We start from the raw sequence: 55,616 nt of genomic DNA, 5'->3' as shown, positions 1-55,616 counted from the left end.
GGGGCGAAATGCCCCTTATCTGCACGGTAGGACGAGGGGGTGCGGCCGGACCGCGGGCGAAGGACAGCGGCCGGCGGGACGAAGGTCGGCCCGCCCAGGGCCCTGCGACCCGGTCGGCGGACGGTTCGGCGGCCGGCCCGGCGGACGGGGTGACGGAGTCTCGGTCCGCACGGGGCGGACACCGGTTCGCCACCGGTCCGTCACCGTCCGGGCACCGCCCCGGCGGTGGGAGCGTTCCTCCGGATGGCGCATGATGGGCCGGGTGCACAGAGCTGAACACCAGGGGGCGGACGGCGGGGACCGGTTCGGCCGTCCGTACGCACCGGATCGTCCGCCCGCCCGGCGGGCGGACCTCGCCGCGGCCGTCCGCGCGGCCCAGGACGGCGACGAGGAGGCGTTCCGGGTCCTGTTCCGGGCCGTCCAGCCGGGACTGCTGCGCTACCTGCGGGTGCTGGTCGGCGGGCGCGCCGAGGACGCCGAGGACATCGCCTCCGAGGCGTGGCTGCAGATCGCCCGCGACCTGCCGGGCTTCCGCGGCGACGCGGACGCGTTCCGCGGCTGGGCCGCGAAGGTCGCCCGCAACCGGGCGATGGACCACCTGCGCCGGGTGCGCCGCCGCCCGGTCGCGGACCTGCCGGAGGAGTACCTGGCCGAACTGGCCGCCGCCGAGGACACCGCGGGCCAGGCGATGGCCACCGTGGCGACCTCCGACGCGCTCGCGCTGATCGCCGGGCTGCCGCCGGACCAGGCCGAGGCGGTGCTGCTGCGGGTGGTGCTCGGGCTGGACGCGGAGAGCGCGGCGCGGGTGCTCGGCAAGCGCTCCGGCAGCGTCCGGATGGCCGCCCACCGGGGGCTGAAGCGGCTGGCCAAGGTGCTGGAGCAGAGCGGGGGAGCGGCCGCCGGGGTGCCCCGGTGGAAGGCGGGGGAAAAAATCTCGGCGCAGGGTGTGACACCGGCGCAGGTGCCGACGCTTAAGGACATGAGATGAGCACCAACCGATCCCGCCGGATCGATCGCGCCACCGCCGAGCGACTGCTCGGCGGTGTCACGGTCGACCCGGAGGCCGGTCAGGATCCCTCCACCGGGCGGCGGTTCGCGCCAGGGCGGCCGGAGCTCGCCGCCCTGCTCGCCGCCGCTGCGACGAGCGAGGCGGCCGGCGACGGCCCGCCGCCCGGCGAGGAGGGGGCGCTGGCCGCGTTCCGGGAGGCTCGTCGCCACCCGGTCCCCAGGCAGCAGCGGAGACGAAGGATGACGGACACCGCGCTCGCGCGTGCCCTCAGTGCGAAGGCCGTCGCCGTCGCCCTGGGGGTCACCGCCGTGGGCGGCGTCGCGGTCGCGGCCGGCACCGGCCGGCTGCCGGAGGTGCTGGGCGGTCCCGCCCCGGCCCCGGTGGCCGTCAGCGCCGCGCCCGTCCCGTCCGATCCGGCGTCCGCCACCCCGTCCGCGAGTCCTTCGGCCGACCGCACCGGCCGGCCGTCCGCGACCGCGGCGCCGTCCACCGGCCGCCCGAGCGGCACGCCGGCGAGGTCGTCCGGCGCCCCCGCCACCGACCCGGCCGGCACGCCGGACCTGGTGCGGCTGTGCGAGGGCTTCGCCGGGCGGGTCGCGGCCGGCAGCAAGCCGAAGGACGCGGCCGTCGACCCGGCGCTCGCCGAACTGCTCCGGCAGGCCGGCGCCCCGGAGAAGGTGACGGGCTTCTGCGCGCTGCTCGCCGCCCGCGGCGGGGAGCCGGCCGGCGGGGAGGGGCGCGGCAGGTCCTCGTCCGCCCCGGGCCAGTCGGCCTCGCCGTCGCCGTCCCCCGTGTTCCCCTCGGTGCCCGTGCCGTCGGCCTCGGCCGGCAAGAGCGGGCGCGCCGAACAGCAGCAGCGGTCCTCCGGCGGGGGGAACGGCCAGGACTGACACCGAACTCCGGTCGGACGACGGGCTCCCCCGGGCCCCGCGTCCGACCGGGCACCGCCTCCGGGCGGCCGGCGGGCCCCTGTACCCGCCGCCCGCCCGGACCGGACTCCGGACGGGCGGCGGGCTCCCCCGGGCCCCCGCCCGTCCGGGAACAGCTCCGACCGGCAGAAGACTCCCCCGGGTCCGCGGCCGGTCGGGGAACCCGCTCCGGACGGACGGCTGAACTCCCCCGGGTCCACCGTCCGTCCGGGGCCCAGCCCGCCCCACCACCCCTGGAGCCCCGGTGACCGACCGCACGCACCGCCAGGCGAGCCCGCGATGACCTTCCCCCGCACCTCGCCCGCCGCCGACCGCGCCGCCCGCCGCGCCCTGGACGACGCCCCGCCCCGCGCCCTGCGCGCCCTGCTGGCCGCCGCACTGGCCGCGCTGACCGCCGCCCTGCTCGTCCAGCGCCCCTGAACTCCCCACGGGCGGGCCCGCTATGGTTCACGGGTGCCCGCCCGGGGTTGAGAGGAGTATCCGATGATCGGACGCGCGCTGAACGGGCGCTACGAACTCGGGGAGATCCTCGGGGTCGGCGGCATGGCCACCGTCTACCGCGGCCTGGACCACCAACTGGGCCGCCCGGTGGCGGTCAAGGTGCTGAACGGCGGCCTGGCCGACGACCCCCGGTTCGCCGAGCGGTTCGCCCGCGAGGCCCGGTCGGCGGCGCTGCTGTCGCACCCGCGGATCGTCACGGTCTTCGACTCCGGCGTCGACCAGGGCTCCCCGTACCTGGTGATGGAGCTGGTGCACGGCGCGACCCTGGGCCTGGTGCTCGCCGAGCAGGGCGCGCTGCCGGTGGAGCGCGCCGTCGGCATCGCCGCCGCCGTGCTGGACGCGCTGGCCGCCGCGCACGCCCAGGGGCTGGTGCACCGGGACATCAAGCCCGGCAACGTGATGATCACCCAGGACGGCGGGGTGAAGGTCGTCGACTTCGGCATCGCCCGGGCGGGTTCCTCCTCCGGCCAGCAGCTCACCCAGACCGCCACCGTGCTGGGCACCGCCGCCTACCTCTCCCCGGAGCAGGCCACCGCCGCCCCGGTCGACGGCCGCGCCGACCTGTACGCGGTGGGCTGCGTGCTGTACGAGATGCTGGCCGGCGCGCCGCCGTTCACCGCCGACACGCCCGTCGCGGTGACCTTCAAGCACGTCACCGAGTACCCGGTCGCGGTCTCCGCCCACCGGCCCGACGTGCCGCCCGCGCTGGACGCCGCGATCCTGCGGCTGCTGGCCAAGCACCCGGCCGAGCGCCCGGCCGACGCGCCCTCGGCCGCCGCCGAGCTGCTCGCCGCCGTCCCGGCCGCCCCGGCCGACCGCACCGCCGAACTGCTCGGCGCCGCGACCCAGGTGCTGCCGCCCGTCCCGGCCGGCGTCTTCCCGGCCGCGCCGCCGCCCCCGCCGCGGCAGCCCTGGACCGAGCAGCACCGCACCTCGGTGCTGCCGCCGGTGCAGGCCCCGCCGCCGCTGCTGCCCTCGGCCCGCTACGAGGACGAGGAGCCCGAGCCCCGGCGCGGCCGCAACCCGCTGGTGTACGCGGGCATCGGCGCGGCCGTGATCGCCTGCGTGGCGGGCATCGCCGCGTTCTCGCTCGGCGGCGGCGACCCGGCCCCGAAGGCCGCGCACACCCCCGCCCCGACGTCCGCCGCCCCGGTGGTCCCTACGCCGGCCGCCTCGCCGTCGCCCTCCCCGTCCGCGAGCGGCAAGCCCAGCGCCTCGCCGAAGCCGTCCGCGACGCCCAAGGGCGGCGCGGTGGTCGCCCAGCTGATCCAGCTGCGCGGCGAGGTCGCGCAGACCCCGTTCAACAAGGACCGGGACAAGCAGGACGACCTGACCCGGCTGCTGGACCAGGCCACCCAGGCCGTCAACGACCGCCAGCCCGGCGACGCCGAGGGCAGCCTCAAGGACGCCCAGAAGGTCGTCCGCGACCTCCAGCGCCGCAAGGCCGTCGACCCCGCGACGCTGATCGGCTGGCAGGCCCGGCTCGCCGCCCTGACCGCGGCCGTGCACGCCCAGGCCGCCCAGCAGCAGGACTGACCCGCCGCCCGGCCCTCCGCTCAGCCCTCGTGCCGGGCCCGCTTCACCGCGCGGGTCTTCACCTGCCGGGTCAGCGCCGTCACCCCGGTGGTCAGGAACACGACGGTGTACAGGAGTTGGAGCATCACCACGACCCGGGCGGCCTGCCCGGACGGGTGGATGTCGCCGTACCCGACGGTCGCCATGGTGATCACCGTGAAGTACAGCGCGTCGACCTTGGTGGTCAGCCCGTCCAGCTCGCCCGGGTCCCGGGACATCGCCAGGTAGGCGGTGGCGAACACCACCAGCGCGCTGCACAGCAGGATCAGGATCCGCGGCACCGGGTGCCGGGACTGCCCGAGCACCTGCAGCCGCACCTCGCGCAGCAGCCCGATCCCGAGCACGGTCAGCAGCACGCCGAACGCCGACCAGCTGACCGCCGGGTGGTGCGGCCCGAACCAGCCCAGCGGGACGGTGAAGTACAGCACCAGCAGCAGCACCGGGCCGGCCAGCAGGCCGACGTACGTCCGGACGAGTTCCCTCACGCCGCGGCGGCCTTGCCGTCGGCGGGGCTCTCGTCCCGGGGCCGGTCGGCGGGCGTGTCGAGGAACTCCAGCACGGCCAGGACGAGCAGCAGCACCAGCGCCGTCCAGAGCACCACCCCGACGGTCGGGTAGCTCCAGGTCAGCACCACCACGGCGGCGACGGCGACCGCCCCCCAGCCGAGCCAGCCCTTCCAGCGGTGCACGAACGGGCCGACCGGGCCGAGCCGCATCCCGATGCCCTCGGCGGCCTGCCGCACCGCGCCCAGGCCGGACGCCCACAGGTGCCGCACCCAGCCGGCCCGGCGGCCGGCGCCGGTCAGCCAGGCGGCCAGCGCGATCACCACGCCGAGCGCCAGCAGCATCCGGATCGCCGCCCGCAGGTAGCGCACCAGCGTGTCGTACACCGCCATCGCGGCGGCCTGGTCGACCTCGGCGGGCAGCTTGTCCAGGTAGACCGCCCGGAACACGGTCAGCCCGATGCCCAGCACCCCGGCGCCGGCGGCCATCCCGAGCGCCGCGCCGACGGTGGCCCGGCGGCGGCGCACCGCCAGCGCGACCCCGCCGACCGCGCACAGCAGCGCCAGCACCGGCACCCAGAACCCGGCCAGGTCGAGCAGCCGCAGCCCGGTCTGCGCCTTCCGCACCGAGTCCGACTGCACCAGCGTGTAGTCGGTGTGCACCTCGGGGATCTTCGAGGCGATGCCGAGGCCGTTCGCCACCAGCCGCTCCTTCACCGCGGCGACCACCGGCCCCAGGTCGAGGCTGACGGTGTCGCCCTCGACCCGCACCGCCCCGCCGCCCTGCCCGGTCAGCACCTTGTCGAACGCGGCGTGCGCGTTGCGCAGCACGCCGGTCCAGACCGCGGCGAAGGCGTCGGACTGGACGAACCGCAGCACCTGGTCGTGGACGAAGCCGGTCAGCCCGCTGGTCAGCGCCGGGCCGACCTTGCCCAGCGCGGCGTCCAGCAGCGGCCGGTCGGCGGGGGCGATGTCGTTCAGCAATTGGCTGATCGGCAGCTGCTCCATCACCGCGCCGGTCACCCGATTGGTCACCGCGTTCTGCACCGACGGGTCGGAGGCCAGCGGCGCCATCGTCGCCACGAACCGGTCGGTGTCGGTGACCTGCGACTTGCTCCACGCGGCGACCACCCCGAGCGGGGTCAGCACCGAGGCCAGCACGATCAGCAGCACCGCGAAGAAGCTCCGCACCCGGTGGTGCTCCCGCCGGGGGGCCGCCCGCTGCTCCCGCTCCTCCAGGAGGGCGATCCGCTCGCGCAGCTCCGCGAGCTCCCGCTCGTCCGACGGGTCCGCCGCCATCCGGTGCCTCCCAGTGATCCGCCGTCAGGTGGACACCAGGAGATACCGGGGCGCGGGGGTCGGCCACCCGGGCGTGGCGACACGCCGGAGCCCCCGGTCCGTCAGGGTGACGGGCCGGGGGCTCCGGTACGGCGGGGACGCGGTCGGCCGGGGCCGACCGGGCGTCAGGCCGTGGTCGACTTGGAGGGCTCGGCGGCCTTCGTGACGTTGGTCGGCTCGACGGCCTGGCGCGGCTGCTCGGCCTGCGAGGCGGCGGTGCCGTTCTGCGCCTCGGCGGGGGCGTCCTCCTCGCGCAGGGCCTTGGTCTCGGCCTTCAGGATGCGCATCGACTTGCCGAGGCCGCGGGCCATCTCGGGCAGCTTCTTCGAGCCGAACAGGAGGACCAGCACCACCAGAACGATGATGAGGTGCCAGGGCTCAAGACCGTTACGGAACATCCCTGACCACCGGTCCTTTCGTGGAGGTTCTCGCTGTGACGTCGGAGCCGGGCGGGAACGCCCGACCCGGCCAGTATGCCTGTCCCGGTCGGCGAACGTATACACCCGTCGGCAAACAGCCGTCGAAAAACAGGTGATCCGAGTCATGTGGTCTGTACCACCACAAAGGCCACCGCACGGGCCCCGGACGGCTCAGCCACCCCGGTTCACCAGCACCGACCAGGTCGACCCGGCGGCCGCCAGCACCACCGCGAGGGCCAGCCCCCGCATCCACCAGCGATTGGCCGAGATGTGCGGACTGTGTTCCACCGCACTGCGCCGCCGCAGTCCGTGCACGTACAGGCCGACCGCCGCCAGCGCCAGCACCCCGCCCAGCGCGGCCAGTCCGGCCAGCTGGTGGACGTAGCCCGTGCGCAGCACCAGCAGCGCGTCGGCGGCCAGCACCAGCGCGGTGCGGCTCCACGCCAGCAGGGTCCGCTCCGGCTGCAGGCCGGGGTCGCGCGGGGCGGCGGTCACCGCGACCAGCCGATGATCAGCACCGAGAACACCGCCGCCGCGACCGCCACGCACACCGTCAGCACCAGCATGATCCGGGTGGCCGGCAGCGGGCCGCCCGCCCGCATCGCCCGCTCCACCCGGGTCCAGCGGTGGTAGGCCGCCACCCCGAGCCCGGCCCCGCCCGCCGCCAGCAGCACCGAGAGGGTGATCCGCACCGGCACCGGCGCCAGGTCCGGCGCCAGCTGGTCCAGCCCCACCGCGCCCGCGAGCAGCGCCAGCGCCGTCCTGATCCAGGCCAGGAACGTCCGCTCGTTCGCGAGGGTGAACCGGTAGTCCAACTCGTCCGGCTCGTCCGGCTCGTCCGGCTCTCCGGCCGCCCGGCCCCGGCCCGCCTCGTCCGCCATACGGCGACCCTAGGCCGGGCGGGTGCGCCCCGCACGCGCGGCGGGGCGGCGGCGGGGGCGGTGGTGCCGCCCTCCGCCGCCGCCCCCGCCGGGCCGGTCGGTCCGCCTCACGCGGCGAGCGCCTTCACCTCTTCTTCCCGCTCCGGCGCCCCGGCCGCCTCCGGCACCGGCAGGTGCCGCATCAGCAGGTGGGCGGCGAGCGCGGCGCCGAGCATCACCACGACGCCGACCAGGGCGGCGACGTGCATGCCGTCGGCGAAGGCGTTCCGGGCGGTGCCGAGCAGGTGGTCGGCGGCCTCGGCGGGGAGGCGGGCGGCGGTGGTGACGGCCCCGCCGAGGGTGTCGCGGGCGGCGTCGGGGGCGGCGCCGTCCATCCGGGCCCGGTAGATCGCCGCGCCGGCCGCGCCGAGGACGGCGATGCCGAGCGAGCTGCCGAGTTCCTGGGCGGTCTCGGCGGTGGCGCCGGCCGCGCCGGCCCGGTCGGCGGGGGCGGCGGAGAGCACCATCTCGCCGGTGACGCTGACGGTGCCGACCGAGCCGGCCGCGATCACGCCGGCGGCGACCAGCGGGAGGACGAGCGAGGAGCCGGGGGTGACCAGGGCCATCGCGGCGAACCCGGCGGCACTGGCCAGGAACCCGGTGACCAGCAGGACGGCGGGCCGCACCCGGCCGGCCAGCGCGCCGAACCCGCCGACCGCCGCGCCGACGCCGACGCTCGGCAGCAGGGCCCAGAGCGAGGCGGTGAGCGGGCTGTAGCCCTTGACCAGTTGGAGGTACTGCGAGGTGAAGAGGGTGAAGCCCATCATCGCGAACATCGCGATGGTGTTGACGGTGATCGCTCCGGTGTAGGTGCGGATCCGGAACAGGGTGGTGTCGATCAGCGGGTCGGCGGCGGTCCGCAGCCGGGCGACCAGCGCGCCGCCGACCAGCAGTCCGGCGGCCAGCACCAGCGCCGGGCGCGGGCTCCAGCCGTCCACCGCGAGGGTCTTGATCCCGTAGACCACCGGCAGCACGGCGCTGATCGAGAGCGCGGCGCCGAGCAGGTCGAAGCGGCCCTGCCGCGGGGCGCGGTACTCGGGGAGCAGGAACGGCGCGGCGACCATCACCAGCAGCATCACCGGGACGGCGATCAGGAAGGCCGAGCCCCACCAGAAGTGGTCCAGCAGCAGTCCGCCGATCACCGGCCCGAGGGTGGCGCCGGCCATCATGACGCCGCTCCAGGCGCCGATCGCGGCCTGCCGCCGCTTGGGGTCGGGGAACATGTTGCGGATCAGCGCCAGCGTGGAGGGCCCGAAGACCGCCCCGGCGACGCCGAGCAGGGCCCGGGCGGCGATCAGCCGGTCCGCCCCGTCCGACCAGGCGGCGACCAGCGAGGCGGCGGCGAAGGCGGCGGTGCCGCCGATCAGCAGCTTGCGCCGGCCGATCCGGTCGCCCAGCGCGCCCATCGGGATCAGCAGGCCGGCCAGCAGGAACGAGTACATGTCCATGATCCACAGCTGCTGGGTGCCGCTGGGGTGCAGGTCGGTGGCGATGAAGGGGACGGCGAAGAACAGCACGCCCATGTCCATCGCGAGGACGAGGGTCGGCAGCAGGAGGAGGGCGAGGCCCAGCCAGGCGCGGCGGCCGGGGCGGCCGTGGTCGGTGGTCATGACGATGACTGTACGAGCGTCTTGCACGGCTGTCTAGTACAAGTGTCTAAATCATTCGTCCCAGACGTTCGACCAAGACGTTCGAGCAAGACATCCGTCTGGGACGCGGCTACCATCGGCGCATGGGAAATCGCGAGGACCTGCTGGCCAGCGCCGCCCGCTGCCTGCAAGAGAAGGGCTACGGGCGCACCACCGCCCGGGACATCGCCTCCGGCGCGGGCGTCAGCCTGGCCGCGATCGGCTACCACTACGGCTCCAAGGACGCCCTGCTGGTGGAGGCCCTGGTGCAGGCGATGGGGGAGTGGGGCGAGGTGATCGGCGCGGCGCTGTCCGCCGCCGCCGACGTCGACGACCCGCGCGAGCGCTTCGTCCGGGCCTGGGACGCGGTGCGCGACAGCTTCACCACCCACCGCGGCCTGTGGACGGTGCAGTTCGAGCTGCTCGGCCAGTTCGCCCACCTGCCCGGCCTGCCCGAGCGGCTGGCCGGCGCGCAGAAGGCGGGCCGGCTCGGGCTGGCCGCGCTGTTCCAGGGCAGGGCCGAGGAGGAGGACACCCCGGACGAACTGGCCCGCGGCATCTTCTACCAGTCGCTGCTGCTCGGCCAGGCGGCCCAGTGGCTGATCGACCCGGCGATCGCGCCGGGCGGCGAGGAGTTCCTGCGCGGGCTGGCGCTGGTCTCCGGCGACGTGCTGACGGGCTGACGCCTCGAAGCGTCGACGGGCGGGGCCGGGGTCAGGCGGTCACGGCGGTGAGCAGCACCACCGCGTCGGTGTGCGCGAGCAGGCCGTGCCGCTCCTGCGGGATGGCGTGCAGCTCGCCCGGGCCGACCTCCTGGCGGCGGCCCGCGACGGTCAGCGCGACCCGGCCGCGCAGCACCTGCAGGCTGGCGGCGACCGGGGCGTTGTGCTCGTCCAGGGCGGCGCCGGCCCGCAGCGCGATCACGGTCTGCCGCAGGACGCCGTCGTGCAGCAGGAGGTGGGCGCTGCGGCCGTGCGGGCTGGCGGCGGCTTTCGCGGCGTGCTCCTCGGCCAGCGCGTTCAGGTCGATCAGGGCGGGCTGCTCGGTCATCGCGTTCTCCTCCGTCCGACCCCCGGTCCGACCCCCCGCGGTCGACCCTAGGCCCGGCGTCCGGCGTGTCGCGCGCCGGATTCACGCGTAGGGGTCAAGCGGTGGGCCGCTCGGCGTGCGCGCCCGCGCGAGGGGGCCGAGGGTGGCCCCATGGCGACCAATCACAGCATCACCCTCGGCGGTTTCCAGGTGAACCGCGGCATGCTCACCGCCGGCGCGGCCCTGACCGGGCTCGGCGCCGTCGTCGGACTGACCGGCACGGTCCTGGTCTGCGCGGCCCTGGCGAACGCGGGCCGGGGGTGGATCCAGTCCCTGGAGACGCCGCCGGCCGAGCTCGCGCAGCGCACCTTCCAGCAGGCGAAGGCCGCTTCGGCGGCCGGACTGGAGGCGTGGCGCACCGGCGTCAACTGACCGGGAGGAGGCGGCGGCGGGACGGCGGCGGGACGACAGCGAGGCGGGCGCCCGGTGGGGGCGCCCGCCTCCGTCGTGCTCAGTGCCCGGCGCTCAGCGGCCGGTCACAGGCCGAGCGACTTGGCGATGATCGTCCGCATGACCTCGCTGGTGCCGCCGTAGATCCGGAACACCCGGTTGTCGGTGTAGAGGCGGGCGATCGGGTACTCCAGGATGTAGCCGTAACCGCCGTGCAGCTGCAGGCACTTGTCGATCACCTCGGAGGCCGACTCGGTGCAGAACAGCTTGGCCGCGGCGGCGTCCGCCACCGTCAGCTCGCCGCTCTGGTAGAGCTCCAGGGCCTGGTCTACCATCGCCTGCTGGGCGAGCACCTGGGCCTGGCAGTCGGCCAGCGAGAACTTGGTGTTCTGGAACTCGGCGACGGCCTTGCCGAAGACCTTGCGCTCCTTGACGTACTGCACCGCGAACCGCACGGCCGCCGCCGCCGAGGCGTACGCGCCGACGGCGATCGCCAGCCGCTCCTGCACCAGGTTGTGGGTCAGGTAGGAGAAGGCCCGGCCCTCCTCGCCGAGCAGGTTCTCCACCGGCACCTTCACGTCGGAGAAGGACAGCTCGGCGGTGTCCGAGGTGCGCAGGCCGATCTTCTGCAGCTTGCGGCCGACCGTGTAGCCCTCGGAGGCGGTGTCCACGCACAGGATGGACAGGCCCGCCCGGCGGTCCGCCGGGTCGTAGGGGGCGGTGCGGCAGACCACCAGCACCAGGTCGGCGAGCACGCCGCCGGTGATGAAGGTCTTGGCGCCGTTGAGGACGTAGTGGGTGCCGTCGGCGGAGAGCTTCGCGGTGGTGGCGATGCCCGCCAGGTCGGAGCCCGCGCCCGGCTCGGTCATCGCGATCGCGGTCATGATCTCGCCCGAGACGAAGCCCGGCAGCCAGCGCCGCTTCTGCTCCTCGGTGGCGTACTCCAGCAGGTAGGGCAGCACCAGGCCGGTGTGCACGCCGGAGGAGCCGAAGGTGACGCCCGCGCGGGCGGTCTCCTCGTAGATCACCGCCTGGTACTTGAAGCCGGTCTCGCCCGCGCCGCCGTACTCCTCGGGGACCTCGATGCCGTACACGCCGAGCTCGCCGAGCTTGCGGTAGAAGTCGCGCGGCGGGTGGCCGGCCTCCTCCCAGCTCTCGTAGACCGGGACGACCTCGTGGGCGATGAAGTCCCGGATGGTCTCCCGGAACGCCTCGTGGTCCTCGTTGTACACGGTGCGGCGCACGGTGCGCTCCCTTCGGCGGCGGCTGGTCGCGCAGCCAAGTTAATCGTCGGTAGCTTCCGGTGTCCAGGGCTTGCGGGCGGGCGTCGGCGGGGGTTAAGTGAACCGTTGCTAGCCGGGCGGGGGAGGGCCGGGAGAACGGGAGAAGGGGAGCGCGGTGGTGGAGCAGCGTCCGGTGGTGCGCCGGCCGCCCGGGCGGCGGGCCCGGATCCTCGACGTCGCGGCCGGGCGGTTCCACCGCGACGGCTACCACGGGGTGTCGATGGCCGAGCTGGCCGCCGAGGTCGGCATCACCGCTCCCGCGCTCTACCGGCACTTCCGCGGCAAGCCCGAACTGCTGCTGCGCGCCGTCGAGTCGGGGCTGGACGCGCTGTGCGCGGCCCTGGCCGCCGGCGACCCCCGCGCGCTCGCCGAACTCGCCCTGGAACGGCGCGAGTTCGGCACGCTCTGGCAGCGCGACGGGCGGCTGCTGCCGGCCGGGCAGCGGGCCGTGCTGCGGCGCCGGCTGCGCGCGGCGGTCCGCGCGGCCTCCGGCGGGGAGCGCGAAGCGGCCTGGTGGGCGGTGCTCTCCGGCTACGGCAGCCTGAGCCACCACGGCGTGGTGCTGCCCCGGCGGCGCGGCCTGGAGCTGCTGCTCGGCCTGCGCGAACGGCTGCTGGCGGCGGGGGAGGCGGAGTACCCGGCCGGGCCGGTCGGGGCGGTCGGGCCAGCCGGGGCGGGGCGGCGGGACGAGCTGGTGGCGGCGGCGACCCGGCTGTTCCACCTGCGGGGCTTCGACAACGTCTCGATGGAGCAGCTGGGGGCGGCCGTCGGCATCGCCGGGCCCAGCGTCTACAAGCACTTCGGGACGAAGGCGGCGCTGCTCGCGGCCGTCCTGGAGCGCGGCCGGGAGCGGCTGCGCGCGGAGGTGCTGCCGGTCCTGGCGGCGGGGGAGGCGGCCCCCGCGGTGGCGGCCTTCGCCGACTTCGCCTGGCGGGAGCGCGACTACCTGGGCGCGATGCTCTCCGAGACCGGCCGGCCGGCCCCCGGCGAGGGCCGGGCGGCGGCCGAGTTCCGCCGCGCGTTCGTCCGCGCCTGGGTCGCGGTCGCGGCGGCGGAGGGCGAGCCGGCGGCCGAGGCCCGGGTCCGGGTGCACGCGATGATCGCGGTCGCGATCGACACCGCCCGCGGCGGGGCGAACGGCCCGGCGGCGGTGGCGGCGTACGCGGCCGCGGCGCTCGGCTGAGCGGGAGCGAACCGGGCCGGGGCGGGTCGGGGGCCGGGGCGGTCGGACGGCGGCGAGGCCGCGACGGGGACGGGTGGTCCGTCCGTCGCGGCCTCGCGGTGCGTGCCGGTGGCGCGGGTCCGGCCTAGGAGAGGACGAACGGGAAGTACACGGTGTGCGCGACGTTCGCGTTCGACTGGAGGGCGCCGACGCCGCCGGAGTTGCCGGCCACGCCGAGGGTGTTGTTCTGGTTGCTCGCGCCCGAGCCGGTGGCGGTCTGCTGGGTGCCGTTGGCGTTGCCGTGCACGGAGCCGATGATGTTGGAGGAGCCGATGTCGCTGACCACGCTGCTGTTGGAGCCGTGGTCGGCGCCGGCGCCGTTGTCGGCGGCGGCGGTGCCGACGCCCGCGAGGAGGAACGCCCCGAGGGCGGTGACGACGGCGGCTGCGCGAATACGGGACACGGTGGTCTCCCTGCTAACTGGTGCGAATGTGGCGCTCCGGGGTGGCCGCCCCGTTCGCGCCGGTTCCTGGCGTCGCCCCACCAGGATTGCCCACTGGGCCGTTCGGGTTCCAGGGCGGGCACGCGGGTTCGCTCGAAGGTGTCACTCTGGTGGAATAGGGTCACGGCGGGTAGTGGTCGGCCAAATACCCTGGTGACATGGGGAGTTGTCCGGTCGTCCGGGGGGTGGCGGGGCCTTCGCGGGTCAACCTTTGGTTGACCGGGGATCGACAGGAACGGGGAATCTTAAAACCCTGGTCGCCTGATTGTCGTACTGGCAGACTGTGGCCTTATGTCTGATGCTCTTCCCCCCGCTTCCGGTGCCGGCGGAAGCGGCGCCGAATTCCCCGCCGCCGAGAACTCGGCGAATCTCCGCACCACGGAGGTCGACCTCGGCGGCCTGGTCGGGGTGCTCGCCACCCACCTGTACTCGACGCCGCTGGTGGCGCTGCGCGAACTGGTGCAGAACGCCCACGACTCGCACACCCGGCGGAGGCTGGAGGACCCGGAGGGCGCCTACCGCCCGCTGATCCGGGTCAGCGGGGACGGCGCCGCCCGGACGGTCTCGATCGAGGACAACGGCGCGGGCCTGACCGAGCCGGAGATCCACGCCTACCTGGCGACCGTCGGCACCGGCTACACCCGGATGCTCCGCGACCTCACCGGCAACCAGGAGCTGATCGGCGCCTTCGGCCTGGGCTTCCTCTCGGCGTTCTCGGTGGCCGAGGAGGTCACCGTCACCACCGCCTCGCACCGCGAGCCGGCGGCCGCGCACACCTACCGCAGCCGCGGCGGCGAGCAGTACAGCGTCGAGCCGGCCCCGGCCAGGCCCGGGCCCGGCACGGTGGTCCGGCTGCGGCTGAAGGCCGAGCACGCGCACCTCGCCGACGAGGAGGCGCTGCGCGAGGTGCTGGCCCGGTACTGCGTGCTGCTGCCGATCCCGGTGTACGTCGGGTCGGACGAGGAGCCGGTCAACGACGTCCTGGTGCCCTGGCGGCAGGACGTGCCCGGCTCGCCGCACCTGCACCGGATGCGCTTCGCCACCGCCTTCGCCCGCAGCTTCGAGCCGCTGACCGCCTTCCCGGTGGCGCCCGCCGACGAGCGGACCGACGCGGTCGGCCTGCTCTGGGTGCAGGACGGCGGCACCTACGGGTCCAGCGACAACCGGGACCTCGCGGTCTACCTGCGCGGCATGCTGCTCGCCGACGACGCCCGCGACCTGCTGCCCAGCTGGGCCGGGTTCATCGGCGGCGTGGTCGAGTCGTCCCGGCTCACCCCCACCGCCAGCCGCGAGGACCTCCAGCGCGACGAGCACTACCGGGCGCTCCAGCGGGCGCTCGCCGACGCCGTCGTCGACGGCCTGTACGAGACCGCCCGGCTGCACCCGGCGGCCTGGCGGCGGATCCTGGCCCGGCACGGGCAGGACCTGCTGGGCGCGGCGCTCTGCGACGACCGGCTGTTCACGCTGCTCGCCGACGACGTCCCGGTGCCGACCTCGCAGGGCGAGCTGACCGCGGGCGCGCTGCGGGCCGCCGGCTCCGGCGCGGTGCACGTGGCGCTCGGCAGCGGCGGCGGCTTCGAGGAGATGCTGTACCGGGCGATGCAGGTCCCGATCGCCCGCGGCGACCGGTACGCGGTGCTGCCGTTCCTGCGCCGCTACGCCCAGCTGCGGGACTGCCGGATCGTCGAACTGGGCAGCGAGAGCGGCAACCGGGAGCTGTTCCGGGCCCCCGACCTGCCGCTGCCCGCCGAGCAGCACGCCTGGCTGGCGGCCGCGCTCACCGAGGACGGCGAGCAGCTGGTGCCCGCCCGGTTCGACCCGCCCGGCCTGCCGCTGGTGCTGGTGCCGGACCGCGAGGCCGAGCTCAAGGCGCGGATCGAGGACGACCGGGCGGACGCCCGGATCCCGTCCGCCGCCCTCCAGTTGGCGCGGGCGTTCACCGCGCGCACCGACGGCGCGGTCAAGGCCCGGCTGTACCTGAACCTGGCCTCGCCGGCCGTCCGCGACCTGCTGGCCGCCTACCGGGCCGGGCACACCGGGGCGGCCACCGCGGCGGCGCTGCTGCGCTCGCTGAAGGTCATCATGGCGGCGGCGTCCGGCTCGGCCGGCGGCGACCTGGGCGCGGCGCTGTCCGGCGTCTCCACGGCGGTGGCGGCGCTCACCGCAGCCGTGCCGGCGGACGGCCTGTCGGCGGTGCCCGACACCGTCTTCACGGCGGACCCGCACCACCAGAACCCCCGGCTCCACGAGGACGAGGAACGATGACCACCGACATCTGGTCCTGGGTGCAGGACACCCACCGCCAGCTCGCCGAGTCCGGACAGCACCGGCTGGCCGACGCGCTCGTCGAGATCGCCGGCCACGCCGTGGAGGGCCGCAACGAGCAGCTCGACGCGATGTTCCCGGAGGCGCTGGCCTCCGCGCGGGCGCTCGGCCTGCCCTGGGTGGAGGTGTTCCTGCGGCACTGGCGGCTGCAGAACCTGCTGAACAAGCGCCACCAGGGCGAGGCCGCGATGTCCGAGGCGGTGTCGCTGCTGGAGTTCGCGCACCGCGAGGAGACCGCGTCCTGCCCGCAGTCGGTGTGCGCCGTCCAGGACTTCACCATCTGCCACGCCAACATCGACGGCCCCGGCTACGTCCCGGAGCGGCTCGCCGTACTGGAGGAGGCGCTGCAGCGGGTCGAGCCGGCCCGGGCCTGCTTCGACTGCCTGTCCCGCGAGTACGCCGACACCCTGGAGGACGACGGCCGCCCCGCCGACGCGCTGGCCCACCTGGACCGGGCCGAGACCCGGATCCGGGCGGCCGGCGAGCGGGCCTCGCTCTCCTTCGCGCACAGCCGGGTCTCCGCCCTGCACCGGCTCGGCCGCCACCAGGACGCGCTGGACGCCTTCGACACCGCCGAGCGGGCCTACGTCGCGGCCGGCAACCGGCTGGACGACGACGACCGGCGCAAGCTCGCGGTCGGCCGCGCCCTGCAGCACGCCGCGCTCGGCCGCTTCGGCACCGCGCTGGAGCTGCTGCCGGACGCCGAGGAGGCCGACCGGTACCCGGACATCCGGCACCGCTGGGCCGCCGCCGTCGAGCTGCTGGTCGCCGCCGGGGAGTTCGAGAACGACGCCGAGCTCGGCGGCCGGCTCGCCTCCTGGGCCGGGGAGTCGGACCTGGCCGGCTCGCACCGCCCCTGCCTCGACCTGGTGCTGCTGGCCGGCGGGCTCGCCCTCGGCCGCGGCGCCCGCGAGGTCGCGCTGACCCTGGCCCGCACCGGCGAACGCAAGCTCGGCCAGCTCCGCAGCACCGCCGGCGTGGCCGAGCGGGTGGCCGCGCTGCGGGCCGCCGCCGAAGCCCTGCCGCACCCCGAACTTCCGGTCCCGGCCGAGGAGTTGCCCCGCTGGCTGGGCGAGAACCAGCCCGACCCGGAGACCGGCGCCGACCTGCTGGCCGCCGCGCTGGCCGCCGCCGCGGCGGCCGGCGAACGGCCCGACACCGTCCTGGTGGTCAACCTGGCCACCGTGCTCGGCGTCCTCGGGCACACCCGGGCCGTCACCGAACTCGCCTGGAACCAGCTGGAGCTTGACCCCGGCCACGAGTACCTCACCGGCATGCTCGGCCAGCTGCTGATCGACGCCGAGGACGGCGAGGGCGTCGACCGCCTCGCCACCCGGATCGCCGCCGCCGACCCGGCCGACGCGCACTGGCTGCGCGCCCGCTGGGCCGCCGCCCAGGGCCGCTGGGAGGAGGTCGGCGAGCAGTGCGCCGCCGTCCTGGCGCACTCGCCCGACGCGCTCAACACCCGCCGGCTGGCCGCCTCCGCCGCCACCCGGCGCGGCGAGCACGCCGAGGCCCAGCGGCTGTACGAGGAACTGCTGGCGCACGCCCTCGACCCGGCCGAGGCCGGCGAGGACGAGCAGCACCGCACCGTCCAGGGCCCCGACCTGTGGCACCTGGTCACCGCCGCCACCGCCAACCGCGACTGGGCGGCCGTCCGCGCCGCCGGCGCCCGGCTCGGCATCGAGTTCGACACCGACAGCGGCCCGGTCGAGGAGGAGTGGCAGCTGGTCGAGGTGCGGGTGCGCCGCGCCAACGGCACCACCACCGACCTGCCCGCGCTGCGCACCGGCCCGGCCACCGCCCGGGTGCTGCCGGTGCTCGGCGACGACATCGACCTCAACCACGGCGACGTCGTGGTGTTCGCCCCGGCCGTCCTGAACGACCGTCCGGAGCCCGGCGACGACGAGGCCGAGGACTGGCGCCCGGTCTTCGAGCACCTCACCCTGCTCGACCCGGCCGGCTACACCACCTACTGGCTGGACGGCGGCCGCCCCGCCGCGCACGACTGGCACGCCCTGCGCGACGCGCTGCGCGAGGCCGGCCACGCGGTCTGGGTCTACAGCGGCGACGAGTACCGGATCGCCGACCCCGCCGACCCCGACGGCAGCCTCCCCGGCGTCTACGCGGCCCTCGGCGTCCCGCCGACCGCCACCGCCGCCGACACCGACGCCCTGCTCACCACCCTCACCGCCGGCCTCGCCCACCCCCTCGCCTGGCCCGCCCTGGCCGAGGCGGCGGGCGCCGACACCGCCCGCCACGAGAAGATCGTCGACGACTACGGGCTCTGACCCCGGCCGCCGTCCGGCCCGGCCGCCCCGGTGGGGCGGCCGGGTCAGGGCCTGGGCGGGGTCGGGTCGAGGTAGACCCGGGTGACGGCCGGGACGGCGCGGCGGACGGCGCGTTCGGCCTGGTCGCAGGCGGCCTCGACCTCGGCGGCGGTGGCCAGGTCGGCGAAGTCGACCTTGGCGGCGACCAGCACGTCCTCCGGGCCGTACACGCTGGTGACCAGGTCGAGGACGCGGACCACCCGGGGCTGCGCGTTCAGGGTGTCGGTGATCGCGCGCTCGTCGCGCGCGGGGAGCGAACGGCCGATCAGCAGCGAGGCGTTGTCGCGGGCCAGCACGTAGGCGACCCAGGCCAGCAGGGCGCCGATCAGGACGGAGGCCAGGCCGTCCCAGAGCGGGTCGCCGGTGAGCTGGGCGCCGAGCAGGCCGCCGAAGGCGAGCAGCAGGCCGACCAGGGCGGCGGAGTCCTCCAGGAAGACGGCCTTCACGGCGGTGTCGGAGGTGCGCCGCAGGTAGCGGTAGCCGCTGACGGCGAGCCGGCTGGTCTCGCCGCGCAGCTGACGGACCGTCCGGGACAGCGAGACCGACTCCAGCACGAAGGCGACCGCCAGGATCAGGTAGGAGAGCGCCGGACTGCCCAGCTCCTCGCCGTACCGCAGGGTGTGGACGCCGTCGTGGACCGAGAACACCGCGCCGCCGACGAAGGTCGCGAACGAGGCGAGCAGCGCCCACAGGTAGCGCTCGCGGCCGTGGCCGAGCGGGTGCGCGGCGTCGGCGGGGCGGGTGCTGCGCTTGAGCGAGAGGAAGAGCAGCACCTCGGTGACGGTGTCGGCGAAGGAGTGCGCGGCCTCGGAGAGCATCGCGCTGGAGCCGCTGACCGCGCCCGCGACGGCCTTGGCGAGGGCGATGCCGAGGTTGCAGGCGCCCGCGACGACCACCGTGGTGACGCTCTCGCCGTTGCCGCCGCCGCCCGCGCGGTCGCCGTCGTCCCGCGTGCTGTCGGCCGCCGCCCGCTGCTCACCCATGGACGGTCATTATGTCCCGTTTCGTCATCAGCCGCCCGGGGTACGGCCCGGCCGGTCCGGGGGGCTGTTCGCGCCTCCGCCGCTGATCGGGCAAGGTGGAGGCGAGGAGGCCGCCCCGACCGGGCGGGCGGCCGGGGTGGTGGAGGCGGCGCGTGTCCGATCGAGAGCCGGAGGGCGTACCGGCGCAGGAGGCGCCGCCCACCGAGGGGCTGCTCGGGCCGGACGCGCCGCCGATCGAACGGACCGTCACCGTGCCGCACGCGCCGGAGCCGGTGCAGACCGAGGGCCTGCTCGGGCACCAGCCGGTGCCGGAGGCCGCCGAGTCGGTCCGGGTCCGCCGCAACCCGCTGGCCCAGGACACCCTGACGCCGGAGGAGTGGAACGCGGCCGGCTACACCCCGCCCCACGGCATCGACCTGGCCGAGCTGCACAAGGGCGCCCCCGGCGACGCCCCCTGGCCGGACCGGATGCGCACCCTGCTGCGGACGCCGATGGCCGAGCGCCCGGCGTTCGAGCGGACCGCGCGCGAGCTGCACCCCGCGGCCGGCGCGCAGACCCAGCGCAACGTGCCGCGGGTCCTCGACCTGTCGCTGCGGATCGGCGAACTGCTGCTGGCCAGCGGCGAGGCCGCCGAGGACGTCGAGGCCGCGATGCTCGGCATCACCCACGCGTACCGGCTCGACCACTGCGAACCGCAGGTCACCTTCACGCTGATCTCGATCTCGCACCAGCCCTCGCTGATCGACCCGCCGGTCACCGCGGACCGGGTGGTGCGCCGCCGCACCTCCGACTACACCCGGCTGGCCGCCGTGTACGAGCTGGTCGCCGACATCACCGCCGAGCGGATCACCGTCAACGACGCGTACCGGCGGCTCGCCGAGATCCGCCGCAACCGGCACCCGTACCCGGCCTGGCTGATGTCGGCGGCCACCGGGCTGCTGGCCGGCGCGGCGTCCTTCCTGGTCGGCGGGCGGGTCGACTCCACGGCCTGGCTGGTGTTCGTCTCCGCGTTCACCACCGCCGTGGTCGGCGACCGGCTGGCCTCCTCGATCGCCCGGCGCGGGCTGCCGGAGTTCTACCAGTTCGTGATCGCGGCGATGCCCGCCGCGCTCTGCGGCATCCTGCTCTCCTTCAACGAACTGCACCTGCGCGGCTCGGTGGTGATCACCGGTGGGCTGTTCGCGCTGCTGCCCGGCCGGGCCATGGTCGCCGCCGTCCAGGACGGCCTGACCGGCTTCTACATCACCGCCGCCGCCCGGCTGCTGGAGGTGGTGTACCTGATCGCGGGCATCGTCATCGGCGTGATGCTGGTGCTGTACGTCGGCGTCAACTACAACGCCCGGCTGCGGCCCGACGAGAGCCTGGGCGGCACCGAGAACCCGCCGGTCCAGCTGGTCGCCGCGATGGTGCTGGCACTGGCGTTCGCGATGCTGCTGCAGACCGACCGGCGCTCGCTGCCGATGGTGGTGATAAACGCCGCGATCGGCTGGTCCACGTACGGCGTGCTGACCCGCAACGCGGGCGTCTCGGCGATCGTCGCGACCGGCGTCGCGGCCGGCCTGGTCGGCCTGTTCGGCCAGCTGCTGGCCCGCTACCGGGCGGCCTCCGCGCTGCCGTACGTGACCGCCGCGATGGGGCCGCTGATGCCCGGTTCGGCGCTCTACCTGGGCATGCTGGCGTTCGCCCAGGGCCACGCCGGGACGGGCCTGGTCTCCGCCTCCCGGGCGGTCGCGCTGGCGCTGGCGCTGGCGATCGGCGTCAACCTCGGCGGCGAGGTGGCCCGGCTGTTCCTGAAGAACCCCGGCGCCAGCGACCGCGACACCCCGCACGTGCTGATCCCGCGCCGGGCGGCGAAGCGCACCCGCGGCTTCTGAGCCACCCCGTCGGACCGTCGGATCGAGGCACCACCGGATGATCAGCGCACTGCTGGACGGATACCGCCACCACATCGTGGACGCCCACAAGCAGCCGCTGTTCCTGCTGCTGGTCGGGTTCATCACCTCGTTCGCGTTCATCCGGTTCAGCACCCGGATGATCCGCGCCCAGGTCCGCTGGTGGCCGGGCAACATCACCCCCGGCGGGCTGCACATCCACCACATGGTGTTCGGCCTGGGCTTCCTGCTGCTCGGCGGCATCGGCACCTTCGCCACCGACGGCGGCCACCCCTGGATCGACTGGTTCGGCCTCTCCTTCGGCATCGGCTGCGGGCTGGTGCTGGACGAGTTCGCGCTGATCCTGCACCTGGACGACGTCTACTGGAGCGAGCAGGGCCGCAAGTCGGTGGACGCGGTGATCCTCGGCATCCTGCTCACCGCGCTGCTGCTCACCGGCTACGTGCCGCTCGGCGTGGTGCCCGGCCAGGACACCCGCTGGGGGCTGGTCGCGGTGATCGGCGTCAACGCGCTGGTCTGCCTGATCGCCCTGCTCAAGGGCAAGGTCTGGACCGGCCTGCTCGGCATCATGGTGCCCGGCCTGTCCTGGATCGGCGCGATCCGGCTGGCCCGCCCCTCCAGCCCCTGGGCGCGCTGGCGCTACACCGGACGCCCCCGGCGCATGGCGCGCGCGATCCGGCGCGAACGGCGGCTGCACGCGCGGACGGACCGGGCCCGCACCTGGCTGTTCGACCTGATCGCGGGCGCGCCGGACAAGGTCCCCGCCGGACACCCGAAGGCCCAGGCGGTGGCCGAGCGGATGGCCGCCCGGGCCCTCGCCCACCGCCCCCGCCCGCACCGGCGCGGCCTCGGCACGGCCGCGGCCGGGACGGGCACCGGCGGCGGGCCGGGCGGCAGCGGCGACGGCCGGGGCGACCCGGCCCGGCGGGCCCGGGCGCAGCGCCGCCGCCGCACCGTCCGGGCCGGGCGGCCGCGGACCACCGCGACCGGGGCGGGGCGGCCGTCGGGGCGGGTGCGCTGAGCGGTGCCGCCGGTGTCGCCGGTGTCGAGGGGGTGTGGAAAGGGCTGTTGAAGGGCTGTTGAAATCCGGCTCGGCGCGGTCGCGGGCCGGTAGGGTTCGTGGACGTTCGATCCGCCCGGCGCATATGCCCGCTCAGACAATCCGACATCTCACTCGCCCGGCCGCATGGCGATGGCGCCGAGCCGCTGTCAGGTCTGACAATCTTGCGGTGCGTGACCGGATGATCACGTCATGCGATGACCGGTTGATCGTCACAACTCCTGTGCCACCCGCCGAGAGAGGATCCGTCATGCCGCGCAGGCTCCTCCCCGCCCTCCTCCTCTCCACCGCCGCCCTGCTCGCCCTGCTGCCCGCCGCGAACGCCCCCGCCGCGCCGGCCGCCCCCGCCGCAGCGCCCGCGCTGGGCCCCGCGCCGGGTGCCGCGCTCCGGCCGGCCGACGACCCGCCGCCGGACTACCCGTCCGCCGACGACGTCTCCCGCGCCCGGGCCGACGCGGACGCCAAGGCCGCCGACGCCGCCGCCGCGCAGGCCCGGCTGGCCGCCGACCGGGCCGAGCTGGACCGGGCCGGGCAGGCCGCCGAGCAGGCCGTCGAGGCGTACAACGGCGCGCTCGTCCACCTCGCCCGGGCCCGGGCCGCCGCCGAGGCCGCCGCCGGACGCTCGGCCGCCGCCGAGGCCGCCCACGCCGAGGCCGCCGACCGGGCCGCCGGACTGCTCGGCGAGATCTACCGGCAGGGCGCCTCGCCGCAGCTCTCGGCCGTCAACGCCCTGCTGGGCGCCCGCGGCACCGCCCCGCTGTCCGCCCAGGCCGCCGCCATCGGCACCGCCGGCGCCCGGACCCGGCAGATCCTCGACGACGCCACCGCCACCGCGAAGGCCGCCGCCGAGGCCGCCGACGCCGCCCGCAGCGCCGAGGAGGCCGCCCGCACCGCCGCCGGGACCGTCCGCACCGCCAAGGAGCAGGCCCAGCGCCGGGTCGCCGACCAGCAGACCCGGGTCGCCGAGACCGCCCGCCGCCAGGAGGCGCTGCTCGCCGAGCTCGCCGCCGCCCGCGACACCACCGTCGAACTCGAACGCCAGCGCCAGCAGGCCCTCGACGCGATCGCCGCCCGGGAGGCCGAGGAGGCCGCCCGCCGGGCCGAGGCCGAGGCGGCAGCGGCAGCGGCGGCGGCCGCCGCCGAGGAGGCCGCCCGGCACCACGCGGCCCCGCAGCAGCGCGAGAGCGCCTGGTCGGCGGGCGGCTCCGCGGCCGCGCTCGCCTTCGCCCGCTCGGTGATCGGCCTGCCCTACATCTGGGGCGGCGAGGGCCCGCAGGGCTACGACTGCTCGGGCCTGACCATGATGGCCTGGCGCCTCGGCGGCAAGAACCTGACCCACTTCGCGGCCGACCAGTACGCCGAGTCCACCCCGGTCAGCTACGCCCAACTCCGCCCCGGCGACCTGGTGTTCTGGACGAAGACCGGCCGCGCCGCGGACATCCACCACGTCGCGATCTACCTCGGCGACGACCAGATGATCGAGGCCCCCCGCCCCGGCACCGCGATCAAGCAGGCCAGCCTCTGGATCATGGGCCGCCCGGACTTCTACGCCCGCCCCTGACCCCGTACCGCCGCGACGGCGCCCGGCCGGGCCTGCGGAAAAACCGGATGCCGGGCCGGGAGGGGCGTCGTACGGTGGCCCGATGGGCGACGACGTGCAGCAGGGCCCCGGGCGGGGCGTCGAGATCCGGGCGATCACCCGGGATGAGCTGGCCGACTGGGACCGGGCGATCGCGCTCGGGTTCATGCGGCCGCACGTCGCCCCGGCGCGGGAGTGGCGGGAGGCGCTGTTCGAGCCGGGGCGGATGCTGGGGGCCTTCGACCACGAGGCGCCGGGGGCGGACGGCCGGCCGCGCTGCGTGGCGACGTTCCGCAGCTTCGACACCGGCCTGACGGTGCCCGGCGGCGCGCTGCTGCCGGTGGACGCGGTCACCGCCGTCACGGTCAACTCCACCCACCGCCGGCGCGGCCTGCTCAGCGGCATGATGCGGCACGACCTGGCCGCCGCCCGCGAGCGCGGCTCGGCCGCCGCGATCCTGATCGCCGCCGAGTACAACATCTACGGCCGGTTCGGCTTCGGCTCGGCGGCCCCACTGGCCGGCCTGCGGGTCGACGTGCTGCGTTCCGGCGGCATCCGGGCCGGGCTGCCGGTGCACGAGGGCCACCGGATCGACTTCGCCACCCCGGCCGAGTTCCGCGAGCTCGGCCCCGGGCTGCACGAGCGCTGGCGGCCCACCCAGCCCGGCGCGATCGGCCGGTTCGACGCCTGGTGGCGACTGCGGGCGGGCGAGATCGACCTGCCCGGCTTCGACCGGAAGCAGGGCTTCACCGCCTTCCACCGCACCGCCGACGGCACCCTCACCGGCATGATCGACTACACCGTCGACGACAAGTGGGACGGCGCCTACCCCGACTGCCCGCTGACCGTCCGGGACTTCGTCGCGCTCGACCGGAAGACCGCCAACGCGCTCTGGAGGTTCGTCTTCTCCGTCGACTGGGTGCGCCACGTGGTCGCCGCCAACCTCGGCCCCGGCGACCCGCTGCCGCTGCTGCTCAACGACCCGCGCGGCGCCCGGTCGCACGAGGAGGCCGCCGACTTCACCTGGCTGCGACTGCTCGACCTGCCCGCCGCGTTCGACGCCCGCCGCTACGAGGCCCCCGGCCGCCTGGTGCTGGACGTCACCGACCGCGAGGGCTGGACGGCCGGGCGCTGGGCACTGCAGGCCGCCGCCGACGGTACCGGCCGGATCGTCCGCACCGAGGAGCCGGCCGACCTGGCGCTCGACACCGCCCGGCTGGCCACCCTCTACCTGGGCGGCGGCAGCGCGGCGGCCCTCGCCGACGCGGGCCTGCTCACCGAACTCACTCCGGGCGCGGCCGTCCGGGCCGACACCCTGCTGCGCACCGCCCGCGCGCCCTGGAACCAGGACAGCTTCTGACGCGCTGCTAGATCCAGCCGCGCTGGGCGGCCTTGATGCCGGCCTCGAAGCGGCTGGCGGCGTTCAGCCGCTCCATGATCGACGCCATGTGCCGGCCGACGGTGCGGGAGGAGATGCCCAGCCGCTGCCCGGCGGCGTCGTCGGTCAGGCCGCCGCCGAGCAGCCGGAGCAGCTCGCGCTCGGTGTTGCTGAGGCCGGTGGCGGGGTCGCCGGGGGCGGTGGTGCCGAGCGGGACGGCGGTGTTCCAGGCCTGCTCGAAGAGGTCGAGCAGGGCGGCCAGGATGCCCGGCTCGGTGACGTGCAGCGCGCCCTTGCGGTTGTCGTCCGGGTCGATCGGGACGAGGGCCTGCCGGCGGTCGACGATCACCATGCGGGAGGGGAGGGTGGCGGCGGTGCGGACCTCGCCGCCGTTGCTCAGCAGCCAGTGCGCGTAGGTGAAGACGTGGGGCTGGTTGCGGGTGGAGTCCTGGAAGAGGCTGCGGATGGAGACCCCGCGGCCGAGGATCTCGGCGTCGGTGACCTTGCCGACCGCGAGGTCCTCGGGCCGCTGGACGCCGGGCTGGCAGCCGAGCGCCTCGATGGTCGTCTCCCGTGCCATCCGCTCCAGCCGGCCGACGATGGCGTCCATGCCGAGCAGGCGCTCGCCGTGCGAGGCCCGGTGCTCGGCCCGGTCCGCGACCAGCCGGGTGACGGCGGCCTTGGAGGCGGCCAGCTGCGCCTGCCGGGCCGCGAGTTCGGCCTCCTGCTCGGCGAGCATGTCGGCCAGGCCGATCTCCGGGCTGACCGCGCGGACCTGGCCCGGCCGATCGGCGGAGGCCCGGACGAGGGCGCGTCGGCCCAACTCGTCGAGCGCGGAGTGGACTTCGGCGGGGGACAGTCCGCAGTGCGCGGAGAGCTCGTCCACTCCGTGTGCCGGATGGTCGAGCATCGCCTGGTAGACCTCGGTCGCCTGGGCCGTCAGGCCAAGAACCTCCAGCACTGCATCCCCCCAAGGATGTGAACCCGCCTCCGGGCAGGTAGCCGGTCGCATCCAAACAGCAACCCGCCGTGAGCGCAAGATCATCTTTCGCCCGTCCCCGTCGATATCGGACAGCCAGTTCGATTCGGCTGATTTGATTGACGGATGCATGACAGCATGTCTGGATCCGGACAGGCCGATTGGCGCCATCCGGAACTCCTTCCGCCCCACTCGGCGAACGGCGAAGCTATTCATCGCCGGCAGGGAAACAGCCCGAACGGCAACCGGACGAAGCGCCAACCGCGGGGCGCCAGACCGGGAACGACCTCCCGCTCGTCACAGCCACCGGAAGGACCACCACCATGAACACCACCAGCCTCGTCAAGGCCGCCGCGGTCTCCGCCCTCGCCCTCGCCGCCTTCCTGGTCGCCCCCGCCGCCGCCTCCGCCGACACCGTCCCCGGCGCCACCCCGACCTCGGCCGCCACCACCCCGGCCCCCGGTGTCAGCGCCAACGGCACCGTCACCTGGGGCGGCTGATCCACCGATGGACATCGTGCACGTCGGCCTCGCGCGCCGCTTACCTCCCCCGGACACCGAACCGGCGGTCGAGGAAGCCGAAGCCGTGGACGTGCTCTGGGCCCACGCCGACCGTGGTGGCGGACTCCAGCACATCACCGCACAAGCCTCCGTCGACCGGATCGACTTCCTCCTCTACTACCTGACCCGCACCACCCCGGCACCGGCCGCCGCGACCACCACCGCGACCGCCGCCGCCCACCGGCTGATCACCGACGCCCACCGGGCCTCGCCCCGCTTCCACCGCCGGTACCTCCCGCTGGAGCCGCTGGCCGTGACGGACCGCGCCGAGCGCTGACCGGCCCCCGCTCCACCTCGTTCCCTCGCGCCACTCCTGCCTCCTCCTCTTCCTCCTCCGCGGTGCCACCGGGCGGCAGCCCCGAGCGCACCCCCAGCGGAGCCGCCGGCCCCCACCGGCTCACCGCCGGCCCCGGCCGGCCCGCCGCCGACGCGGCCACCACCCGACACCACGCCCCACTGGAGTACCGCCATGCCTCCGCGCGCCCCGCTTTCCACCGTCCGCCAAGTCGTCCCGGTCGAGGGGGGCGGCACAGCCGGGCGCCCGGGCCGCCGCCGGGCGGTCCGGGGCGACGACGACAGCGCCTGGGGAGTCCGCGGCGACGTCAACGCGCGTCTCGGATGACCACCCCCACGAGTGCCGAACGCACGTGCGGTGGCGCGGGGTCGGCGCGCGGCGGGCGCGGCCCTGGCGGACCGGCGGTGAGCTGGCGGAAGCCGATCGCGGGCGGCCACCCGGAGGGGTGAACGCGAGTCCGATCCGGCCGCTCCTGTTCGAATCCGACGGGTCGACAGCCGTCCGGCCGCTGCCTAGCGTTCGGGGCGTTCGGGCCGGAAGAGACGCCCCGGAGGGGCGCCCCGGCGGCTGCGGCCGCGGTGCGTGCCCGGGGCCGCGGCCGAAGCTCCCCCCGGAAGGCCCCGCCATGTCCCACTCCGCTCTCGGGGCGACCGCCCTGGTCGCCCTGGTCGCGCTCCTGCTGGTGGCCGCGATCGCCCGGCTGCTCGCCGCCTCGGCCGAGCCGCCGACCGGCCGGCACCGGGCGGGCGACGCCCGCACCCCGCCGGTGCCGGTGCCGACCCTCGCCTCCGTGCCCGTCCGCCCGGTGGTGGCCCGGCCCGCGCCGGTCCGGCCGGTGCCGGTGTGGGGGCCGCCGCCCCGGCCCGCGGCCGCCCGGCCGGTGCAGCCCGTGCGGCCGGTGCAGCCCGTCCGGCCGGTGTCGGCCGGGGCGCCGCACACGCTGCCGGCCTGCTCCCGGTTCCACCGGCCGCTGTCCGCGCACGCGCTGCGGCGCACGATCATGCCCCGGCTGCCGGTGGTGCACGGCCCGGCCGTTCCGGTCCGGGCCGGGGCCAGGCTGGTGCGCGGGCGGGCGTGACGGAGGTCACGCCGGCCCGGAGGGAGTGCGGCGGGCGGAGGGCTCCTCTCTTCCTGGCGGTGGGCGCACTGCCCGCCGGACCGGACCGGGGAGGAAACGATGACGCGTCGACTGACGGCCTCGCGGCGGCCGATGCCCGCACTCGCGGGCGTGCGGCACCAGGTGGCCGAGGTGGGCGGGCTGCGCCTGCACTACGCCGATGCCGGGCCCGCCGACGCCCCGCCGGTGCTGCTGGTGCACGGCTTCCCGCAGCACTGGTACGCGTGGCGGCGGGTGGTGCCGCTGCTGGCCGGCGACTTCCGGCTGCTCTGCCTCGACCTGCCCGGCTTCGGCTGGTCCGAGGGCGCGCCCGACCGCTGGTCGACGGCCGCCCGGGCGGCGGACCTGGTCGGCTTCCTCGATGCGCTGGAGCTGGAGTCGGCCGCGCTGCTGGCCCACGACTGGGGTGCCTGGGCCGGTTTCCTGGCCTGCGCCCGGTGGCCCGAGCGGTTCGACGCGCACCTCGCGCTGAACATGGTCCACCTCTGGCCGGAGCGCCGCGACACGCTCGCCTGCGCCTGGCGCTTCTGGTACACCCTCGCCCTGGAGTGGCCGCCGGTCGGCCGTACCGTGCTGCGCCACTGGCCGGCCTTCACCCGCCACCTGCTGCGCCGCGGCCTGGTGGACCGCTCCGCGCTCGACCCGGCGGAACTGGCCGAGTACGCCGGGGCCGCCCGGGAGCCGCTGGCCGCGCTGGCGGGCGAGTCGGTGCACCGCGCCTTCGTGGCGGACGACCTCGGCGCGCTGCGCCGCAAGGAGTTCCACGCGCTGCGGCTGCCCACGCCCACGCTCGTCCTGGCCGGCGGGCGCGACCCGGTGATCCCGCCCCGACTGCTGTCCGGCGGCGCCGAGTTCTGCGACGACCTGCGGGTCGAGACCGTCCCGGACACCGGGCACCAACTGCCCGCCGAACGCCCGGAACTGGTCGCCGCCCGGGCCCGCGCGCTGTTCGCCGGCCGGGCCGGTGGTGGTGGGACCCAGGACGGTCGGGCCGGTGGTGGCCGGGCCGGTGGCGGTGGGACCCGGGGCGGCCGGACGCACAGCGGCTAACCTGTGGGCGTCCGTCGCGGTCACCGAGCAGCCAGGAGGTGCGGCCATGCCCGAGCCGAACGGGGCCGCCGGCTGGCCGGTGGCCGAGCTCGGCGCACTGGGCCGGCTGCGGGTGATCGCCGGCGCGACGGACGGCGCGTTCTGCGCCACCCGCCGGTTCGACGCCCCGCCGGAGCTGGTGTGGGAGGTCGCCGCCGACCTGGAGCACGAACTCCCGCACCTGCTGCCCGGCGTCCGCTCCTTCACCCCCGAGGCGGCGGTGCCGGACGGGGAGCGCTTCCGGGCCGTCGCGGTCAGCCGGCTCGGCCACCGGGAGACCTTCGAGGTGCTGCTCCGGCCGGGCTGGTGCCTGATGCGCAGCCGGATCCTGCTGGGCGCGATGGCCGCCGAACCGGAGGACGGCGGGACGCGGTTCGGCTACCTCACCGGCTACCGGCTGCCCGGTGGCGGCAGGCTCGGCGGCGGCGTGCTCGGCGCGCTGCGCCGGCCGGGCGCGGGGGCGCGCGGCGAGGCGCTGTTCGAGCGGCTGCGGCGGCGGATCGAGGCGCGCGGGGCCTGACCCCGGGCGGGCGGGAGGGCGGGAGAGAGGGCGGACGGGCGGGCGGCACCGGGCTCGGGCGCGTACGGGCGCCGGGCGCGGGCGCGCTAGCCCCAGGCGCGGCGGAAGGACTCCCGGGCCCGGAAGAGTCGGGAGCGCACGGTGCCGACCGGCACGTCCAGCAGGCGGGCCACCTGCTGTTCGTCCAGGCCCTCCAGGTGGCGGAGGACCAGGACGGCGCGCTGCCGCGGCCCGAGTCGGCGCAGCACGTCGGCGACGTCGCCGGAGAGCTCGGGGTCCTCGTCCGAGGGGAGTTCGCCCAGGTCGGGGACGGCGACCTCGGGCCGGTGCCGCTGGGCGACCCGGACCGCCTCGCGGACGGCGACGACCCGCACCCAGCCGTACAGCGCCTCCGGCGCGCGCAGTCCCGGCAGGCCGCGGAAGACCGCGATCAGGGCCTCCTGCACGGCGTCCGTGGCCTGGTCGAGGGCGATCGGGGCGCAGATCCGTCCGACGTACGGGGTGAGGACGGTGATCAGCTCGTCCATCGCGAAGGCGTCGCCGCGCTGGGCGGCCTCGACCAGCCGGGCTGTCTCCTCGTCGGCCATCCGGATCGGTCCCCCCGTTCGGGCCCGACCCTCACGCCGGGGCAAGGGGCCTGCCGGGCAGGCTACTTGACGACGGACTTGCCGATGGTGGGCAGCACGAAGTCCTGGATCAGGCCCTTGGCGTCGCGGACCAGCGGGCGGAAGACCCGGTAGCGGGAGAGGTTGATCAGGCGGGCGACCAGGGGGGTGGAGCGGCGGACGAACTCGCGGGTGCGTTCGGTGTCCGGGGTGCGGTCGAAGACCCAGTAGAGGACGACGATCATCAGGTGCAGCCAGAGCACGTCGGGCAGCAGGTCGACCAGTTCGGCGTCCAGCTTGGGGGCCAGTTCGGAGCCCTCCAGCACCTCGCGGAAGAGGTCGACGGCGGTGGCCCGGGCCGGGTGCGACTCGTTGGAGAACGGGCTGAGCGAGCTGGTCGGGTCGGCGGCGGTGCGGAAGAACTGGGCGGCGAACTCGTGGTACGGCGCGGCGGTGTCGAGCCAGGATTCGAGGGCGATCTGCAGCCGGTCGCCGAAGTCCCGGGTGTGCGCCATCCGGGACTTGGCGTCGTCGGCGTGCTCGTGGGTCATCAGGTCGTAGAAGCCCTGGATCAGGAACTCCTTCGCCGAGAAGTAGTAGTACGCGCTGCCGACCGAGACGCCCGCCTCGGTGGCGATCGCGCGCATGGTGGTCTTCTCGTAGCCGCGCTCCTGGAACAGCCGCATCGCGGTCTCCAGGATCAGCGCGCGGGTGGCCTCGCTCTTGTCGGTCTTCGGCTGGGCCCGCCCGCCCGCCAGCTCACCGGACGCGGGCAGGGCGGCGCCCGGCTCGCCCTTGTCACTCGCGTTCTCCACGCCGCCCGACCCTACCGGGCCCCGCTGACTCCGCTGCCGGCCGTTCTCTGCCACCTCGCCCCGCCTGATTCGCTTCTGTCGCGGTCGCCTACGGGCCCGAGCCTAGCCCGGACCCGGACAACTCCGGACCGGGAGGGCGAATCGGAAGTCCGCCCGCGGTCCCGGTGCCCCCCGGCACCGGGTCGGTCCACCGGTCCGGCCGCCTGCCGGTCCGGCGTGTCGGGCACGGCGGACCGCTCCCCTCCAGCGGCCGGGGCAGGGTTTCGAACGCGTTCAAAATCCTGCGGGAGCGACTCTAGGGCACCGGTTCGGGCACGCTCAACTCCACGGCGGGCAAAGGTCGCGGAAAGCCGCGGAAAGGTGTGGAAGGCTGGCCGGATGCCCGCCGCCGAGAGCCAACCGCCCGTACCGCCGGTCCCGTCCGTCCCGTCCGTCCCGCCGGTGCTGCGCGAGGGCGGCGTCGCGGACGCGGCGGCCGTCGCCGCGCTGTACGTCGCGAGCCGCCGCACCGCGTACGCCGGGCTGGTGCCCGCCCCGGTGCTGGCCGCCGAAGGCGCCGAACAGGAACTGCTCTGGACACTGCGGCTGGACGCCGACTACGGGACGCCCGCCGACACGCCCGTCCTGCTGCTGGCCGAGGACGCCGGGCGCGCCGGGAGCCCGGCCGGCGGCCTGCTGGGCTTCGCCTACCTGGTGCCGGACGGCGGCCTCGTCCGGCTGGAGCACCTGCACGTCCGCCCCGGCCGCACCGGCGGCGGGATCGGCGGCCTGCTGCTCCGCGCCGCCCTGGACCGCGCCGCCGGGACGCCCGTCCGGCTGGAGGTGCTGGCCGCCAACCGGCGGGCGGTCGCGTTCTACGAACGGCACGGCGCCCGGCGCCTCGGCGGCGGCACGGCGCGCTTCCCGGACGGGACGGAGCTGCCGGAGTACGCGTACGGCTGGAACTGACGATCCGTCAGTTCTCTTTCCGCGCGAGGGGCGTGGCGACTCCCGGTGGCACCCTGGCGCGCTTCCCTGGTGGACCGAAGCCGCCGGGGCGCGCATGCGGCCTGCCATGAAGAATCGCCAACTCTGCTTTCTGGCAAGGGAAAAGGCGGCCGTCAGGGCGAGCACGGCGGCGCCGGCCGGCAGGAGGTAGCCGGTGCCGGGGGCGGTGTGCTGGGCGAGGGCGCCACCGAGGGTCGCGCCGGTGGAGATGCCGACCAGGATCGCGGAGACCACCAGCGCCATGCCCTCGGTCAACCGGTGCGCGGGCAGCAGGCGTTGGGCCAGCGTCATGCCGCTGACCATGGTCGGCGCGGTGCCCGAACCGGCCGCCAGCAGCGCCGCGCCCAGGACCGGCAGGCCCGCCCCGGCCAGGCCCGCCGCCAGCGGCAGCAGCATCAGCGCGGCCATCGCGCCCGCGCCGAGCGCGAGCCGCACCGCCGCCGGGCGGCGCGGCCGGACGGCGCCGAACGCCAGCCCCGAGACGCAGGACCCGGCCGCGACCAGGGCCAGCAGCCCGCCGCCGGCCGCCTGCCGGCCGAGCGCGTCGGCGTACGCGAGGGTGGTCACCTCCAGGGCGCCGAACAGCACCCCGGCGGCGAGGAACACGGCGAGCAGCGCGGGCAGTCCGGGCGTCCGCGGCAACCCCCGGGCGGGGGAGGGGCGGTGGGGCCCGACCGGTGGTTCGGTGGCGCGCTGGGCGGCGAACAGCAGGGTGCCGACGGTGCCCAGCCCCCAGGCGGCGAGCAGCCCGGCCTCGGGGGCGACGGTGGTGCACAGGACCATGCCGAGCACCGGCCCGGCCATGAAGCACAGCTCGTCCAGCGCCTGCTCCAGCGCGTTGGCCCGGTGCAGCACCGCCGGATCCGCCCGGTGCAGGTGCGCCCAGCGGGCCCGCGCCATGCCGCCCAGGTCGGGACCGCTCCCGGCCAGCGCCCAGCACGGGAAGAGCGTCCACGCGGGCGCGCCGGAGCGGACGCACAGCAGCAGCGCCCCCGTCGGCACCGCGGTCGCCAGCACGGCGGGCACCGCCACCCGCGCCTGCCCCCACCGGTCGACCAGCCGCCCCAGCGGCGGCAGCAGCACCGCCCCCGCCAGCACCCCGACCGCCGAGACCGCCCCGGCCAACGCGTACGACCCGCGCCGGTCGGCGACCAGCACCACGACGCAGACGCCGTGCATCGCCATGGCCAGCCGCCCCAGCAGCCCGGACAACGTGAAGGCCAGCGTGCCGGGCGCGGCGAACACCGGACGGTAGTGGGCGAGCGGCAGCGACAAGGCGGCACTCCAGGGGGGCGGCGGCGGGACGCCACCAGCCTCGGCGCGGACGGCCGGACGCGTCCAACACCTGCTCCGCCGGATTCACCGCTCCCCGTTGTGGATCCCCGCCCGGTGCGCTCCGCCCAGGTACCCGATCAGGCGACGGCGTCCGGCCAGCGGCCGTTGGGGAAGCCGGTGGGGTCGGACGCCTCCCCGGCCAGGGTGACGAATTCGGTCGCCTGAGTACCGAGAACGGCGAGGAGGGCAGTGCCGGCGGTGGCGAGGAGAGCGGTGTTGACCCCGGCTTCCTCAAGGATGATCAGGGCCCCGGCCCAGGAGAAGACCGCCGATCCGAAGGCTGCGATGGCGGCGACCGTAGCGGCGATGAGCTTGACGACCACGGCGAGCACGGTGGCGTAGAAGGCCAGCGCCGCGACGGCGCACAAGAGGAGGGAAGTGCCGATCTTGTCCGCGATGTCGCCGACCCGGGCCGCCGCGTCCTTCTGCAAGGTGGCCGCGTCCGCGTAGTTGTCCGCCGCGTCGTCCTTCCACGTCCTGTTGGTGGGTCGGACTTCCGGGCGGATTTCATCACTGACGGCCTTGGCCTGGCCGCGGATGTCCTTCCACTCCAAGCCGTAGTCGAACATGTAGATCGGAGCGACGACCCCCTTGAGCAGGTCGACCACGGTGTCCAGGATGCCCTTCCCGATCTCCACCGTCCGATCCGCCAGCCAGGTGATGCGATCGGCCACCCATCGGGGCACGTACCAGTGGTCGGTGGCCTGCCGTGCTGCCGGGTGAACCTGTGCCAGTTTGGCGTTGAGCCGCTCCGTTCCTGAGGTCAGATCACCCATCAAAGCCTCGTACTGCGCAGTGCTGAAAGACATGCGGGCCCCCGTCGTCAGAAGTTCCGGAACTCGGTCTCGGTGACCTCTTCGTTCCGTTCGTAGTTGTCCGCGATCCGCCGCAGCGCGTTCCCGATCTCGGCTGTGGCCGCCGCGCCCTGTTGGCACCGGTCCGAGACCTGGCGCACCAACTGGCCGTACGGGCCCACGAGCAGCATGAAGATCCCGGCCTCCAGGCGGTTCAGGTCCGTTCCCTCGGCCTTTCTGGCGATCTTCGCCAGTTCTGTGCTCTGCCCGTCCCAGATCGTCGCGTCCTTGCGCAGATCCCCCGGCACGACCTTCTTCTCCTCGTCCCCCATGCGCTCGCCCTCCCTAGTAGTGCTGAACGAATCGGGCCGGATCGCGCAGTGCTGCCATCGACTCGCCCAGGAGCCGTTCCAACTGCTCGCCTGCTCCGGGTGGACCGGTCTGCTCCGCCGCTGCGGCGGCGAGCCTGGCCCGCGCTGCCGTGACCGTGCTCTGGATCTCACGGGACAGTTCTGAGCCGGATCGGCTGTCCGCCCATCTCGGATCGATCTCCGCGGATACGAAGGCGGTGGGCGTGAGGGTGACGGTCACCGTGCGGGACGAGTTGAAGACCGTCACGCTCGCGGACCGGTGCAACGGTGTCTCTTCGGATCCGACCCTCCGGGAGAGTTCCAGGATGTCCTCGATGACATCCTGCAGCGGCCTGGCCGTCGAGCCCGACTCGTTCGGGGCGTCCTGCGGTGCCGAGGCCCGGTGGTCGGTCCGACCGGTTCGGACGGATTCGACCCCCCGGTCGTACGCGTCCCGGTGGTCGTCCCTGTCCAGTTCCCTGCTCCAGGCCTCCATCCGGCGCATCCCGGCCGCCGCTGCGGCCTCCCGTACCGTCGCTCCGAGATCCTCGGCGCGGATCCGGCTCTTCCAGCCGGCGCCGATCACGATGGACTCGGGGATTCCGTCGGCGTCGATCACCACGCGGACCAGACCGCTGGAGTCCTCGCCCTCTTCTCGCGCGGGGAGCGCGTCGGCTGCCCTGCGCAGGGCGCCCCCCAATAGCAGTGCCTGCTCCCTGATGCGGTTCAGTTCGTCGATCGTCCTGCTGTCCATCAGTTCCCCCCTGTGGTCGGTTCAGCCGGTCGTTCGGTTCGCGGCGGGGCCGGGACGCGGCAAATGCACCTGACGGCCACGAACATGCAGGCAGTGATGCCCAGGAGTGCTGCTCCCACCAGTCCGTCGCTGCTGTCGTCCGTCGGATCAACCAGCAGGCGCAATCCGGACATCTCCATCCAGGCGGCCACGGGAATGAACGCCGAGGTGAAAGCTCGCCTTCTCCGTGTACGGAGATGCGTGTGGCGGAGGGCCAGCACTGTGCTGCCGGCGATCAACAGGCCGGCTGTCAGCAGTGCGCCGAGTGCGACGCCCGTTCCGAGCGGCAGCCGTTCGGCGGAATGCTCGTCGATCCACCTCCAGGCGATGAAGGCCGAGCAGGCCAGTGCGCAGGCCGAGGCCGTCCGGGCGCGACTTCGGTGCGTGCGGTCGGTGTGTTCCATGACCACCATTCAGTAGTCAAGCAAGGATCCGGAATGGGTATGCCTCAAGTAAAGAGGTCAGTTCTGATGCGGGGTCAGGGACTATTCCGGATCTTCAGACTAACCTCGGGAATCGATGCCCGCAGGGAAACGCGAAATCGAACGCAAGCGGATCATCGGGGCAGTGGGACACGCGTCTTCGGTGTGGAGCGGCCACCCGGGGCGAAGCGGCAGCGTGTGACGGTCGAGAGCGCCCGAGGGGCCGTTCGGCGGGGTTGTTAGCCTGCCGGGCGTGGCCCGAGACATCCATCCCCGCCTGCTGCGCAGTTTCGTCGCCGTCGCCGAGAGCCTGCACTTCGGGCGGGCGGCCGGGCGGTTGCATCTGGCGCAGCAGGCGGTGAGTCGTGATGTGCGGGCGTTGGAGCGGGAGTTGGGGTGTGTGCTGCTGCTCCGCAGTACGCGCAGCGTGGAGTTGACCGAGGCGGGGGCGGCGTTGCTGCCGAAGGCGCGGCGGTTGTTGGAGGTGCAGGCGGAGATCACCGCGCTGGGGGGTGACCGGGCGGTGCTGGTGGATCTGAACAGTCAGGGCTGGGGGCCGGAGCACGCGGCGGAGCGGGTGCTGGCGGCGGCTCGGCGGCGGGTGCCCGAGGTGGAGCTGCTGGCGCGGTACTGCGGTGGACTGACCGCTGCGGCAGGGGAGTTGGCGGCGCACCGGCTGGACGCCTCGTTCGGGCGGTACGCCGGGCTGCCGGCCGTGGAGCGGGGGCGGTTGGCCCACCTGCCGGTCCGGTTGGAGCCGTTGGCGGTCTACCTGCCGGCGGGGCATCCGCTGGCCGGGATGGCGGCGGTGCCGCTGGCCGCGCTCGCCGGGCATCCGGTGGACGTGTTCGCCGGGCAGCCGGCCACCGCGGAGTGGACCGACCTCGGGACGCGGCTGCTGGCCGGGCACGGGCTGGCGGTCGCGCCGGGGCGGACCCCGCCGGTGGGGGCCGCCGAGTTCGCCCGGTACCTGGCCAGGCACGGGGACCCGGTGCTGACGGCGGTCGGGGCGCACGGGTTCCCGGGGGCGGTGGTCCGGCCGCTGGTGGAGCCGGTGCCGCTCAGCCTGGTCGGCCTGGTGCACCGCCCGGGGGCGGGCCACCCGGGGTTGGCGGCGCTGCGCGCCTGCGCGGTCGAACTCGCGGCGGCGGAGGGCTGGTTGAGGCGCCCGCCGGGCAGTTGGCTGCCGGCCGAGGACGCGGCGCTGCTGGGCGGTTGAGGGCTCGGCGCCGCCGGTCGGGGGTGCGGGGGGACGGCGGCGCCCCCGCCGAGGGGGACGGCGGGGGCGGTACCGGGGAGGCCGCGCGGCGGCCGGGGCGGGCGGGTTCAGGAGGCTCGCACGGCGGAGATGTCCAGGGTGAGCTTGACCTTCTCGCCGATCAGCACGCCGCCGGTCTCCAGCGCGGCGTTGTAGGTCAGGCCCCAGGAGGTGCGGTCGACGCTGGTGCCGCCCTCGAAGCCGACCCGGTTGGCGCCGTACACGTCGGTGGCGGAGCCGGTGAACTCCAGGTCGAGGACGACCGGGCGGGTGGTGCCCTTGATGGTCAGGTCGCCGTGCAGGCGGTAGGTGTCGCCGTCGACCTGCTCGGCGGAGGTCGACTTGAAGGTGATCTCCGGGTGCGCGGCGGCGTCGAAGAAGTCGCCGGTGCGCAGGTGCTCGTCGCGCTGGGCCTGGCCGGTGCTGATCGAGGCGACCTTGATCACCAGTTCGGCGGTGGACGCGGCCGGGTTGCTGCCGTCCAGGTGCAGCTTGCCCTCGTACTCGGCGAACTCGCCGCGCACGTTGGTGACCATCGCGTGCCGGACCGCGAAGCCGATCTTGGAGTGGGCGGCGTCGATGGTGTAGTCGCCGGTCAGGTGGGCCAGGTCCGGGCCCTGGACGGCGGCGGCCGGGGCGGTGGTGGCGGCGGTGGCGGTGTTCTTGGTGCGGTTGAAGATGCCCATGGCTTCTCTCCTCGGTACGGGGGTCGAAGCCGTTTGTTGAGGCTTCAACTTGTTCACGTGGTTCACCGTACGCCGATCTGGTTCAACTTTCAACCATGAAGTTGAAAGTTGTCCGAAATCCTTGGGCGGGCGCCGCGCACAGCGTTGTCCCCAGCCTGTGGACAAGCAGCGCCGCCCGCCCGCCACCGCCCGCGCCGTCGCCCGGAAAACCGGGTGCGCCCGCCCGTCCGCCGGTTCACACTGGCCGCCGGAACCCCGAACCCCACCCCGTCCCGGGAGAGTTGTGCAGTCTGCCGTCACCGTGTCGCCGTCCCAGGTCCCCGAGCTGCTGCTCGGCCTCGCCACCGTCCGGCCGGTGTTCCTCTGGGGCGCGCCGGGCATCGGCAAGTCCTCGCTGGTCAACCAGTTCGCCGAGTCGCTCGGCCTGGAGTGCGTCTCGCTGCTCGGCACCCAGCTCGCCCCCGAGGACCTGATCGGCGTCCCGCAGATCACCCCCGAGGGCCGCTCCCGGTTCTGCCCGCCCGAGTCCATCGCCCGCGACCGGCCGTACTGCCTGTTCCTGGACGAGCTGAACGCGGCCTCGCCGGACGTCCAGAAGGCGTTCTACTCGCTGATCCTGGACCGCCGGATCGGCGGCTACGAGCTGCCGCCCGGCTCGATCGTGATCGGCGCCGGCAACCGCGCCACCGACGGCGCGCTGGCCCGCCCGATGCCGTCCGCGCTGCTCAACCGGCTGGTCCACGTCCACCTGCGGGCCAGTGCCGACGACAGGCTCGGCTGGGCCGCCGGGCACGGCGTCCACCCGTGGATCCTCGACCACCTCACCGACCGGCCCGACCACCTGTGGTCCGCCCCGCCGAAGACCGAGGAGCCGTTCTCCACCCCGCGCGCCTGGCACATGCTCTCCGACACGCTGCACTCCTTCGGCCCCGGCCTCGACGAGGGCACCCTCAAGGTGCTCGCGCACGGCCTGCTCAGCCCCGCCCACGCCGTCGCCTTCTGCGGCTACGCCAAGATCGTCCGCAACGCGTACGGGCTGGAGGCGATCATGAAGGGCGACGCCTCCTGGCCGCACCGGATCGAGGACCGCGACCTGCTCTACTACCTCGCCGACTCGTTCCGCGGCCGGCTGGTCAAGGAGCTGCCCGCCCGCAAGGAGCACGCCTCGCCGACCGTGCGGCAGCACGCGTACCGCTCCAAGTCGCTGCTGGTGCAGCTCGCCGAGATCTCCGTCGAGGTCGCCCAGACCGTGATCGCCGACGGGCCCGACGGCAACCCGGTGCTGCCGTCCTGGTTCCTGATCGAGGCGGCCCGCGACCTGCCCCGGCTGGTCGAGGCCCGCCGGTGAGCGGCCGCCGCCCCGGCGCGGGGGCCAAGAACGGCGCGGGGGCCGGGCCCGAGCGGGTCGACCCGGTCAAGGCCGCGTTCGCCGAGGGGCTGGCCCGGGTGCGCGGCAACCCGGCGCTCGCCGCCGTCCCCGCCCGGCTCTGCGCGCGGGAGGACGACGACTGCCCGCTGCACCCCGCCACCGGCTGGGTGGTCGCCGACTCGGACGGCACCCTGCACCACAACCGGCGGCGCCGCGCCGAACCCGAGGAGTGGGCCCGCGCCCTCGCCCACGCCCTGCTGCACCTCGGCTTCGGCCACCTCCCGGCCCGGCGCGGCCCCCGCGCCCAACCCGACGAGGCCGACCTCGCCGCCCGCTGCGCCGTCGTCGACCGCTTCCTGCACACCTTCCCGATCGGCCGCGCCCCCGGCGACCTGCCCCCCGGCTGGCCCGGCGGCGACGAGGAGGAGCTCGCCGCCCGCTGGCGCCGCGACGGCGTCCCGCCCGCCCACCGGACCCACGGCACCGGCGGCGACCGCCCCGACCAGCGCCTCGAACCGTGGACCGCCACCGAGGACCCCGAGGACTGGACGCTCGCCTTCGCCCACGCCCTCACCCGCACCGTCTCCGCCGCCATGGACGTCGCGGCCGGCCGCCGCGAGACCCTCGGCGGCGCCCGTCTCCCGCAGCGCCCCTGGGAGCGCGCCCTCGGCTGGTTCGTCTCCAGCTACCCCCTGCTCGGCGGCCTCGCCGCCGGACTCACCCTCGTCGCCGACGCCGAACTCGCCCGCGCCCACGGCATCACCGTCGCCGCCGTCAACGCCGCGGCCGGCGAGATCTACCTCAACCCGCTGCGCCACCACACCGACGAGGAGTGGCGCTTCGTCCTGGCCCACGAGATGCTGCACGCCGCCCTCCGCCACGGCGACCGGGCCGGCGGCCGCGACCCGTACCTCTTCAACGTCGCCGCCGACTACGTCACCAACGGCTGGCTGCTGGAGATGGGCGTCGGCGAGATGCCCGAGGGGCTGCTGCACGACCCCGACCTGCGCGGCCTCTCCGCCGAGGAGGTCTACGACCGGATCGCCCGCGACCAGCGCCGCCTGCGCCGCCTCGCCACCCTGCGCGGCAAGGGCCTCGGCGACATCCTCGGCGAACCGCTGCCCCGCGACGGCTCCCGCGGCTACGTCGACCTCGACGACTTCTACCGGCGCGGCCTCCAGCAGGGCTTCGACCTGCACGTCCGCGACCGCGGCCGGCTCCCGGCCGGCCTGGTCGAGGAGATCCGCGCCCTCTCCCAGCCCCCGCTGTCCTGGGACGCCCGGCTCGCCCGCTGGTTCGACGAGCACGTCCCCCGCCCCGAACCGCTGCGCTCCTACGCCCGCCCCTCCCGCCGCCAGTCCGCCAGCCCCGACATCCCGCGGGCCGGCCGGCACCACCCGTACGAGGAGACCCCGCGCCACACCTTCGGCGTGCTGCTCGACACCTCCGGCTCGATGGACCGCGTCCTGCTCGGCAAGGCGCTCGGTGCGATCGCCTCCTACGCCGCCGCCCGCGACGTCCCCGCCGCCCGGGTCGTCTTCTGCGACGCCGCGCCGCACGACGCCGGCTACCTGCCGGTCGCCGAACTCGCCGGCCGGGTCCGGGTCCGCGGCCGCGGCGGCACCGTCCTGCAACCCGGCGTCGACCTGCTCGCCCGCGCCCCCGACTTCCCCGCCGCCGCGCCGCTGCTGGTCATCACCGACACCTACTGCGACCACCTGCGCGTCCCCCACCGCGAACACGCCTACCTCGTCCCGCGCGGCGCGACCCTGCCGTTCACCCCGCGCGGACCGGTGTTCCACGTCAGCTGAGGGCCCGGCCGAGGAGCGCGCAGGGCCTGCCGGCGGCCCCGCGCCGCCCGCCCGGCCCGGGCCTGTCGGCGGGCCGACCTACCCTGGAAGGCCCCCGCACCGTCCCACCCCCGCCCGGAGGTCCGATGTACGTCCTGCACGCCCAGTGGCGGGCCGACGCGCGGCTCGGCGTGTGGGCGGAGGACGCCGAGGCGTTCCGCGGCCGGGCGGTGGAGGGCGCGCGGCACCCGTTCGCCTGCCCGGCGGCGCGGGTGGCGCAGCTGCTCGCCGCGGTCGGGCCCGGCCCGGCCTGGCTGGCCGAGCGGGGCGACGAGCGGTGGCTGACGCTGCGGCTGCCGACGCTCGGCGCCCGGCCGACGCCCTCGCCCGACCTGCCGGTGGGCTCCACCGCGAAGGGCCAGGCGCTGCGGCCCTGGCGGGTGCCCGCGTTGCTGTTCGGCCTGGCGGAGGCCGCGCAACTGCTCGGCGAGCTGTTCGACCCGTACTGGCCCGGCACCACCGTCGACCTGCCGGACGGCCGGACGGCCGAGCTCGCGTACGGGGCGTCGCTGCGCTGGCTGACCGGCGTGCACGACCTGGCCTGGCGGCTGGCCGGGCGCGGCCGGGTGCTGCCCGCGCTGGTGCCGGAGCCCGCCGGCTGGGCGGCCCGCTGGCGGCCCGCGCACGACCCGTCCGCGCACCGGGAGGCGCTCGCGCTGGCGGCCGGCTGCCCGCCGGCCGCCCGCGCCGAGCAGGGGTACGAGCCCACCGCGGGCGCCCTGTTCGCCACCGTGCTGGACGCGCTCACCGACCACGAGACCCGCACCGCGCTGGCCGACGCCCCGCCGCCGCCCGCCACCGCCCCGGCCTGGCTCGCCGCGCTGCGCGGCCCGGACGCCCGGCTGCCCGCCCCGCCCGAGCCCGCGCTGCTCGCCCGGCTCGCCGCCGGCACGGCCGGCACCGCCCCGGCCGGAGCGGTCCGGCTCGCCTTCCGGCTGACCGAGCCGCTCGGCACCGCCGCCGACGACCCGGACGCCACCGCCGTGGCCGAGACCTGGCGGCTCGACGTGCTGCTCGGCCCGGCCGACCGGCCCTCGCTGCTGCTGCCCGCCGCCGAACTCTGGTCCACCGGGCCCGGGTCCGCCGCCCTGGCCCGGACGGTCACCGACCCCGCCGCCGCCTACCTGGCCGAACTCGACCGCGCCGCCCGGCTGTTCCCCGCCCTGCGGGCCGCCCTGCACCGCACCCGCCCCACCGGGCTCGACCTCGACCGGGCCGGCGCGCTCGCCTTCCTGCGCGACACCGCCCCCGCGCTCGCCGCCGCCGGGCACGGCGTCCTGCTGCCCGCCTGGTGGCAGCGCCGCCCCCGGCTCGGCCTCGCCGCCACCGGCCGCACCGCCCCCGCCCCCGGCTCGGTCCGCCGCGCCGCGCAGGCCGACCGGGACGCCGTGCTGGACTTCCGCTGGCAGCTCGCGATCGGCGAACAGCCGCTCAGCGCGGCCGAGTTGGCGGAGATCGCGGCCGCCCAGGCGGGCCTGGTCCGGTTCCGCGGCCAGTGGATCGAGGTGGACGCCGGGCAGCTCGCCGCCGCCCTGCGCTTCCTCGCCGCCCGCCGTGACGACCCGGCGCTGGACGCCGCCGCGCTGCTCCGCCTCGCCGCCACCGACGGCGCCGTGGTCGACGGCCTCCCGGTCACCGCCGTGCACGCCGACGGCCCGCTCGGCGACCTGCTGGCCGGCCGCCTCGGCCGCCTCCCCGGCGCCCGCCGCACCCCGCCCCCGCCCGGCTTCACCGGCACCCTCCGCCCCTACCAGGAACGCGGACTGGCCTGGCTGGACGCCCTGGGCCGGCTTGGCCTCGGCGCCGTCCTGGCCGACGTTGTTCCGACAAACCCCGTGTCCCGCACAGTCGTGTCGCATTGGCCGGGCGAACGCGGCAAAACCTCGCTAGCACAGGCTAGCTGACCCGGTGTCGCTTTTATTGGTGCACGAGGAGCGCAAGATGTGATGCGGATCATGTGATGAACGCCCTCGCCCTTCGGGTGGGCTCGGACACAGCCCTGAGTCGAGTTGGCGTGCCGGCATCTCCGGCACCGGTGCCGTCTCGCCGGCCCCGACGCTGGTGTGGCGCACCACAACGCAGCGGCCGTGTTCGCCACGTTGTGCTGCAGGGGTCCTTGCCCGCCTCACTGTGGCCGGGTGTTGCTTCAGTAGCGTGCGTCGGCCAGCCTGCTTGCGGCTGTGTTGGCCGCGTTCGCGGCTTGCTTGAGTTTGATCGCCAGGCCCTCGATGTTGCCGAGCCGGTTGGCGGCCACGGTCAGTTCTTTGGCGGTGCCCTCCAGGCCAGCGAAGGTTCGTGAGCTGCTGTACAGCATCCGGACCAGTTCCTCGGGAAGTCCGAAGCCGTGGACGCGGGGGTCCGCCAGCTCGGCGAGGAGGAGCTTGAGAAGGGCCGCCAGCTCGGGGGCGGTCTTGCCGAACTCCTCCAAGGCGGGCCCGACGCGGTCGAGCAGTTCGCTTTGAGCGGTGGCGATCATCTCGCTGAGCTTGCTCTCGGTGACGTTGCTCAGACCCGCCAGAGCGTCCAGGCCATCGGCCTCGCGAGCCGCCTTCCACTTCTCCAGGACGCTGATCGGGTACTTGTCGCTGTTGGCTCCGTCGACCACCTTGTGGTGCGCGGAGCACAGCAGGATCAGGTTGGCGAAGCTGTTGCGCTCCTCGATCGACCAGGTGGGGTCGTAGCGCTTACCGCCTTCCTCGAAGGCTCGGATGTGTGCGATCTCCAAGTTGAAGACGGGGATGGCGTTGATCATGCGGATGGTGGGGATGTCGCACTCGGGTGCGTAGCAGCAGCCGCGGGCCAAGGTCATGAGGCCAGCGAGAGTAGCGTTTCCGTAACTGCGGCGCGGTTTCCTGTCCATCAGTCCTTGCCCCTCCCAGATGTGACGGATAGCCAAGGGGAATGTACTGGGAGCTACTGACAGGTGTGGGCGTCCTGGCTATCCAGTGAGAATGAGAAGCGGTGGACATGGTGCATGCCACGAACGTTAGTGGCGCGTGCCGTGCCGCCGATCCGGGTCGCTCCTGCGTCCGACCCAGGACAGCGGTCCTCTTCTCGGCACTGCTCGCAGGCCGGGCTTGCTAACCCAGAGGCTCCTCGGTCAGCCACTTCTTGACGAGGTCCACCGGCAGCGGGACGGCCTGGTACGGGTTGAGAGCGTCGGTGACATGCCGAGCAAGCTCGTCGATCGTCTGCGGGGCGTACCTGGGCGGGGTGATCCAGATCCGGGGTTCGGCGTCCTGGTCGTCGTTGTTGTGGATGATCTGGGCGTACAGGCAGCCCATCATCTGGTCGCGGCCCCAAGTGCTGTACTTGTCCCAGCCGGGCATGAAGAAGGCGTGGATTCCGCAGACGTTCTGGTCGGTGACGGTCGCCGCGCGGGGTGCGCGCGGCGCGTGGTCGGTGTACGAGGGCCCGTAGACGATCTCCCAGCTTCCGTCCCTGTGCTCGAGGACGTCCATTCTGACGAGCTGCTTGAGGCCGCGTAGCTGCTGGCAGAATTCCTCGGACAGCAGCCCGAGGTGTGCGGCGAAGCGCGGGACGTCGACCGCGTTCAGCAGGATTCCCATGGGGGTGTCCCGGGAGTCCTTGGGATCGTCGTACTGGGTGCGCTGGGCGAGCAGGAGGAAAACCCGCTCGGCCTGTTCGTCGCTGATGCCCAGACTGCGCACGTACGCTACGGCTCGCTCGCCCATGGGTGGGCTCTCTCTCCGGCTCGGTCGGTGCTCAGGCTGCCATGGCGGGCAGCGCGCGCAGACGTTCGTGGAAGTCGGCCACGGCGGGTTCGGCGCGGTGCGGCTTGAGGTAGCCGTCGAACTTGGTGAGGCGGTTGACGGCGCGTACGGAGTGGACCTGGGTTTCGAGGAGGCCGAGGCCGCGGTTGGCGGCGTCGAGGGCGCCGTCGAGGTCCTTGCCGGCGAGGCGGGCGGTGGCGAGGCGTCCGGCGCGGACGGCCTGGTCGCGGGGGACCGCGTGGTCGATGGAGGAAGCGAGGGCGCTGGTGGCACGGTCGACCTGGCCCGCGCGGAGCATGATCTTGCCTTCGGTGGAGCTGAGTTGGGCGTCGCCGTACCAGGAGAGCCAGCTCGGGAGTCGGTCGCCGCCGTTGCGGGCCCACAGGTCGTGGGCGCGGTTGAGGGCGGAGCCGGCCTTCTGGTGCTGCCCGTCGCGGGACAGGCTCTCGGCGTGGTGGAGTTCGAGGTAGCTGCGGACGCCGGGCTGCATCGTCGCGGGGGTGTTGGCGAGCGCGGTCTCGACCTGGGCGACGCGCTCGGCGGGGTTGCCGGCGTCGGAGAGGTGCACGCCCATCTCGGCGAGCAGGAAGCCTCCGAGCGCGTCGTCGCCGATGGTCTTCGCAGCGCGAAGAGCGCCGAGGTAGTACTGCTGGCCGGCGGAGCGGAGCCCGCTGTCGTAGGCCATCCACCCGGCGATGTAGTTGACCTGGGCGGCCAGCCCGAGCAGACGGGCTTCGACGGCGTCCGTGTGGCGGCCCTGCTTGAGCAAGGTAGTGATGATGGCGAGGTCGCCGCGGGCCTGCTCGATGAGGCGGGCGCCGCCCATCTGCGCGTCCAGGCTCTGGAGGGTGCCGACCCGGGATTCGAGGGTGTCGACCATGGCATCGGTCACCTGGTCGCCGTTCAGGGCGGAGGCGAACGCCGGTGAGGCGGAAGCCCAACTCGCGGCGACAGTGGCCATCGCGGCCCCGGTGATGGTGAGAAAGCCCCGCCGATCCATATGACCACTCCTGACCAGTTCCACCAGTACGTCCACGGTACCGGCCTTTGTCCACGGCGCCGTGATGCCCGTCACCTCCCAGACGGGGAGCCACCCTGGCCACGGATTGGCAACCAGAGTACGGGGATTGACGCCGAGGAGGTTGGCCAGAACGTACTGCGCGTCAGGCTCGGGTTCCTGGCCCTGCTCCCACTTCCACACCAACGTCCGGTTGGTCGCCAGGTGGATCTTCAGCGCGGTGCCGTGGTCACGCATCATGCGCGCGAACTGGATCTTTCCCCAGCCGCGTAACCGCATCAGGTGGGTGAGCGGGTGGACTGCCAGAACGTCTGAGCTCATCTCAACCCCCCAGCGATTCATGCCCTGTTGGTGAGCGTACTGCTACCCGCTGTGGCTCGGGCCGCATCAAGGAGAAACCCCCCAGAAACGTTCCGAGTTGCGCTGCGGCGCGGCGACGCTGTACCGGCCGCCCGGCCCCGGAAGACGACGATGGGAGGAGCCATGGAGGCAGTCGAGAGACCCCATCACGGCAGGCACCGCGGCGATCACCGCGACCCGGTGGGGACAGCGCTCACCGTGCTGTGGGGCCTGGGCCACCTCGTCACGCTCGCATTGCTCGGGGTCGCCGCCGATCACCAGTTGAGCGCCGATCACCCGGTCGCGGCACCGCCCGCACAGGCCCTTCCCGACCACGACACGACCGCCTGAGGCCCGGGCCCCGCGCCGCCGCAACGGTCGTCGCGAACCCCGCTGCCCACCAAGCGACTTGGAGGACAAGCACCGTGCAACGCCTGCAGGCACAACAGCCTCGCCCGAAGGGTCCGGCGGCCGCCGCCGCACCTGATGCCTTCGCCCGCCGCACCGCCGTCGTCACCGGCGCCGCCGGCTTCATCGGCTCGCACCTGTGCGAGCGGCTGCTGGACCTCGGCGCGAACGTGATCGGCATCGACAACCTGCTGACCGGCCGCCTCGACAACCTCTCGCACCTGCGCTCGGCCGACGGCTTCCGTTTCCAGGCCGACGACGTGACCCGGCCCTTCACGGTGGCCGGTCCGGTGGACTTCGTCTTCCACCTCGCCTCGCCCGCCTCGCCGCTGGACTACGCCCGTCACCCGCTGGCCACCCTGAAGGTCGGCGCGATCGGCACGCTCAACGCCCTGGAGATGGCCGAGGCCAAGCGGGCCCGGTTCCTGCTGGCTTCGACCTCCGAGGTGTACGGCGACCCGCTCGTCCACCCGCAGCCCGAGCAGTACTGGGGCAACGTCAACCCCATCGGCCCGCGCAGCGTCTACGACGAGGCCAAGCGGTACGCCGAGGCCCTGACCTCCTGCTTCCACCGCACCGGCGGCACCCGCACCCGCATCGTGCGGATCTTCAACACCTACGGTCCGCGGATGCGCGCCGACGACGGCCGCGCGGTGCCCGCCTTCATTCAGCAGGCGCTGGCCGGAGAGCCGATCACTGTGGCCGGCGACGGCGGCCAGACCCGGTCCCTGTGCTTCGTGGCCGACACCGTCGAGGGCCTGCTCGCCACCACCGCCGCCGAGTACGCCGGTCCGGTGAACATCGGTAACCCGCACGAGATCACGATGCTCCAACTCGCCGAGGAGATCCGGACGATGACCGGCTCCGCCTCCGCCATCACCTTCGTCCCGCTGCCCGCCGACGACCCCAAGCGCCGCTGCCCCGACATCACCGCCGCCCGCGCCCACCTCGACTGGGAGCCCACCACGCACCTGCGCGACGGCCTGCGCCAGACCCTCGACTGGGCCGAGAAGCACTTCCCCGCCCAGACCGTGGCCGCCGGAGGGAGTGCCTCGTGAGCACCACCTCCAGGCCCCTGCAGCCGATCGTGTGCGGGGTCGACGACGGATACGCCCGCCCGCTGCGGACGCTGATGCGCTCGATCGCCGCAGCCCACCCTGGCACGGTCGGTGAGCTCCGCCTGATCGTCCTGGACCAGCAGATCAGCGACGCCAACCGGAAGGCGATCCTGCGCGACGCCGACCGCATCGGACTGGCCACCGAGTTGCGGCCCGCGCCGCTGACTGACCCGCGCTACCCGGTCTCCGACTGGGTCAGCGGCGCGGTGTATGTGCGCCTGGCCATCCCGGAGGTCATCCCCGACGAGCACCGGGTGCTGTACCTGGACGCCGACACCCTGGTGCTCGGCGACCTCCGCCCGCTGCTTCGGCAGTCCCTCGACGGGCGCCCGGTCGGCGCGGTGCGCGACCCGCAGAACCCGGTCATCGGCCGCGGCATCCAACTGCCCGGCTGGGAGAAGCTCGGCGTCCCGTACGGCCGGGACTACTTCAACAGCGGCGTCATGCTCATCGACCTCGAGCGCTGCCAGCGGCTCGGCGTCTTCGATCGCTCCCGGCAGTTCCTCGCCGAACACCCCGACAAGGTCCGCTTCTGGGACCAGGACGCCCTGAACTGGGCCATCGGCGACAACTGGCATCGACTGGACCGGCGTTGGAACACCTTCGCCATGTCGCCGCAGGCCACCCAGGCCGGCTTCATTCACTACGCCGAGGCCGACAGCCCGCTCGCCCAGCTCCTGGAGGACGAGAAGACCGCAGCCCTCGTCCACTTCGCCGGCCCCGACAAGCCCTGGCAGGACACCTATCCGGTCGGCGAACTCCGTGACACCTACCGCCTGTTCCACAACTACGTCGCCGAAGTCGGTGCCGAGTGAACACGCGAGGGCTCAAGCCGCTGCGGTGGAGTGCCACCTGGTGGATCGCCGCCGCTGTGGCCGCGCGCAACGTCAACGGACTGCGGCACATCCGCCGGACGCTGGCCTGGGCCGACCAGCCCGTGCGGACCGGGAACCGGAGGGCGGTGGAGCCGATGGTGCTGCACGTCGTTATTCCGGTGCTGCGGGAGCAACAGCAGATCACCGCCGCTCTGGCCTGGTTCGTCCCGCTCCTGCGCGACTTCCCCGGCTCGACGCTGACCCTGGTGACCACAGCCCGAGAGGAGGCCGAGCGCCAGCACCTGGCCACCCTGCTCGCGGGGGCTACGGCGGCCGACCTCACGGTGGAGCGCTTCCCGCAGCTGACCGGCGACGAGCTGGCCGCCCTCGGCAAGGCCCTGACCGGCACCGGTGAGGGCACACTGACCGATGCCGTGGCGGCCGAGATGCTGTCCGGCTTCCCCACCACGGCGGACATCGTCACGGCGGAACTCGCACGGCTGCCGCAGGCCGACCCGCTGGTCCGGCACGTCCACTACCGGGGCGACGGGCGCAAGGCGGCGCAGGTCAACGCCGCCGTCGAACAACTCGCCATCGCCGACGCCGAGCAGGAGTACATCGCGGTCTACGACGTGGACTCCCGCCCGAGCCGCGAGCTGCTGGAGCGGACCGCCGAGTTCCTGGCCCGCCGCCGGGCCGCCGACGGTGAACTCCCGTGCGTCGTTCAGCAGTCGGCCCGCTTCGCCACCCAGGGTGCCGCCGGCGCCTGGTGGGAGCGGAGCCTGTGCCGGGGCGCCGCCCGGGCCCAGACCCTGTGGACAGTGCGACGAGAGATCCCCAACCTCCGCCAGCAGGCCGACACCGCCCGCTGCCCGCACACCGGCCCCGGCCTGCCGGGGCTGGCCCAGACCGTCGGCCATGGCCTCCTCGTTCGCACGGACGTTTTTCGGAAGGTCGGCGGCCTGCCGACCTTCACGGTGCTCGACGACGTCGCCTTCGGCTACCGGCTCACCCTGGACGGCATCCCGGTGGACAGTCTGCCCTTCACTACCACCGTGCCGGCGGCCGAGTACCTGCGCGAGCTGCTGGCCCAGAGTGAGCGCTGGTTCCAGAGCTACCTCGACTACCCGAAGTGCGCGGCCTGCTGGCACGCCGAAGGTCACGGCAGCAGCCGCGACCACGCGATGGCCCTGACCATCGGCGCCTACCGGGGCATGGCGTGGCTGCTGGTCTCGCCCGCCACCGCGCTCTGCCTGGCGCTCGCGCTCGATCCGCGCACGCGCCTGCCGGTCCGGGCGGCGGCCGCGACCGCACTCTGGGCTTCCGCCGTCGCACCGGTCCGCGCTCTCGCCGTGGCCGAGGGCCAACCCCTCACGGTCCGGGCGACAGCGGTACGGAGTGCGGAGACGCTGGCTGGGCTCCTGCTCAAGAGCGTCGGCCCGCTGACCGCGCTCGGCCGCTGGGCGGTCAGCGGCACCCGGCACACCGCGCTCGCTCCCAAGAGCAACCGCCGCACCGTCCCCTCCACCACCACGGACAGGGAGTTCGCGTGATCCTCGGCATCGAGGGCGTCAGCTGCGTCGGCAAGACCACGCTGGCCGCCCAACTCGCACCCCACCTCGACAGGCCCGTCGTCATCCCCTGCTACTACCACGCCAGCCCCGACCCCACCCGGCTGCCGGCCCCCGAGCCGTTCACAGCCGAGCACCAGTTGGCCAACATCGCCGAGTTCCTGGACGTCGAGGACCTGCGGCTCACCTTGGCCGGGCAGGCCCTCGCCGAGGGCCGGGACGTGATCCTCGACCGCACCGTCGACACCCTCCTCGCTCACGCCCACGCCGTCGGCCGGATGAATGGCTTCGACTGCGACGCCCAGGCCCGGCACCTGGTGACCGGCCGTCCGGTGGCGATGCCCGACCTGACGATCGTGCTCACCGCCGACCCGGACGTGCTCGCCCGTCGGGCACGCCTGCGCAAGGGCATGCCGACGATCTTCTACGACCGGCACTTCAGCGAGCACTTCAACGCCTACCTCGCCCACCCGCTCGCCCCGGCCGTCGCCCTGCTCGACGCCACCGACGGCTCACTCGACGACCTCACCGCACAAGCTCTCGGCCACGTCCACCGCCACCAGGCCGCCCAGCACCGCCCCAGCCCCCACCCGCTCAAGGAGGCGTCGTGAAGGCCGTGATCATCGGCTGCGGCGCCATCGCCAGCCGCTGGGTCCGCTCCCTGCTCGCCGACGGGCGCATCGAGATCAGCGCCCTCGTCGACCCCGACCAGCAGGCCGCCCAGGTGCTGGTCGCCCGGTACGGGCTGAACCCGGCCTTCGCCACAACGCTTCCCGAAGCGCTCGCCCGGGCCGCGGCCGATGTCGTCGTCAACCTCACCCCGCCCGAACTCCACTACCCGGTCAGCCGGTCGGCGCTAGCCCAGGGCCTGCACGTCCTGACCGAGAAGCCGCTGGCCCTGAACCTGCCCGACGCCCTCGACCTCGTCCACCTCGCCGAGGAGCGTGGCCTGCTGCTGGCCGTCATGCGCAACCGGGGTGCCGACCCGGACTTCCTCGCGTTCGCCGACACGGTCCGCTCCGGCGGCCGGGCGCCGTTCGCCGTCACCGCCGACACCCTGGTCACCCTGACCGGCCCGGGTTTCCGCACCGGCCAGCACCTGCCCGTCACCACAGACCTCGCAGTCCACGCCTTCGACCAGGTCCGCGCGCTGATCACCGCGCCGCCCACCGAGGTCACCTGCACCGAGACAGCGACCGGCTTCCTCGCGGCCCACAGCTCGATCGCCACGGTCACCGTCCACTTCGCCGACGGCTCCCTGTTCACCTACCGGGGCGGCTACATCGTCGACCCGGCCCTGCGGACCGACGCGAACGGCGACTGGCGGGTTGAGGGCCGGGGCTTCGCCGCCCGCTGGGCGCCGGACCCCCACCAGGCGCGGAACTTGCCCCAGGCCGGGCCGCCGGCCTACCAGCGGTGCATCACCGCCATGATCGACGCCCTACACCAGGACGGCACTTTGCCGGTGCCCGCCGCCGACAACCTCGCCTCCATCGCCCTGCTGGACGCCGCCCTGGCCTCCGCCGCCCACCGCCGCCCCGTCCCCGTGCCGGAGGTGCCCGATGCCCTCCACTGACACGGTGATCAGCCGCCCGCACCCGCTGCTGGTCGACGCGCTCACCGCGGCGGGCTTCGACGCCGCCGGAGCGCGCTTCACCCCGCTCAAGGCTGGAACGGACAGCCTCCCTTTCGCGGTCACCACCCACGACGGTGACGAACTGGTCGTCAAAGTCCGCCGCGCGGGCAGCCGTTCCCGCTACCCGACCGCCGCGTGGGCCTCGGCCCGCATCCGCGAAGCCGGCATCCCGGCCGCCGAGATCCTCTGGCACAGCCGGGAAGCGTGCGTGGAGACCCGCTGCCCCGGCCGCCCCCTCGAAGCCGAACCGCTTACGCCGCGGGACCTGGACGCGGCGGCCCTCGCAGGCGAGGTGCTCCGGCGCCTGCACAGCATCCAGGTCGGCAGCTTCGGCCAGCTCGACGGCTACGGCATCGGCCAACACACCACCATCCAGGGCTGGTTCCTCAGCCTCGCACCCCGCACCACCCCGAGCATCGACGGCCTCGACCTGCCCGCGCTGCTGCACCGCACCCGCTTCATCCTCGATGTCGGATCCAGCCGCCTGCCCGAAGGCCCGCCCCGGCTCCTGCACGGCGACTGGGTCGGCCGGCACCTGTTCACCGACGATCGGCAGATCACTGGCGTCGTCGACCTGGAGAGCGCGCGTGGCGGCGACCCGCTGGCCGAACTCGCCGGCTGGTCACTGCGCGAACCGGCCCCGATCACCGAGGCCCTGTTCGGCGGCTACTTCGACGGCCCGATCCCCGCCGACCGCCTGCTGCCGCTGGTCCTGTTCCGCCTGCGCATCGCCTACTCGCTGCTGCACTTCCACGCCGTCTGCGAGGAGACGGACATGGTCCGGCTGCGGGCCGCGCAGCTCCAGGCCGACCTCGACGACCTCGACCACGGCCACCTCTCCGCCGTACCCCGCATCACCCCCGATGCCGCGTCCACCGCGCGCCGCCGCCCGTAACCCCGCCGAGCACTCCGCCCGGAAGGACACACGTGAACGACACCGCCGTCACTCTCCCGTTCCCCCGCGAGCCCAAGTACGGGCAGGCCGAGAAGGACGCCGTCCTCAAGCTCCTCGACGACGGCCACCTCTCCGAGATCAACCGCGGCCCGGCCACCAACGCCCTCGAAGCCGCCTTCGCCCGCCTCACCGGCACCCGCCACGCGCTGTCGTTCAACTCCGGCACCGCCTCCCTGCACGCCGCCCTCCACGCGGTCGGCGCCAGCCCCGAGGCCGGAGTCGCCGTCTCCCCGATGACCTGGGTCTCCGCCCTCACCGCCGTCTTCCAGGCGGGCAGCTACCCCGTCTTCTGCGACATCGAGCCGGACAGCCCGAACATCGCCGCCGCCACCATCACCCAGGCCGTCGGCGCCTGTTCGGCGGTCCTCGCCACCCACACCTGGGGCGTCCCCGCCCGCATGGACCAGCTCGCCGCCGCCACCGGCCTGCCGATCGTCGAAGACTGCTCGCACGCCCACGGAGCGCTCTACCAGGGCCGGCCGGTCGGCTCCTGGGGCGCGGCCGGATGCTTCAGCCTCCAGGAGTCCAAGGCCGTCTCCGGCGGCGAGGGCGGCATCCTCACCACCACGGACCGCCAGGTCTACGAGCGGGCCCTCACCCTCGGCCACCACCCCGCCCGCCTCGCCGCCGAGCTCACCCTCCCCGACCTGCTGCCGTTCGCCACCACCGGCGCCGCCTACAAGTACCGCATGCCCGCCCTGTCCGCCGTCATCGCCCGCCAGCAGCTCCGGTCGCTGCCCGACCGGATGCTGGCCGCCGAACAGAACCTCGCCACCCTCCGCAAGGCCCTGGAGGAGTACGACGTCCCCCTGGCCTGGCCCGAGATCGGCGAGCTGTCCGTCCGCGGCTGGTACGGCACCCCGCTGACGATCAACGTCCGCGTACCGGACCCGGTCGAACTGAGCAAGCGGTTCAAGGCCGCCGGCGTCCCCGTCGGCTCCCTGTACGAGGACTGGACCCAGGCCCCGCTCCTCCAGCACCCCGACCTGGCCGCCCGCTTCTGGCCGCACCTGGCCCACAGCCCCTACCGGCCGCCGACCCGCGAGGAGCTGCCCAACTTCCACAAGGCGATGCGGCAGATGATCGTCCTCAAGGTTCCGCAGATCCTGGCACCGGACTACATGGAGCAGGTCGCCGAGGCACTCGCCGCCGTTCTGGTCCGCACGCTGGTCACGGCATAGCCGCGAACGCCTCCTGCACCGCCTCGCGCCGCTCGGTCCACCAGGCCAGGAACCGCTCGGCGGGCAGGAACAGGTGGTCGCAGGAGTGGTCGTCGCGGTCGTAGTGGAAGTCCAGCTGCCAGTAGTCCGACATGCGCTTCCACCACAGCCGCTCCACCGCGTCCGCCAGCGCGGGCACCGGGATCGGCACCACCGACCGGTAGCCGGCTACGAACGCGGACGTCCGTTCCAGGTCGAGGTAGCCGTCCTCACCGCCGAACTGCACGGTGGCGGTGCGGGCGACCTCCTCGCCGAACGGGCGTACGCGGATGCGGTCCCAGTCGATCACCCCGGCGATCTTGCCGTCGCGCCACAGGACGTTGCGGTGCTGCACGTCACCGTGCGTCCAACCCGCCGGGCCGGCCGCTGCCTCGGTGGTGGGGTGGAAGTGGGCGTACTTGTCGAGCAGCACCTTGCGCTCGCCCAGCGCCTGGGCCGCCTCGGTGTCGAAGGCCGTAGGGCACTCCAGGGCGGCGATCCGCGTGAGATAGCGGTCCGCTTCGATACGCGCCCAGTACGGGGTGATGACTGGGGCTGCCGGGGGCTCCGATGCTGGCGGCAACAAGTGGGCGGTTCGCTCGTCGTTCAGGCTCCGGTGGATCTGGCCGAGCAGGACACCGAGGTCGCCGGCCTGGTCCAGGGTGAGTTCCGTCCCCGGCCGGTGGCCGCCTTCCAGCCAGGGGATCAGGCAGTAGCCGCGGCCCGCGACCTCCACCACGGTCTCGCCGGAGGAGGCGGCCATCGGCCGCCCGACCGGGACTCCGGCGTCGGCCAGCTCCGACAGGACCGCGAGATTGCGGCGGGCGAGCGGCAGCGGCACGTCCATGATCCGCTTCAACGCGAACGCGCCCTCGGCCGTCTCCAGCCGCCAGTTGCCGTTCATCAGGCCGTTGGGCAGGAAGCGGCACGCCCGGACCTCACCGAGTCCGAAGGACTCGCTGAGAACCGCCAGGTCCTCCTCGATCTCGCTGTAGCGCGAGCCACACAAGGCGTCGTCCATCGCTTCCGTCACCCCATGCAGGCTAGCGGAGCGCGAGGCTCGGCGAGGTCAGTTCGACGTTCGCTCGACTCGATCCCGGGGTCTTCCAGGTCGTTCAGACGAAGGCCAGTCCCAGCAGCCACAGCAGCCCCGCCAGGCCCGCGGCGACCGGCTGGGTGGTGGAGATCGAGCCGGCCCAGACCATCGCGGTGGTGGCGCATCCGTACGCGGCCCAGGCCAGGCGGCGCATCCACACGCCCCGCAGGAGGTTCGTGAAGAGGATCACCGCGCCGGCTGACCACCACACCACCCGGAGCACCCCCACACCAACCGGGAGCCCGGCCGCGTGCTCGCTCAGGTAGGACCGCACCGGTGCGTCGACCGTGTCCAGGACGGGGAGGAGATGTCTGGCAAGCGGGCTCCAGCATGCGCGTGCGAACTTCTCCGGCAAGCCCGTCAGAGCGACTTTGACCAGCACGCCCAGCACCACGGCGGCCACAGCAGCGGCAGCGAGCGGGTTGCGTTTGGCATTTCTCCAGGCCCTTCTGGTCCTCAAGCGGACACTGCGGGCCCAGCCCCAGCGGTAGCTCAGACCGGTCCGAAGAATACGAAGGGGCCGGTGCCGGTGGGAGCGGCCGGGGAACGAGAAGTAATAGCGGTGCTCGTGCTCGTGCTGCTGGGGTTGCCGTTCGCGGTCCTCGTCCTCGTCGTCCCGGTCGCCGCTGGGTGCCGGGGCCGGAATCGTGATGACCACAGGGGCGGGGCCGGTTCCGGGGCCAGCCTCGCCGTCGGGATCGGATCGTGTCAGCAGGTTGTGCAACTCCGCGCCGAGAGCCACCACGTGCGACCTGCCGTACGGATGGTTCAGCAAATTGCCCTCAGGAGCGTGGTAAGCGATCTCCTCGCCTTCAGCGGCCAGCAGGTCCTCGCGCGGAACTCGCCTGATCATCGTGGCGATCGGAGCCTGGCCGTTCATCTTCAGGATCTGTAGCCACACCCACATGGCGTCGTTCGTCGAGTTCTGCAGGTGCCCGGCCAGCCGCTCGTGAAGGGCCTTCTCCGTCTGGCCGACGTAGCGAACCACATCGTCGCGCGGGTCGGTGAGGGTGTAGACGATGCCGTGGGTGGGCTTGCTCGCGCGCCTGTCGCGCTGAGGCGGCGGTGTACGGGTGGCCAACGACGTCCTTCCGAGAGAGTGGATTCTG

The 55,616-nt window shown here is 74.5% G+C and carries 54 protein-coding genes and 1 pseudogene; 31 read left to right on the top strand and 24 right to left on the bottom strand.

The window, feature by feature from the left end:
• The first annotated feature begins 253 nt into the window (after window positions 1–253).
• The 4 genes from KSE_RS17430 to KSE_RS17420 all read left to right on the top strand — a co-directional run bounded on the left by KSE_RS17430 (window position 254) and on the right by KSE_RS17420 (window position 3,975).
• Complete coding sequence (locus KSE_RS17430; RefSeq protein WP_106437673.1) at window positions 254–988, top strand: RNA polymerase sigma factor; 735 nt, start codon at window positions 254–256, stop codon at window positions 986–988.
• Entirely contained in the window at window positions 985–1,899 is a 915-nt protein-coding gene (locus KSE_RS38560; RefSeq protein ID WP_014136642.1) for a hypothetical protein, read from the top strand. The genes KSE_RS17430 and KSE_RS38560 overlap by 4 nt, the downstream gene beginning before the upstream one ends.
• A 318-nt stretch (window positions 1,900–2,217) precedes the next feature.
• Window positions 2,218–2,358: a hypothetical protein gene (locus KSE_RS42855; RefSeq protein WP_157850059.1), complete on the top strand. Its 141-nt coding sequence runs from the start codon at window positions 2,218–2,220 to the stop codon at window positions 2,356–2,358.
• A 63-nt stretch (window positions 2,359–2,421) separates the two neighbouring features.
• Window positions 2,422–3,975, top strand: a complete 1,554-nt coding sequence (locus KSE_RS17420) for a protein kinase domain-containing protein (RefSeq protein ID WP_014136641.1) — start codon at window positions 2,422–2,424, stop codon at window positions 3,973–3,975.
• A 20-nt stretch (window positions 3,976–3,995) separates the two neighbouring features.
• Here KSE_RS17420 and KSE_RS17415 read toward each other — a convergent pair whose 3' ends face one another.
• The 6 genes from KSE_RS17415 to KSE_RS17390 form a co-directional block, all read right to left on the bottom strand.
• Window positions 3,996–4,499: a potassium channel family protein gene (locus tag KSE_RS17415; RefSeq protein ID WP_014136640.1), complete on the bottom strand. Its 504-nt coding sequence runs from the start codon at window positions 4,497–4,499 to the stop codon at window positions 3,996–3,998.
• Window positions 4,496–5,815: a hypothetical protein gene (locus KSE_RS17410; RefSeq protein ID WP_014136639.1), complete on the bottom strand. Its 1,320-nt coding sequence runs from the start codon at window positions 5,813–5,815 to the stop codon at window positions 4,496–4,498. Before KSE_RS17410 ends, KSE_RS17415 begins: the two co-directional genes overlap by 4 nt.
• A 164-nt stretch (window positions 5,816–5,979) precedes the next feature.
• A complete protein-coding gene (tatA, locus tag KSE_RS17405) occupies window positions 5,980–6,252 on the bottom strand; it encodes a Sec-independent protein translocase subunit TatA (RefSeq protein ID WP_014136638.1) in 273 nt (90 codons plus the stop codon).
• A gap of 192 nt (window positions 6,253–6,444) precedes the next feature.
• Entirely contained in the window at window positions 6,445–6,768 is a 324-nt protein-coding gene (locus KSE_RS17400; protein WP_014136637.1) for a DUF202 domain-containing protein, read from the bottom strand.
• Window positions 6,765–7,154 (bottom strand): YidH family protein, encoded by a 390-nt coding sequence (locus KSE_RS17395; protein ID WP_014136636.1) that lies wholly within the window; start codon window positions 7,152–7,154, stop codon window positions 6,765–6,767. Before KSE_RS17395 ends, KSE_RS17400 begins: the two co-directional genes overlap by 4 nt.
• A gap of 107 nt (window positions 7,155–7,261) precedes the next feature.
• On the bottom strand, window positions 7,262–8,803 hold the full coding sequence (locus tag KSE_RS17390) for an MFS transporter (protein ID WP_014136635.1): 1,542 nt from the start codon (window positions 8,801–8,803) through the stop codon (window positions 7,262–7,264).
• A 122-nt stretch (window positions 8,804–8,925) separates the two neighbouring features.
• Between KSE_RS17390 and KSE_RS17385 the strand changes: the two genes are divergently transcribed.
• The gene (locus tag KSE_RS17385; protein ID WP_014136634.1) at window positions 8,926–9,504 is read left to right on the top strand and encodes a TetR/AcrR family transcriptional regulator; all 579 of its coding nucleotides are present in this window, start codon (window positions 8,926–8,928) and stop codon (window positions 9,502–9,504) included.
• Between the two features lie 31 nt (window positions 9,505–9,535).
• Here KSE_RS17385 and KSE_RS17380 read toward each other — a convergent pair whose 3' ends face one another.
• Window positions 9,536–9,871 carry a cupin domain-containing protein gene (locus KSE_RS17380; RefSeq protein ID WP_014136633.1) on the bottom strand — a complete coding sequence of 112 codons (336 nt, stop codon included), beginning with the start codon at window positions 9,869–9,871 and terminating at the stop codon, window positions 9,536–9,538.
• A 150-nt stretch (window positions 9,872–10,021) separates the two neighbouring features.
• Here KSE_RS17380 and KSE_RS17375 point away from each other — a divergent pair, with 150 nt between their 5' ends.
• The gene (locus KSE_RS17375) at window positions 10,022–10,282 is read left to right on the top strand and encodes a hypothetical protein (RefSeq protein ID WP_014136632.1); all 261 of its coding nucleotides are present in this window, start codon (window positions 10,022–10,024) and stop codon (window positions 10,280–10,282) included.
• Window positions 10,283–10,386: 104 nt separating this feature from the next.
• Here the strand turns inward: KSE_RS17375 and KSE_RS17370 are convergent, their stop codons facing one another.
• Window positions 10,387–11,544, bottom strand: a complete 1,158-nt coding sequence (locus tag KSE_RS17370; RefSeq protein ID WP_014136631.1) for an acyl-CoA dehydrogenase family protein — start codon at window positions 11,542–11,544, stop codon at window positions 10,387–10,389.
• Window positions 11,545–11,698: 154 nt separating this feature from the next.
• Between KSE_RS17370 and KSE_RS17365 the strand changes: the two genes are divergently transcribed.
• The gene (locus tag KSE_RS17365) at window positions 11,699–12,766 is read left to right on the top strand and encodes a TetR/AcrR family transcriptional regulator (RefSeq protein ID WP_014136630.1); all 1,068 of its coding nucleotides are present in this window, start codon (window positions 11,699–11,701) and stop codon (window positions 12,764–12,766) included.
• A gap of 124 nt (window positions 12,767–12,890) precedes the next feature.
• On the opposite strand, the gene KSE_RS17360 is transcribed toward KSE_RS17365, so the two are convergent.
• The gene (locus KSE_RS17360) at window positions 12,891–13,208 is read right to left on the bottom strand and encodes a hypothetical protein (RefSeq protein ID WP_014136629.1); all 318 of its coding nucleotides are present in this window, start codon (window positions 13,206–13,208) and stop codon (window positions 12,891–12,893) included.
• Between the two features lie 330 nt (window positions 13,209–13,538).
• Between KSE_RS17360 and KSE_RS17355 the strand changes: the two genes are divergently transcribed.
• Both KSE_RS17355 and KSE_RS17350 read left to right on the top strand, forming a co-directional pair.
• A complete protein-coding gene (locus tag KSE_RS17355) occupies window positions 13,539–15,512 on the top strand; it encodes an ATP-binding protein (RefSeq protein ID WP_014136628.1) in 1,974 nt (657 codons plus the stop codon).
• Window positions 15,509–17,863, top strand: coding sequence for a hypothetical protein (locus KSE_RS17350; protein ID WP_014136627.1), 2,355 nt, complete (start codon window positions 15,509–15,511; stop codon window positions 17,861–17,863). The genes KSE_RS17355 and KSE_RS17350 overlap by 4 nt, the downstream gene beginning before the upstream one ends.
• A 44-nt stretch (window positions 17,864–17,907) precedes the next feature.
• On the opposite strand, the gene KSE_RS17345 is transcribed toward KSE_RS17350, so the two are convergent.
• Entirely contained in the window at window positions 17,908–18,885 is a 978-nt protein-coding gene (locus KSE_RS17345; RefSeq protein WP_014136626.1) for a cation diffusion facilitator family transporter, read from the bottom strand.
• Between the two features lie 152 nt (window positions 18,886–19,037).
• On the opposite strand from KSE_RS17345, the gene KSE_RS17340 reads away from it, so the two are divergent.
• The 4 genes from KSE_RS17340 to KSE_RS17325 all read left to right on the top strand — a co-directional run bounded on the left by KSE_RS17340 (window position 19,038) and on the right by KSE_RS17325 (window position 24,776).
• Window positions 19,038–20,759 (top strand): threonine/serine exporter family protein, encoded by a 1,722-nt coding sequence (locus tag KSE_RS17340; protein WP_014136625.1) that lies wholly within the window; start codon window positions 19,038–19,040, stop codon window positions 20,757–20,759.
• A 37-nt stretch (window positions 20,760–20,796) separates the two neighbouring features.
• Window positions 20,797–21,798, top strand: coding sequence for a hypothetical protein (locus KSE_RS17335; protein ID WP_014136624.1), 1,002 nt, complete (start codon window positions 20,797–20,799; stop codon window positions 21,796–21,798).
• A gap of 289 nt (window positions 21,799–22,087) precedes the next feature.
• Window positions 22,088–23,398 (top strand): C40 family peptidase, encoded by a 1,311-nt coding sequence (locus KSE_RS38555; RefSeq protein WP_014136623.1) that lies wholly within the window; start codon window positions 22,088–22,090, stop codon window positions 23,396–23,398.
• A gap of 82 nt (window positions 23,399–23,480) precedes the next feature.
• Complete coding sequence (locus KSE_RS17325; RefSeq protein ID WP_014136622.1) at window positions 23,481–24,776, top strand: GNAT family N-acetyltransferase; 1,296 nt, start codon at window positions 23,481–23,483, stop codon at window positions 24,774–24,776.
• 7 nt (window positions 24,777–24,783) lie between these two features.
• Here the strand turns inward: KSE_RS17325 and KSE_RS17320 are convergent, their stop codons facing one another.
• On the bottom strand, window positions 24,784–25,755 hold the full coding sequence (locus tag KSE_RS17320) for a LuxR C-terminal-related transcriptional regulator (protein ID WP_014136621.1): 972 nt from the start codon (window positions 25,753–25,755) through the stop codon (window positions 24,784–24,786).
• 341 nt (window positions 25,756–26,096) lie between these two features.
• Between KSE_RS17320 and KSE_RS42850 the strand changes: the two genes are divergently transcribed.
• The 5 genes from KSE_RS42850 to KSE_RS17300 all read left to right on the top strand — a co-directional run bounded on the left by KSE_RS42850 (window position 26,097) and on the right by KSE_RS17300 (window position 29,354).
• Window positions 26,097–26,273: a hypothetical protein gene (locus KSE_RS42850; protein ID WP_014136620.1), complete on the top strand. Its 177-nt coding sequence runs from the start codon at window positions 26,097–26,099 to the stop codon at window positions 26,271–26,273.
• A gap of 7 nt (window positions 26,274–26,280) precedes the next feature.
• Window positions 26,281–26,610 carry a hypothetical protein gene (locus KSE_RS17315; protein ID WP_014136619.1) on the top strand — a complete coding sequence of 110 codons (330 nt, stop codon included), beginning with the start codon at window positions 26,281–26,283 and terminating at the stop codon, window positions 26,608–26,610.
• A gap of 643 nt (window positions 26,611–27,253) precedes the next feature.
• Window positions 27,254–27,706 carry a hypothetical protein gene (locus KSE_RS17310; RefSeq protein ID WP_014136618.1) on the top strand — a complete coding sequence of 151 codons (453 nt, stop codon included), beginning with the start codon at window positions 27,254–27,256 and terminating at the stop codon, window positions 27,704–27,706.
• Between the two features lie 99 nt (window positions 27,707–27,805).
• Complete coding sequence (locus tag KSE_RS17305; protein WP_081539447.1) at window positions 27,806–28,795, top strand: alpha/beta fold hydrolase; 990 nt, start codon at window positions 27,806–27,808, stop codon at window positions 28,793–28,795.
• Window positions 28,796–28,841: 46 nt separating this feature from the next.
• A complete protein-coding gene (locus tag KSE_RS17300) occupies window positions 28,842–29,354 on the top strand; it encodes an SRPBCC family protein (protein WP_014136616.1) in 513 nt (170 codons plus the stop codon).
• 86 nt (window positions 29,355–29,440) lie between these two features.
• On the opposite strand, the gene KSE_RS17295 is transcribed toward KSE_RS17300, so the two are convergent.
• Window positions 29,441–29,941 carry an RNA polymerase sigma factor gene (locus KSE_RS17295; RefSeq protein ID WP_014136615.1) on the bottom strand — a complete coding sequence of 167 codons (501 nt, stop codon included), beginning with the start codon at window positions 29,939–29,941 and terminating at the stop codon, window positions 29,441–29,443.
• A 62-nt stretch (window positions 29,942–30,003) separates the two neighbouring features.
• Entirely contained in the window at window positions 30,004–30,774 is a 771-nt protein-coding gene (locus KSE_RS17290) for a TetR/AcrR family transcriptional regulator (protein ID WP_014136614.1), read from the bottom strand.
• 378 nt (window positions 30,775–31,152) lie between these two features.
• Here KSE_RS17290 and KSE_RS46355 point away from each other — a divergent pair, with 378 nt between their 5' ends.
• Window positions 31,153–31,722 carry a GNAT family N-acetyltransferase gene (locus KSE_RS46355; RefSeq protein ID WP_081539867.1) on the top strand — a complete coding sequence of 190 codons (570 nt, stop codon included), beginning with the start codon at window positions 31,153–31,155 and terminating at the stop codon, window positions 31,720–31,722.
• Between the two features lie 357 nt (window positions 31,723–32,079).
• On the opposite strand, the pseudogene KSE_RS46350 reads toward KSE_RS46355, so the two are convergent.
• The 5 genes and pseudogenes from KSE_RS46350 to KSE_RS17265 form a co-directional block, all read right to left on the bottom strand.
• Window positions 32,080–32,940: pseudogene (locus KSE_RS46350) on the bottom strand (MFS transporter); the annotation flags it as partial.
• A gap of 233 nt (window positions 32,941–33,173) precedes the next feature.
• Window positions 33,174–33,872 (bottom strand): hypothetical protein, encoded by a 699-nt coding sequence (locus KSE_RS17280; RefSeq protein WP_014136612.1) that lies wholly within the window; start codon window positions 33,870–33,872, stop codon window positions 33,174–33,176.
• 47 nt (window positions 33,873–33,919) lie between these two features.
• A complete protein-coding gene (locus tag KSE_RS43825) occupies window positions 33,920–34,222 on the bottom strand; it encodes a hypothetical protein (protein ID WP_014136611.1) in 303 nt (100 codons plus the stop codon).
• Window positions 34,223–34,235: 13 nt separating this feature from the next.
• Window positions 34,236–34,994, bottom strand: coding sequence for a hypothetical protein (locus tag KSE_RS17270; RefSeq protein ID WP_014136610.1), 759 nt, complete (start codon window positions 34,992–34,994; stop codon window positions 34,236–34,238).
• Window positions 34,994–35,437, bottom strand: a complete 444-nt coding sequence (locus KSE_RS17265) for a hypothetical protein (protein ID WP_148283111.1) — start codon at window positions 35,435–35,437, stop codon at window positions 34,994–34,996. The genes KSE_RS17270 and KSE_RS17265 overlap by 1 nt, the downstream gene beginning before the upstream one ends.
• A gap of 271 nt (window positions 35,438–35,708) precedes the next feature.
• Here KSE_RS17265 and KSE_RS17260 point away from each other — a divergent pair, with 271 nt between their 5' ends.
• A complete protein-coding gene (locus KSE_RS17260) occupies window positions 35,709–36,674 on the top strand; it encodes a LysR family transcriptional regulator (protein WP_014136608.1) in 966 nt (321 codons plus the stop codon).
• Window positions 36,675–36,781: 107 nt separating this feature from the next.
• Here KSE_RS17260 and KSE_RS17255 read toward each other — a convergent pair whose 3' ends face one another.
• The gene (locus KSE_RS17255) at window positions 36,782–37,399 is read right to left on the bottom strand and encodes a YceI family protein (protein ID WP_014136607.1); all 618 of its coding nucleotides are present in this window, start codon (window positions 37,397–37,399) and stop codon (window positions 36,782–36,784) included.
• A gap of 283 nt (window positions 37,400–37,682) precedes the next feature.
• On the opposite strand from KSE_RS17255, the gene KSE_RS17250 reads away from it, so the two are divergent.
• From KSE_RS17250 to KSE_RS17240, 3 genes are all read left to right on the top strand, one after another.
• Window positions 37,683–38,747 (top strand): AAA family ATPase, encoded by a 1,065-nt coding sequence (locus KSE_RS17250; RefSeq protein ID WP_033258418.1) that lies wholly within the window; start codon window positions 37,683–37,685, stop codon window positions 38,745–38,747.
• The gene (locus tag KSE_RS17245; protein ID WP_014136605.1) at window positions 38,744–40,579 is read left to right on the top strand and encodes a vWA domain-containing protein; all 1,836 of its coding nucleotides are present in this window, start codon (window positions 38,744–38,746) and stop codon (window positions 40,577–40,579) included. The genes KSE_RS17250 and KSE_RS17245 overlap by 4 nt, the downstream gene beginning before the upstream one ends.
• 125 nt (window positions 40,580–40,704) lie before the next feature.
• On the top strand, window positions 40,705–42,522 hold the full coding sequence (locus KSE_RS17240) for an SNF2 helicase-associated domain-containing protein (RefSeq protein WP_014136604.1): 1,818 nt from the start codon (window positions 40,705–40,707) through the stop codon (window positions 42,520–42,522).
• A gap of 242 nt (window positions 42,523–42,764) precedes the next feature.
• On the opposite strand, the gene KSE_RS17235 is transcribed toward KSE_RS17240, so the two are convergent.
• From KSE_RS17235 to KSE_RS17225, 3 genes are all read right to left on the bottom strand, one after another.
• Complete coding sequence (locus tag KSE_RS17235; protein WP_231873179.1) at window positions 42,765–43,370, bottom strand: HNH endonuclease; 606 nt, start codon at window positions 43,368–43,370, stop codon at window positions 42,765–42,767.
• A 328-nt stretch (window positions 43,371–43,698) separates the two neighbouring features.
• On the bottom strand, window positions 43,699–44,313 hold the full coding sequence (locus KSE_RS17230; RefSeq protein ID WP_014136602.1) for a hypothetical protein: 615 nt from the start codon (window positions 44,311–44,313) through the stop codon (window positions 43,699–43,701).
• Between the two features lie 31 nt (window positions 44,314–44,344).
• Window positions 44,345–45,691: a hypothetical protein gene (locus tag KSE_RS17225; protein ID WP_014136601.1), complete on the bottom strand. Its 1,347-nt coding sequence runs from the start codon at window positions 45,689–45,691 to the stop codon at window positions 44,345–44,347.
• A 162-nt stretch (window positions 45,692–45,853) separates the two neighbouring features.
• Between KSE_RS17225 and KSE_RS17220 the strand changes: the two genes are divergently transcribed.
• The 8 genes from KSE_RS17220 to KSE_RS38545 all read left to right on the top strand — a co-directional run bounded on the left by KSE_RS17220 (window position 45,854) and on the right by KSE_RS38545 (window position 53,393).
• Window positions 45,854–46,060 carry a hypothetical protein gene (locus tag KSE_RS17220; RefSeq protein ID WP_033258417.1) on the top strand — a complete coding sequence of 69 codons (207 nt, stop codon included), beginning with the start codon at window positions 45,854–45,856 and terminating at the stop codon, window positions 46,058–46,060.
• 74 nt (window positions 46,061–46,134) lie between these two features.
• Window positions 46,135–47,175 carry a UDP-glucuronic acid decarboxylase family protein gene (locus KSE_RS17215; protein WP_014136599.1) on the top strand — a complete coding sequence of 347 codons (1,041 nt, stop codon included), beginning with the start codon at window positions 46,135–46,137 and terminating at the stop codon, window positions 47,173–47,175.
• Entirely contained in the window at window positions 47,172–48,050 is an 879-nt protein-coding gene (locus KSE_RS17210) for a glycosyltransferase family 8 protein (protein WP_014136598.1), read from the top strand. Before KSE_RS17215 ends, KSE_RS17210 begins: the two co-directional genes overlap by 4 nt.
• A gap of 56 nt (window positions 48,051–48,106) precedes the next feature.
• Window positions 48,107–49,603, top strand: coding sequence for a glycosyltransferase (locus KSE_RS17205; protein ID WP_033258416.1), 1,497 nt, complete (start codon window positions 48,107–48,109; stop codon window positions 49,601–49,603).
• Window positions 49,600–50,232 carry an AAA family ATPase gene (locus KSE_RS42845; protein ID WP_014136596.1) on the top strand — a complete coding sequence of 211 codons (633 nt, stop codon included), beginning with the start codon at window positions 49,600–49,602 and terminating at the stop codon, window positions 50,230–50,232. The genes KSE_RS17205 and KSE_RS42845 overlap by 4 nt, the downstream gene beginning before the upstream one ends.
• A complete protein-coding gene (locus tag KSE_RS17195) occupies window positions 50,229–51,197 on the top strand; it encodes a Gfo/Idh/MocA family protein (RefSeq protein WP_014136595.1) in 969 nt (322 codons plus the stop codon). The genes KSE_RS42845 and KSE_RS17195 overlap by 4 nt, the downstream gene beginning before the upstream one ends.
• Entirely contained in the window at window positions 51,184–52,152 is a 969-nt protein-coding gene (locus KSE_RS17190) for a phosphotransferase family protein (protein ID WP_033258415.1), read from the top strand. The genes KSE_RS17195 and KSE_RS17190 overlap by 14 nt, the downstream gene beginning before the upstream one ends.
• A 32-nt stretch (window positions 52,153–52,184) precedes the next feature.
• On the top strand, window positions 52,185–53,393 hold the full coding sequence (locus tag KSE_RS38545) for a DegT/DnrJ/EryC1/StrS family aminotransferase (protein WP_014136593.1): 1,209 nt from the start codon (window positions 52,185–52,187) through the stop codon (window positions 53,391–53,393).
• On the opposite strand, the gene KSE_RS17180 is transcribed toward KSE_RS38545, so the two are convergent.
• On the bottom strand, window positions 53,383–54,444 hold the full coding sequence (locus KSE_RS17180; protein WP_231873178.1) for a homoserine kinase: 1,062 nt from the start codon (window positions 54,442–54,444) through the stop codon (window positions 53,383–53,385). The genes KSE_RS38545 and KSE_RS17180 overlap by 11 nt on opposite strands.
• Before the next feature lie 82 nt (window positions 54,445–54,526).
• Entirely contained in the window at window positions 54,527–55,588 is a 1,062-nt protein-coding gene (locus tag KSE_RS17175; RefSeq protein WP_014136591.1) for a GIY-YIG nuclease family protein, read from the bottom strand.
• Window positions 55,589–55,616: the final 28 nt, after the last annotated feature.

The sequence above is a fragment of the Kitasatospora setae KM-6054 genome, from assembly GCF_000269985.1.
Lineage (GTDB): Bacteria > Actinomycetota > Actinomycetes > Streptomycetales > Streptomycetaceae > Kitasatospora > Kitasatospora setae.
This window is presented reverse-complemented; position numbering and strand designations above follow the sequence as displayed.

Excerpts from the sequence above, each read along its gene's own strand:
- KSE_RS17220 (WP_033258417.1), top strand. The coding sequence starts at position 45,854 with ATGGAGGCAGTCGAGAGACCCCATCACGGCAGGCACCGCGGCGATCAC.
- KSE_RS42850 (WP_014136620.1), top strand. The coding sequence starts at position 26,097 with ATGAACACCACCAGCCTCGTCAAGGCCGCCGCGGTCTCCGCCCTCGCC.
- KSE_RS17420 (WP_014136641.1), top strand. The coding sequence starts at position 2,422 with ATGATCGGACGCGCGCTGAACGGGCGCTACGAACTCGGGGAGATCCTC.
- KSE_RS17235 (WP_231873179.1), bottom strand. The coding sequence starts at position 43,370 with ATGATCAACGCCATCCCCGTCTTCAACTTGGAGATCGCACACATCCGA.
- KSE_RS17410 (WP_014136639.1), bottom strand. The coding sequence starts at position 5,815 with ATGGCGGCGGACCCGTCGGACGAGCGGGAGCTCGCGGAGCTGCGCGAG.
- KSE_RS38560 (WP_014136642.1), top strand. The coding sequence starts at position 985 with ATGAGCACCAACCGATCCCGCCGGATCGATCGCGCCACCGCCGAGCGA.
- KSE_RS17295 (WP_014136615.1), bottom strand. The coding sequence starts at position 29,941 with ATGGCCGACGAGGAGACAGCCCGGCTGGTCGAGGCCGCCCAGCGCGGC.
- KSE_RS17335 (WP_014136624.1), top strand. The coding sequence starts at position 20,797 with ATGATCAGCGCACTGCTGGACGGATACCGCCACCACATCGTGGACGCC.
- KSE_RS17190 (WP_033258415.1), top strand. The coding sequence starts at position 51,184 with ATGCCCTCCACTGACACGGTGATCAGCCGCCCGCACCCGCTGCTGGTC.
- KSE_RS17305 (WP_081539447.1), top strand. The coding sequence starts at position 27,806 with ATGACGCGTCGACTGACGGCCTCGCGGCGGCCGATGCCCGCACTCGCG.
- KSE_RS46355 (WP_081539867.1), top strand. The coding sequence starts at position 31,153 with ATGCCCGCCGCCGAGAGCCAACCGCCCGTACCGCCGGTCCCGTCCGTC.
- KSE_RS17350 (WP_014136627.1), top strand. The coding sequence starts at position 15,509 with ATGACCACCGACATCTGGTCCTGGGTGCAGGACACCCACCGCCAGCTC.
- KSE_RS17270 (WP_014136610.1), bottom strand. The coding sequence starts at position 34,994 with ATGGACAGCAGGACGATCGACGAACTGAACCGCATCAGGGAGCAGGCA.
- KSE_RS17385 (WP_014136634.1), top strand. The coding sequence starts at position 8,926 with ATGGGAAATCGCGAGGACCTGCTGGCCAGCGCCGCCCGCTGCCTGCAA.
- KSE_RS17380 (WP_014136633.1), bottom strand. The coding sequence starts at position 9,871 with ATGACCGAGCAGCCCGCCCTGATCGACCTGAACGCGCTGGCCGAGGAG.
- KSE_RS17315 (WP_014136619.1), top strand. The coding sequence starts at position 26,281 with ATGGACATCGTGCACGTCGGCCTCGCGCGCCGCTTACCTCCCCCGGAC.
- KSE_RS17395 (WP_014136636.1), bottom strand. The coding sequence starts at position 7,154 with ATGGCGGACGAGGCGGGCCGGGGCCGGGCGGCCGGAGAGCCGGACGAG.
- KSE_RS17430 (WP_106437673.1), top strand. The coding sequence starts at position 254 with ATGGGCCGGGTGCACAGAGCTGAACACCAGGGGGCGGACGGCGGGGAC.
- KSE_RS38555 (WP_014136623.1), top strand. The coding sequence starts at position 22,088 with ATGCCGCGCAGGCTCCTCCCCGCCCTCCTCCTCTCCACCGCCGCCCTG.
- KSE_RS43825 (WP_014136611.1), bottom strand. The coding sequence starts at position 34,222 with ATGGGGGACGAGGAGAAGAAGGTCGTGCCGGGGGATCTGCGCAAGGAC.
- KSE_RS17390 (WP_014136635.1), bottom strand. The coding sequence starts at position 8,803 with ATGACCACCGACCACGGCCGCCCCGGCCGCCGCGCCTGGCTGGGCCTC.
- KSE_RS17280 (WP_014136612.1), bottom strand. The coding sequence starts at position 33,872 with ATGGGTGATCTGACCTCAGGAACGGAGCGGCTCAACGCCAAACTGGCA.
- KSE_RS17345 (WP_014136626.1), bottom strand. The coding sequence starts at position 18,885 with ATGGGTGAGCAGCGGGCGGCGGCCGACAGCACGCGGGACGACGGCGAC.
- KSE_RS17310 (WP_014136618.1), top strand. The coding sequence starts at position 27,254 with ATGTCCCACTCCGCTCTCGGGGCGACCGCCCTGGTCGCCCTGGTCGCG.
- KSE_RS17255 (WP_014136607.1), bottom strand. The coding sequence starts at position 37,399 with ATGGGCATCTTCAACCGCACCAAGAACACCGCCACCGCCGCCACCACC.
- KSE_RS42855 (WP_157850059.1), top strand. The coding sequence starts at position 2,218 with ATGACCTTCCCCCGCACCTCGCCCGCCGCCGACCGCGCCGCCCGCCGC.
- KSE_RS17300 (WP_014136616.1), top strand. The coding sequence starts at position 28,842 with ATGCCCGAGCCGAACGGGGCCGCCGGCTGGCCGGTGGCCGAGCTCGGC.
- KSE_RS17225 (WP_014136601.1), bottom strand. The coding sequence starts at position 45,691 with ATGAGCTCAGACGTTCTGGCAGTCCACCCGCTCACCCACCTGATGCGG.
- KSE_RS17355 (WP_014136628.1), top strand. The coding sequence starts at position 13,539 with ATGTCTGATGCTCTTCCCCCCGCTTCCGGTGCCGGCGGAAGCGGCGCC.
- KSE_RS17240 (WP_014136604.1), top strand. The coding sequence starts at position 40,705 with ATGTACGTCCTGCACGCCCAGTGGCGGGCCGACGCGCGGCTCGGCGTG.
- KSE_RS17325 (WP_014136622.1), top strand. The coding sequence starts at position 23,481 with ATGGGCGACGACGTGCAGCAGGGCCCCGGGCGGGGCGTCGAGATCCGG.
- KSE_RS17230 (WP_014136602.1), bottom strand. The coding sequence starts at position 44,313 with ATGGGCGAGCGAGCCGTAGCGTACGTGCGCAGTCTGGGCATCAGCGAC.
- tatA (WP_014136638.1), bottom strand. The coding sequence starts at position 6,252 with ATGTTCCGTAACGGTCTTGAGCCCTGGCACCTCATCATCGTTCTGGTG.
- KSE_RS17375 (WP_014136632.1), top strand. The coding sequence starts at position 10,022 with ATGGCGACCAATCACAGCATCACCCTCGGCGGTTTCCAGGTGAACCGC.
- KSE_RS17265 (WP_148283111.1), bottom strand. The coding sequence starts at position 35,437 with ATGGAACACACCGACCGCACGCACCGAAGTCGCGCCCGGACGGCCTCG.